The sequence below is a fragment of the Silanimonas lenta DSM 16282 genome (assembly GCF_000429065.1).
Taxonomy (GTDB): Bacteria; Pseudomonadota; Gammaproteobacteria; order Xanthomonadales; family Xanthomonadaceae; genus Silanimonas; species Silanimonas lenta.
Map to the genome: position 1 here is coordinate 1 of NZ_AUBD01000012.1, position 53,108 is coordinate 53,108.

A 53,108-nucleotide genomic window follows, 5' to 3' on the forward strand; every position below is an offset into this window, starting at 1 on the left:
CGCTGCGCGAGCATTTGTCGGAGCGCGAGGCGGCGGTGGCCTGGCTGGAGGGCCAGCGCACGTCGCTGCAGGCGGCGCTGGAGGAGCGTGCGGCGGCGGAGCAGGCGCTGCGCGAGCATTTGTCGGAGCGCGAGGCGGCGGTGGCCTGGCTGGAGGGCCAGCGTTCGTCGCTGCAGGCGGCGCTGGAGGAACGCGCGGCGGCGGAGCAGGCGTTGCGCGAGCATCTGTCGGAGCGCGAAGCGGCGGTGGCCTGGCTGGAGGGCCAGCGTTCGTCGCTGCAGGCGGCGCTGGGCACTGAAATGCAGCGGCGAGAATGTCTGGAGGCAGCGCTTGCCACCGAGAAGGAGCGAACCCAGGCTGCTCTTGTCAGGCTGAATTGGCTCGAGTCGTCACGTCCCGTTCGGCTTGCAAGATGGCTTCGGGTTCTGCCTGAAATGGAAGTCAATAATGGAGAAAACAAATGAGACCAAAACTGAGTGCCATCGTTACCTTGCACAATGAGGATGTTCTGGCGCATACCGCCATGAATTCCTACCTGCTTTCTCGCAGGTTTGCACGAGACGAGGGCTTCAGCGTGGAGATGGTGTTCGTTCTGGATAGGGCAGATCCGAAAACGAAGGCCATCGTCATATCCCATCCTCTACTTGATGGTTCGGAGAAATTCGTCGAGGTGGATCATGGCGACCTGGCGCTTGCGAGAAATTCCGGAGTTTTTGCCAGTTCGGGGGAGTACATCTGCACACTGGACGGGGATGATCTGATTTCTCGACGGTATTTCTGCTGCCACCTGATTGAGGCGGAAAGGAACGATCTTCGAACCGTTCTCCACCCGGAGATGGTGGTCAGCTTCGGAATGTACAACGCATTCAACTGGCAGGTCGATCAGGCTGGAGAGTATTTCGATGCCGATTCGCTTCTGACAGTGAATCCATGGATCAGCGCGGCGTTCTCGCACAGGTCAATTTTCGAAGAGATTCCCTACCGTGCCTGTTACCCAAGGGCAACCGGGTTCGGCTTCGAAGACTGGTACTGGAACTGTGAAACGATCGCGAGGGGGCTAGTCCATCGGCTGGCCTGGGGAGCCGTGTACGTTTATCGGCGCAAGTACCATGGGTCGCTCAATGAGGTAAGCCACGGGCTCCACTCGGTGATGCCCCCAACGGCGCTATTCCAATATGGCAGTCTCTGGGCTGCCAGGGGGGAGTGAGCATGTCCGCTGAGTTCATGTCTCGCATGAAGGCGCGTCTTGCCCGTATTCTTAGAGCCGTGGCCAGCCGGCTCGAATATTCGGCTACTCCATCACAGGGAGCGATGGCGTCGCCTAGCGCCTGGGTGCCGCCGTCCATGCCGGAGTGGGTGGTAGATGAGCTGAAGGAATTAGTACGCATCGAGCCAGAACTGCTCCCTGCGGATGACTCCGTCGCTCGGTTCCAGTTCTATTCTGTACCGGTGAATTCTGGGCCTGGGCGAGTGTACCGTAGCCTGATCAACACAGTTGGTGACATAGCGCCCACCCATATTCTCATGGTGCCCTGGCTCAAGGCGGGAGGGGCGGATCGCGGGGCTATTTACCATGTACGTGCCATCGTGGAGTCCATCCCCCAGGCCCGGGTGCTCGTTATTGCCACTGAGGATGCCGATTCGCCGTGGGCGGAAAAGCTGCCCTCATCGGTTCGCTTCGTCGAGTTTGGCAAGCAGGCGCGTGGGCTTGATTTCAGTAAGCAGGTGGCTGTTGCGACGCGTCTGCTCGTACAACTGGCGCCCGCCACCATCCATGTAATCAACTCGAGAGTGGGATGGGAGTGCATCGCCCGCCACGGGCTTGCACTCTCGCAAAATTCCTCTCTGTTTGCCTCGTTGTTCTGCGATGATCATACGAGTCGTATGGTCCCCGTTGGGTATGCGCGCGACTATCTTCGTGTAGCCCTGAAGTGGCTGACGCGAGTATTCACCGACAACAGTGAGGCTCCGAAAGTCTGGGTGCGGGATCTGGGGGTCGATGTTTCGAGGTTCATGGTGCTCCCCTTTCCGTATGACAGGGCCGTCGAGCCTCTGAAGCCACTGGATCCGGAGGCATCGCCTACCCGCATTCTTTGGGCAGGGCGCCTTGACCGGCAGAAACGGCCCGATATTCTAGCGGCAATTGCCGAAGCCATGCCGTCCTGTCATTTTGATGTTTGGGGGGATCGTGTCATGGGGCCGGCAGATCCTGCTATCACGAAGCTGCAGTCGCTTCCGAACGTCACGATGCATGGTGCTTTTTCACGCCTCGAGGACGTGGTGTTGCCAGAGCATTTTGCCTATCTGCACACCACAGCCTGGGAGGGAGTTCCCACGATCCTGTTCGATGTTGCTGCGGCAGGGGTTCCAATTTGTGCCCCCAAGGTGGGGGGGATTCCTGATTTCTGCGATCCAGATGATCTTGTCGATCGCTTTGATGATATCGATGCCTTCAAGACCCGCCTCGAGCAGATCCGCTCCTCCTTCGAGCTTCGCCAGATGCTGAGAAAGAAGCAGTGGGAGCGCCTTGCCTCGACGCGTCGCTGGGATGGTTTCGTAGAGCATCTGCGCGCTGTGGATGGCTATTTCCTGCCTGTCGTTCGGGCGTCGGAGGGGGCAGCATGAAAGTACTTCTGACCGGAGGAAATGGCTTCATTGGCTCCCATGCAGTCGTTGCGCTCCGCAGCATGGGGCACCAGGTAACGGTCCTCGATATTGGGGAGCAGCGCCCGGATCTCGATTGGGATGGAGTCGGGTATGTCAGAGGATCGTTCCTCGACGAGGCAGTGCTCGATGACGTTCTTCCCGGTATGGAGTGTGTCGTACATGCCGCCTCGACGTCTGTCCCGTCCACTTCCATGACGGACCCGGTGCGTGACGTGGAGCAAAACCTTGTAGGGACACTGCGCATCATTCAGGGGATGGTGCGGAGCCGTGTCCCCCGCATCGTCTATCTGTCATCCGGGGGGACGGTCTACGGCGTCAGCGACAGTGATATGGTGGATGAAGGCAAGTCTTGCCAGCCCATTTCGGGCTACGGCATCGTCAAGCTGGCCTGCGAGCACTATCTCCGCGTTTTCTCGAAAGTCCATGGCTTCTCTGCCTTGGCGTTGAGACCCTCAAATCCTTACGGTCCGCGACAGGCGGGATCGGGTGTTCAGGGGCTTGTGGGGACTGTCATTTATCGGCTCCGGCACGGGATGCCGATCGATGTCCGGGGTGACGGATCTGCTGTCAGGGATTACGTGTACGTTACAGATGTGGCGCGCGCGGTTGCGATGGCCGTTAGCTCACCGGCAGAAGGTGCCATGAATATCGGGAGCGGTATTGGTTTGAGTGTCCGGGACGTCATCGAGATGGTGGCGAGCGTGATGGGGGTGCCGGCACGGTTGAACTTCGGTCCTGCCTCGCCAGCTGACGTGCCACGTATCGTCCTTGATTGTGCCAGGGCGAAGGCAGAGCTGGGATGGGTTCCGGAAATGGATTTTGATACTGGCATTCGTGCGACTGTGGCGCACATGGTCCCAACGGTCCCCGCGTGATCGATGTCCGCATGTTCGATGCCTGCATCGTACTCACGGCCCACGCGGAGGGGGTGCTGCTCCAGAAGTCGTGGAATTCCCTGGCGCGTGCGCGCCTGAGAGCGAGGAACCATGGGTTGACGACCCAGGTCATCGTGGTGCTCGATCGTCCCACACCAGAGACAATCCGGGTTTCGGCGAGCCTTCCGGAGATGCTTGATGGGGATAAGGTGATCAGTGTGGACGAGGGTGATGTGGGTGAATCGAGGAATCGAGCCATGTCTCACGCCAACGCAGAATGGATTGGCGTTCTCGATGCCGATGACTACGTCTCTGCCTCATGGATCGCCAGTTCAGTCTTGACGGGGCGAGCCGATCCCCGTCAACCCATCATCCACCCGGAATGGGTGGTTTTCTTTGGCGGTGATGCAATGATCCAGCGGCAGCGTGGCGACGATGACCCGCTTCTCAGGCGCGGCATCTTTCTTGTGGCCAATCCTTGGAATTCCTGCAGCTTTGCCCATCGTGAAATCCGTCTGCGGTTTCCGTACCGCAGGTCCAATGTGGTCGGGAGCGGGTTCGGCCATGAGGACTGGCTCTGGCATTGTGACACCATTGCGGCAGGTTGCGTGCATCGGATTGCTCCGGGTTCACTACACTGTGTCCGATCGAAAACAGATGGCTCGATGAATCAGGACCACAAGCGTCGATTCGCGATCCCCGCGCGCTCCGCTTTCTTTGATATTCCGTGAATTGGAAGTCTGTAGCCCGTCGTATTGCCGGTGCAGTCGATCGCCGTTTGTTGAGTCGGCTCCCTCCTGCGCTTCAGGTGGCACTGAAGCGCTGTGTGCTATCCGTAGTCCGGTGGGTTTTTCCCGGCTCCGTGCCGGCATGGGTTCCGGATGAGTTGCTGGTGCGGCGCCGGGTTGACTTCCCTCCCCGGGATCCTCTCCCGGACTGGGCCATCCGGGAACTGGGAGTCATGGCGAAGGAGGTTGATGCCTCTCTGAACCCCGGCATGCTGTTCCGACGAGGGGTCTCCATTTACCATCCTCCATACCACCGGGCCTATTCCGGAGAGGCTTACTTCAGGATCCGTCAAGCCATAAGCGCCCCAATCGATGCGGTCGTGGTCGTGCCGTGGCTGAAGCCTGGAGGGGCTGACCGGTGGGCGATCGCGTTGACGAGAGTGCTTGCCGTTGATCGTGGGATGCGGGTGCTCGTACTTGCTACGGAGCCTAGTGACTCACCATGGCGAGACAGGCTCCCCAGCGGAGTCCAGTTTCTTGAGATCGGAAGTGAACTGGCTTCGCTTCACTTCGACGGGGATGATGGGATAGAGGTTCTTACGCGTCTTCTCGTTCAGCTTGCGCCGAGCGACATTCATGTCGTTGGCTCGCGACATGGATGGGCGGCGCTAAGGAAGCATGGCCCATCCCTCAAGGCAGTCTCGAAGATCTATGCCTCGCTGTTCTGCGATGAACTGGACGAAGCGGGCATTCCTTCTGGATATGCCGAGTCCTGCCTTGCTGCGTGCAGTCCTTGGATCGATGCGGTTCTGGTAGACAACCGGAATGCCCCTGCCATATGGCAGCGAAGGCATGGGCTCCCTGCATCGTTCTTCATCGTTGCCGATTTTCCTGCTCCGTCACCGTCCAATGGTTCTTGCACATCGCCAAAGGGATCGCGGGTACTTTGGGCTGGCAGGTTTGATCGCCAGAAGCGGCTTGACCTGGTAGCGGAGATTGCCCGGCTCACGCCGGAGCTCCATTGGGATGTCCATGGCGCGCCAATTGTCCCCGGTCATGGAGCATCGGTTTCGATGCTCAAGCAACTTCCGAATGTGACGCTGCATGGTCCATTCGATGCTTTTACTGACATCGTCGACGAGCAGCATGGTTTGTTTGTATACACCTCATCCTGGGACGGGATGCCGACGATCCTGCTCGATGCGGCACGTGCGCAGCTTCCCATCATTGCATCGAATGTGGGCGGGGTTCCCGATTTCCTCGGTCCCGATGCGTTGATTCAGGGGGAGGATGAGGCGATTCAGTTTGCTGCGGCAGCAAGACGCGTGATCTCTGATCCCCTCTTCGCTTCGAGGCTCGTGAGAGAGCAGAACGCGGCTCTCGCGAGGCGGACATGGGAAAGGTTCTCGATGTCGATTCCCTAGTCAGGATCGTACTTTGGGGTCATCTGGTCCGTCATTGATCTTCAGTAGAATGAGTTGCAGGTTTTTGCAAGAAGCCTTCCCCCTTCCGATATCTCTCCCGGTACATCCAGATGATCAGCTCAAGAAAGGTTTATGGCGACGCGGGGTCGGCACTTGCTGATCTCGTTTCCGACGGCCAGACCCTCGCCGTCGGCGGCTTCGGCCTCTGCGGCATTCCCGAGGCCCTGATCGCCGCCCTGCGCGATTCCGGGGTGAAGGACCTCACCGTCATCTCGAACAATGCCGGGGTCGACGGCTTTGGCCTTGGCCAGCTGCTCGCCACGCGGCAGATCCGCAAGATGATTTCGAGCTACGTGGGCGAGAACAAGGAGTTCGAGCGCCAGTACCTCGCCGGCGAGCTCGAGCTCGAGTTCAACCCGCAGGGCACGCTGGCCGAGCGCCTGCGCGCCGGCGGGGCGGGCATCCCGGCCTTCTACACCCGCACCGGCTACGGTACGGTGGTGGCCGAGGGCAAGGAGACGCGCCAGTTCGGCGAGCACTGGTATGTCCTGGAGACGGCCCTGGTTGCCGATGTCTCGCTGGTCAAGGCCTGGAAGGCGGACCGGGCGGGCAACCTGGTGTTCCGCAAGACGGCGCGCAACTTCAACCCGGCTTGCGCCATGGCCGGCAAGGTCTGCGTGGCCGAGGTGGAGGAGCTGGTGGAGATCGGCGAGATCGATCCGGACCAGGTGCACCTGCCGGGCATCTATGTCGATCGCATCGTGCTCAACCCCAATCCCGAAAAGCGCATCGAGCAGCGCACCACCCGCGAAGGAGGCAAGTAAGATGCCCTGGACCCGCGACGAAATGGCCGCGCGCGCCGCCCGCGAGCTTTCCGATGGCGCTTACGTGAACCTCGGCATCGGCCTGCCGACCCTGGTGGCCAATCACATTCCCGAGGGTATGGATGTCTGGTTGCAGAGCGAGAACGGCCTGCTCGGCATCGGCCCTTTCCCCACCGAGGACGAGGTCGATCCCGATCTCATCAATGCCGGCAAGCAGACGGTGACGGCCCGCCCGGGCGCCAGCTTCTTCGGCAGCCACGACAGCTTCGCGATGATCCGCGGTGGCCACATCGACCTTGCCATTCTCGGCGCCATGCAGGTGACCGACAAGGGTGATCTCGCCAACTGGATGGTGCCCGGCAAGATGGTGAAGGGCATGGGCGGGGCGATGGATCTCGTGGCCGGGGTGAAGCGCGTGGTGGTGCTGATGGAGCACACGGCGAAGAACGGCGAGCACAAGATCGTGCCGCGATGCACCCTGCCGCTCACTGGCGTGGGCGTGGTGAACCGCATCATCACCGAACTCGGCGTGTTCGACGTCACTCCGGAGGGCCTGAAGGTGGCCGAGCTGGCGCCGGGCGTGGCCCTGGACGAGGTGAGGGGCCGGACCGGGGTGGCGTTGGTCAGCTAGGCTGGAGCAGCGAGAGCAGGTACTGGCCGTAGCCGTTCTTCGCCAGGGGCCTGGCGAGGGCTTCGAGCTGGGCGGCGTCGATCCAGCCCTTGGTATAGGCGATCTCCTCCGGGCAGGCCACGCGTAGGCCCTGGCGCTGCTCGATGGTCTCGATGAAATTGCCGGCCTGCAGCAGGGACTCGTGGGTGCCGGTATCCAGCCAGGCGTAGCCGCGGCCCATCTTCTCGAGGTGCAGGGAGCCATCCTCGAGGTAGCGGCGGTTGAGGTCGGTGATCTCGAGCTCGCCACGCGGCGAGGGCCTGAGCCCGGCCGCGAACTCCGGGGCCCGGCCATCGTAGAAGTAGAGGCCGGTGACGGCGTAGTTCGATTTCGGCTGCGCTGGCTTTTCCTCGAGGCCGACGACGCGGCCCTGCGCATCGAACTCGGCCACGCCGTAGGCCTTCGCATCCTTCACCCAGTAGCCGAACACGGTGGCGCCGGTGGTGCGGGCGTCGGCCCGCTTCAACAGCTCGGTAAAGCCGCTGCCGTAGAAGATGTTGTCGCCCAGCACGAGGCAGGAGGGCGCGCCATCGAGGAAGTCGCGGCCGAGGATCAGGGCCTGGGCGAGGCCATCGGGGCTGGGCTGCGCCACGTACTCGAAGCGCATGCCCCACTGCGCGCCATCGCCCAGCAGGCCCTGGAACAGCGGCTGCTCGTGCGGAGTGTTGATGACCAGCACCTCGCGGATGCCGGCCAGCATCAGCACCGAGAGCGGGTAGTAGATCATCGGCTTGTCGTATACCGGCAGCAGCTGCTTGCTCACGCCCTTGGTGATCGGGTAGAGCCGGGTGCCGGAACCGCCGGCGAGGATGATGCCCTTGCGCTGGGTCATGGCGCTCTCCTCAGGCCGCCGTGCCGATGCGCTCGAGGCGGTAGCTGCCGTCGAGGATGTTGTTCACCCAGGCCTCGTTGGCGAGATACCAGTCGACGGTACGGGAAAGCCCTTCCTCGAAGCTCACCGTGGGCGCCCAGCCGAGTTCGCGCTTGAGCTTGGAGGCGTCGATGGCGTAACGCCTGTCGTGGCCCGGGCGGTCCTTCACGAAGCTGATCTGCACCCGCCGCGACCGGCCATCGCTGCGCGGGCGGCGCTGGTCGATGGCATCGCAGAGGGCGTGCACCACCTCGAGGTTGCGGCGCTCGGCGTCCCCGCCCACGTTGTAGGTCTCGCCGACGCGGCCACGCGCGAGCACGGCACGGATCGCCGCGCAGTGGTCGCCCACGTAGAGCCAGTCGCGCACATTGCTGCCATCGCCGTACACCGGCAGCGGCTCGCCCTTCACCAGCTTCTGGATCATCAGCGGGATCAGCTTCTCGGGGAACTGGTAGGGCCCGTAGTTGTTCGAGCAGTTGGTCGTCAGCACCGGCAGCCCGTAGGTGTGGTGGAAGGCGCGGACGAGGTGGTCGGAAGCCGCCTTGGAGGCCGAGTAGGGCGAGTTCGGGGCATAGGGCGTCTCTTCGGTGAAATGGCCGGTGTCGCCGAGCGAGCCATAGACCTCGTCGGTGGAGACGTGCAGGAAGCGGAAGGCCGCGGCCTTGTCGGGCGGCAGGCCCTTCCAGTAGTCGCGGGCGGCCTCGAGCAGGGCGAGGGTGCCGACGACATTGGTCTGGATGAAGGCGGCCGGGCCGTCGATCGAACGGTCGACATGGCTCTCGGCGGCGAAGTTGATCACCGCATCGACGCCGTGCTCCGCCAGCAGGTGCGAGACCAAAGCGCGATCGCCGATGCTGCCATGCACGAACACATGCCCGGGATCGCCCTCCAGCGAGGCCAGGGTCTCGCGGTTGCCGGCATAGGTGAGGGCATCGAGGTTCACGATGCGGGCGAGCTTCTTCTGCCGCGCCTCGAGCACGAAGTTGCCGCCGATGAAACCGGCACCGCCGGTGACCAGCCAGGTCTGCATGAGGGACTCCGAAGGATTGATTGGGGGGATGTCGTGCGCGGCGATGGCCGCCGAACACACAGGGTGCGAAGGATAGCGGGTCAGACAGAAGGAGACAGAGTTTTCTGCCACCGCCACGCATCGGTACACATGGCATCGAGGCCGCGGCGGGCCTTCCAGCCCAGCAGGCGCTCGGCCAGGGCCGGGTCGGCCCAGCATTCGGCCACGTCGCCGGGGCGGCGCGGGGCGATGCGGTGGGGGATGGGGCGGCCCACGGCGCGGCCAAAGGCTTCGATCACCTCGAGCACGGAATAGCCGGTGCCGGTGCCGAGATTGACCGTGATCTCGCGGGCCTCGCCATCGCGCAGGGCCCGCAGGGCCGCGACATGGGCCTGGGCAAGATCGACGACGTGGATGTAGTCGCGCACGCCGGTGCCGTCGCGGGTGGGGTAGTCGTTGCCGAAGACCTGGATGGCCTCGCGCAGGCCGGCGGCGGTCTGGGCCACGAAGGGCACCAGGTTGTTCGGCACGCCGCGCGGCAGTTCGCCGATCAGCCCGCTCTCGTGGGCGCCGGCGGGGTTGAAGTAGCGCAGGATGGCGGCTTTCAGCGTGCTGCCGGGCGCGGCCAGGAGGTCGCGGATCACGTGCTCCATCACCAGCTTGGTCTGGCCATAGGGATTGGTGGCGCCGAGCGGGGCGTCCTCGCGGATGGGGCAGCGCTCGGGCACGCCATAGACGGTGGCCGAGCTGCTGAACACGAGGTGCGGGCAGCCGTGGTCCTGCATGGCCTGAAGAAGGGCGAGGGTGCCGCCGACATTGTTGCGGTGGTAGCGCAGCGGCTGCTGCACGCTCTCGCCCACGGCCTTGAGGGCGGCGAAGTGGATCACTGCCCCGGGTCGCACTTCGGCGAAACAGGCCTGTAGTGCGGCCTCATCGAGCAGGTCGAGCTCGGTATGCGGGATCCCGCGCCCGCACAGGGTGGCGAGGCGTTCGAGGATCCAGCGCTCGCTGTTGCAGAAGTTGTCGACGATGTGGACGTCGAAGCCGGCGGCGACGAGTTCCACCACGGTATGCGAGCCGATGTAACCGGCGCCGCCGGTGACCAGCACCTTCATGCCTCACTCCTTGCACGGGGCCGCGGCGGGGGCCACGGCCCGGGGGGAGCCCCGCCACTCCGTGGCGGGGCAAGAGGGCGTCAGCCCAGGGCCTTCTCGAGTTCCGGAACGATCTGGAACAGGTCGCCCACGAGGCCGATGTCGGCGATCTCGAAGATCGGCGCGTCTGCATCCTTGTTGATGGCGACGATGGTGCCGGCATCCTTGATGCCGGTGAGGTGCTGGATGGCGCCGGAGATGCCGATGGCGATGTAGAGCTCGGGGGCGATGATCTTGCCGGTCTGGCCCACCTGCATGTCGTTCGGCACGTAGCCGGCATCCACTGCCGCGCGCGAGGCGCCGACCGCGGCGCCGAGCTTGTCGGCGAGCCGATAGATGAGCTCGAAGTTCTCGGCCGAGCCCACGCCGCGACCACCGGAGACCACCTTCCCGGCGCTCTGCAGGTCCGGGCGGTCGCTCTTGCCGGTGGAAAGACCTCGGAAGCGGGTATGCGTGGGCAGGGCGACATCGAGGCTCGCTGCCTCGATCGGCGCGTTGCCACCGTTGCCGGCAGCCGGCCAGGAGGCCGGTCGTACGGTGGCCACCACGGTGCGGTCGGCGGGCGCGGTGACCGAGATGATGGCGTTGCCGGCATAGATCGGGCGCTTGAAGGCATGCGGGCCGTCCACGGCCATCAGATCGGAGACCTGGGCCACGCCGAGCAGGGCGGCCACGCAGGGGGCGAGGTCGCGGCCGAAGGTGGTGGAGGGCAGCAGCACATGGCTGTAGCCGGCCGCGAGCGCGGCAACCTGCGGGGCCAGCACGGCGGCCAGGGCATGCGCGTTCTCGGCGCGGGCCACGGTGATCACCTTGGCCACGCCGGCGATCCTGGCGGCTTGGGCGGCAACATTGGCCGGGTCGGCGGCCAGCACGGCGATGTGGATCTCGCCACCGATCCGGGTGGCGGCAGTGACGCAGCGGGCGGTGGCGGGGTTCAGCGTGCCGTCGAGGTGTTCGGCGACGATCAGGATCTTGCTCATGTCATGTGCTCCGTCGTCCCGGCTCAGGCCAGGCCCTTGGCTTTCAGCAGCGCCACCAGTTCGGCGACGTCCTTCACCATCACGCCCTTCGTGCGCTTCGGCGGCGGAGCGTAGTGGGTGGTGGTGAGGAAATCGCCCGGCTCGACGCCGAGCTCGGCGAGCGGCAGCGTCTCCAGCGGCTTCGTTTTGGCCTTCATGATGTCCGGCAGCTTGATGAAGCGTGGCTCGTTGAGGCGCAGGTCGGTGGTGATCACGGCCGGCAGGTCGACCTCGAGGGTCTCGAGGCCGGCATCGACTTCACGGGTGACGGTGGCGATCTCGCCGGTCACTTCGACCTTCGAGGCGAAGGTGGCCTGCGGGCGGCCCCAGAGCGTGGCCAGCATCTGGCCGGTCTGGCTGGAATCGTCGTCGATGGCCTGCTTGCCGAGGATCACCAGGCCCGGCTGCTCCCGCTCCACCAGCTTCAGCAGGGTGCGGGCGGCGGTGAGCGGCTGAACGGCGGTGTCGGTGACCACGTGGATGGCGCGGTTGGCGCCCATGGCGAGGCCGTTGCGCAGGTGGGCCTGGGCGTCGGCCGGGGCGATGGTGGCGACGATCACCTCCGAGGCGATGCCCTTCTCTCGCAGGCGCAGGGCCTCCTCGAGGGCGATGTCGTCGAAGGGGTTGGGTGAGAGCTTGACGCCCTCGGTGACGACGCCGGAACCGTCCGGCTTGACCTGGATGCGGACGTTGTAGTCCACCACCCGCTTGTAGGCGACGAGGATCTTCATGGGGTCGTATCGATGGGGAAGGGCGGCCGCGGGCTGCGGCGGGCCCCCGATTCTAACGGCTGGGTCGCGTGCGGTCGTGGGGATGGGGTCGAGGGCGGTGTCGCCGGGGCGCGGCGATGTGCCGGCCGGGCCGTCTTGCGCTCTGACCATTTTTTTGGTCAGATGGCGATATGAGCACGCTCACCCTCAATCTTGCCGAGGCCAAGGCCCGCCTTTCGGAGCTGACCGAGCGCGTGGCGCATGGCGACGAGGTGGTCATCACCCGGCACGGCAAGCCGGTGGCGCGCATCCAGCAGGTCCGCGACAAGGCCCGTCGCCTCGACGTCGCCGCCTTCCGGCGCGCCACCGCGCAACAGGCCGAGCAGGCACCGGCCGCGGACTTCATCCGCGAGCTGCGCGACGGCGCACGCTACTGACCGCCCGATGGTCTACATCGACACCAGTGTCTGGGTGGCGGCCCTGTGCCGCGAGCCGTTCACGCCCACGGCGCAGGCATGGCTGGAAAAGCAGACGCCCGGCGTGCTGAACGTCAGCGGCTGGGTGCAGGCGGAGTTCGCCGGCGCCCTGTCCTTGAAGCAGCGCACCGGCCAGCTCGATGCGGCGCAGGCCGCGGAGGTCATGACCCTGTTCAGCGCAAGCCTCGAACAGGCCTGCCGCCGCGTCAGCGTGGAGGAGGCCGATTTCGCGCTCGCCGCACGCCTGGCGGCCGACCCCGCCAGTGGCCTGCGGGCCGGCGATGCCCTGCATCTCGCGATGGCCGCCCGCGAGGGCCTCGCCCTCGTCACCCTCGATTCGACCCTCGCGAAGGCCGCCGTCCGCTTCGGCGTGCAGGCGCGACTGCTCCAGGAAGAACTCGCATGATCGTCCCGGTGATCCTCAGCGGCGGCAGCGGCACCCGCCTGTGGCCGCTCTCGCGGCAGAACCTGCCCAAGCAGTTCCTCGCCCTCGGCGGTGCCGACACCCTGTTCCAGCAGACCGTGAAGCGGGCGGCTTTGGTGCCTGGCGCCACGGCGCCGCTGGTGGTGGCGAGCGACGACCATCGCTTCCTCGCCGGCGAGCAGCTGCAGGCCCTCGGCGTGACGCCGCGGGCCATCGTGCTGGAGCCGCTGGCCCGCAACACCGCCCCGGCCATCGCGCTGGCCGCGTTGCAGGTCGCTGAACGCGACCCCGAGGCCCTGCTGCTGGTGCTGCCGGCCGACCACCGCATTGGTGCCCCGGAGCGCTGGGTGGCGGCGGTGCAGCAGGCCCGCGCGACAGCGGAGGCGGGTGCGCTGGTGACCTTCGGCATCGCGCCCACCGAGGCGCATACCGGCTATGGCTACATCCGTTGCGGTACGGCGCTGGCCGAGGGCGTGTTCGCCGTCGAGCGCTTCGTGGAGAAGCCGGATGCCGCCACGGCCCGGGCCTACCTCGCCGATGGCCGCTACGTGTGGAATGCCGGCATCTTCCTGTTCCGCGCCGACCGCTATCTCGAGGAGCTGGCCGAACACGCGCCGGCCATGCTGGCCGCGGCCCGCACGGCCATGGCACAGGCCAGGGCCGACCTCGACTTCATCCGTATCGACCGCGAGGCCTTCGCCGCCTCGCCCTCCGATTCCATCGACTATGCGGTGATGGAGAAGACCCGCCGCGCCGCCGTGGTGCCGGTGGACTGTGACTGGAACGATATCGGTTCATGGAGTGCGCTCTGGGCCATCGGTCCGCAGGATGCCGCCGGCAATGTCATCAGCGGCGATGTGCTGGTGCGCGACACCCGCGACTGCCTGCTGCATGCCGTGGGCGACCACCTGATCGCCACCGTGGGCGTGCGTGATCTCGTCATCGTCGATACTCCGGACGCCACGCTCGTGGCGCACCGCGACCGGGTGCAGGAGGTGAAGGCCATCGTCGATGCCCTCAAGGCCGCCGGCCGCAGCGAGCACGTGAACCACCGGCAGGTGTACCGCCCCTGGGGGCATTACGACAGCGTGGACCGTGGCGAGCACTTCCAGGTCAAGCGCATCGTGGTCAAGCCGGGGGCTTCCCTGAGCCTGCAGAAGCATGCCCATCGCGCCGAGCACTGGATCGTGGTCGACGGCGTGGCCGAAGTGACCTGCGACGGCCGCGTGTTCCGCCTCGAGAAGAACCAGAGCACCTACATCCCGAAGGGCAGCGTGCACCGGCTGAAGAATCCCGGCACCGAGCCGCTCGCCCTGATCGAGGTGCAGAGCGGTGATTACCTCGGCGAGGACGACATCGTCCGCCTGGATGACGTGTATGGCCGGCATGCGTGAGGCGGGGCCGAGGCGGCCGGCACGGCCTGCCGCGGCAGGAGTGCGCCTGTGGCGCTGAGCCATCTCGACCGGCTGGAGGCCGAGGCCATCCACGTGATCCGCGAGGTGGCGGCGCAGTTCCGCAATCCCGTGCTGCTCTACTCGATCGGCAAGGACAGCACCACCCTGCTGCACCTGCTGGTGAAGGCCTTCGCCCCGGCCCGCCCGCCGATTCCGCTGCTGCACATCGACAGCACCTTCGAGTTCGCCGAGGCCTATGCCTTCCGCGATGCCGTGCCGGCGAAGCATGGCGTGGAACTGCGGGTGCACGTGAACGAGGAGGGGCGAAGGGCCGGCATCGATCCCTTCGTGCACGGGGTGACGGTGCATACCGAGGTGATGCGCACGCAGGCATTGCGGCAGGCCCTGGCTGCCGGCGGCTACGACTGCGCCATCGGCGGGGCGCGCCGCGACGAGGAGGCCTCGCGGGCCAAGGAGCGCATCTTCAGCTTCCGCAACGCCGCTCTGCGCTGGGAGCCCAAGGCCCAGCGGCCGGAACTCTGGAGCCAGTACAACGGCCGTATTCACCCCGGCGAGAGCGTGCGCGCCTTCCCGCTCTCGAACTGGACCGAGATGGACGTGTGGCGTTACATCGAGCGCGAAGGCATCGAGCTGCCGCCGCTGTATTTCGCGAAGGATCGCCCGGTCGTCGAGCGCGACGGCGTGCTGCTGATGCGCGATGACGATCGCATGCCGCTGCGCGAGGGCGAGCGGACCGTGCTGCGCCGGGTGCGTTTCCGCACGCTCGGCTGCTGGCCCTTCACCGGCGGCATCGAATCGGAGGCCGATACGGTGGCGAAGATCATCGCCGAGCTGGAGCAGACCCGGCGCTCGGAGCGCCAGGGCCGGGTGATCGACCACGTGCCCGGCGATTCGATGGAGAAGAAGAAGCGGGAGGGCTACTTCTGAGTCCGGCCCTGCCCCGGCAGATCGCCTGGTACGGCCTGTTCGGGCTGGTCCAGGTGGGGGTGGACGGCCTGGTCTTCCTGGCCCTCGGCCTTGCCGGCCTGGCGGCGTTTCCGGCCAATTTGCTGGCGCGCGCGAGCGGAGCGATGGCCGGCTTCCTGCTGAATGGCCGGGTCACCTTCGCCCATCCCGCGCGGCCGTCCCTCGCCGGTCGGCCGCTGCGGCGTTTCGCCCTGGTCTGGAGCGGTCTCACCCTGGCCAGCACCCTGGCCGTGGCGGTCCTCGATGCCCGCTTCGGCCTGTGGCCGGCCGTGGCCGCCAAGCCCTTCATCGACGCCGTGCTCGCCGTGCTGCAGTTCACTGCGTCCCGATACTGGATCTACCGATGAGCCCGGAACCCGGACACCTTCGTTTCATCACCTGCGGCAGCGTGGACGATGGCAAGAGCACCCTGCTCGGCCGCCTGCTCTACGACAGCGGGGCCCTGCACGAGGACCAGCTCGCCGCCCTGGCGCGCGACTCGGCACGCTTCGGCACGCAGGGCGGCGCACTGGATTTCGCCCTGCTCCTCGACGGTCTCGAAGCCGAGCGCGAGCAGGGCATCACCATCGATGTCGCCTACCGCTACTTTGGCACCGCGCGGCGACGGTTCATCGTGGCCGACTGCCCGGGCCACGAGCAGTACACCCGCAACATGGCCACCGGGGCCTCCACGGCCGATGCCGCAGTGCTGCTGGTGGACGTGCGCAAGGGCCTGCTGCCGCAGACCCGCCGGCACAGCTGGATCTGTGCCCTGTTCGGCGTGCAGACGCTGCTGCTGGCGGTGAACAAGATGGACCTCGTGGGCTGGGACGAGGCCCGCTTCCGTGCCATCGAGGCCGAGTACCGGGCACTGGCCGCGACCCTCGGTCTGCCGCGGGTCGGCGCGCTGCCGGTATCGGCCCTCGAGGGCGGCAATGTCTGCCGTCCGGCCGGGTGCGCCTGGTATACCGGGCCCACCCTGCTCGAATGGCTGGAAACCCTGCCCCTGCCGGCCCCCGCGGCCACGGCGCCGGCACGCCTGCCAGTGCAGCTGGTGCTGCGCCCCGACCAGGATTTCCGGGGCTATGCCGGCACCCTGGCGGAGGGCTGCCTGGCGCCGGGGGATGCGGTGCAGATCCAGCCCTCCGGGCAGCAGGCGCGCATCGCCCGCCTGTGGGTGGCGGGCCGCCCGGCCGAACGCGCCGAGGCCGGGCAGGCGGTGCTCGTCACCCTGGACGAGGAGCGCGACGTCTCGCGCGGCGACCTCTTCTCGGCGGCCGGTTCGCCCCTGCCGCTCAGCGACCAGTTCGCCGCCCAGCTCCTGTGGATGGACGAGACGCCGCTGCTGCCGGGCCGGGCCTACTGGCTGCGCATCGGCACCCGCGAGGTGCCGGCCACCGTCACCGAGATCAGCCACCGGATCGACATCAACACCCAGGCCCACGAGCCCGCAAGGCAGCTGGCGATGAACGAGGTCGGGCTGGTGAAGCTGAGCCTGGCCGCGCCAGTGCCGCTCGCGCCCTATGCCGAATCGCGCGCGCTCGGCGGCTTCATCCTCGTCGATCGCCTCAGCCATGCCACCGCCGCGGCCGGCGTGGTGCGCCATGGCCTGCGCCGGGGCGAGAACGTGCACTGGCAGCACTTCAGCGTGGACAAGGCCGTGCGGGCGGCGCAGAAAGGGCAGGCGCCGCGCTGCCTGTGGTTCACCGGCCTGCCGGGGGCCGGCAAGTCGACCATCGCCAACCTGGTCGAGCGCGGGCTGGTGGCCCGCGGGCGCCATACCTACCTGCTCGATGGTGACAATGTGCGCCACGGCCTCAACCGCGATCTTGGCTTCACCGAGGCCGACCGCGTGGAGAACCTGCGCCGGGTGGCCGAGGTGGCGAAGCTGATGGTGGATGCCGGGCTGGTGGTGATCGTGAGCTTCATCGCGCCCTATGCCCGCGAGCGCGAGATGGCGCGCAGCCTGTTCGCGCCGGGCGAGTTCCTCGAGGTCTTCGTCGATACCCCGCCCGAGGTCTGCGAGGCCCGCGATCCCAAGGGCCTGTATGCCAAGGCGCGGGCGGGGAAGATTCCGAACTTCACCGGGGTGAACGCGCCCTACGAGCGCCCCGAGGCGCCGGACCTGCGCCTCGACACCACGCGGGACACGCCGGAGGCGCTGGCGCAGGCGGTGATCGAGCGCCTCGAGGGCGCGGCCTAGAACACCTTGCCGGCGTTGAAGATCCCGCGGGGGTCCAGGGCCTGTTTCAGCGCCCGGAGGGTGGCGATCGTGTAGGGATCGGCATGGCGCAGGAAGGCGGCGCGCTTGGCCAGGCCGATGCCGTGCTCGCCGGAGAGTGCGCCACCGAGTTCGAGGCAGAGCGCGAACAGTGGTTCGAGCGCGGCCTCCAACGCCTCGCCTTCCAACTCACCCGCGTGCAGCAGGTTGACGTGCAGGTTGCCGTCGCCGAGGTGGCCGTAGCTCACTGCCGGCAGGCCGCTTTCGGCGAGGCGGGCGAAGAACTCGGGCAGGCGTGCGCGTGGCACCACCACGTCCTCGCTCACCTTGTTCGGGAAGCGCTGCTTGAGGTGCACGCTGGTGAGGCGGCGCAGCGCCCAGAGCGCCTCGCGCTGCGGGCCGGTGGTGGCTACCTCGGCGTTCGCGGCGGCCTCGCCGAGGGCTTCCAGCAGATGCTCGACGAAGCCGGCATGGCTGCAGCCGGCATCATCGAATTCGAGCAGTACCAGGGCTTCGCCCGGCAGGCGGCGGGCGTCCTCCGGGCCGTGGGCGCGCAGGTCGGCGAGCACGGCGGCGTCCCAGAACTCCATGGCCGAGGGCAGCAGGCCGGCGGCCGAGAGCCGCGCCGGCAGCCCCGGCAGCAGGGCCATGTCGGGCAGGGGCAGCAGCACGGTGAGGAACTCGCGCGGGCGCGGCAGCAGGCCCACGCCGGCGCCGAGGATCAGGCCGAACACGCCCTCGCTGCCGACGAGCAGCTGGGCGAGGCTGGGGCCGGTGTTCTGCTTCACCGAGTCGATGCCGAAGCGGTGGATTTCGCCGTCGGCCATCAGGGCGTCCACCCAGCGTACCCAGCGCCGGGTCATGCCGTACTTGCAGGCGTTCGGGCCGCCGGCATTGGTGGCCAGCGTGCCGCCGAAGCTGCACAGCGGCCAGGAGTTCGGGTCGGGGGGATACCACAGGCCCACGGCATCGGCCGCCTCGCGCACCCGGGCCAGCGGGGCGCTGGCCGGGGCGGAGAGGCTCAGGTTCTCCGGCGAGACCGCGATCGTGCCCGGCCAGTCGGAGAGATCGACCACCACGCTGCCCGGCGTGGGCACGCAGCCGCCGGCCTTGCCGCTGCCGGCGCCGCGCGGCACCAGGGTGAAGCCCTCCTCGCCGGCGCGGCGCACCAGTGCGCGCAGGGCGGCCGGGCTGCGCGGGCGCACCACGGCCCTTGGCAGCGGGCCGCGCACATGCGATTCGTCGCGGGTGTATTCCCCGGGAATGTCCGGGGCGCGCAGCACGCGGGTCTCGGGCAGGGCATCGAGCCAGTCCATGCCGCCAGTCTACGGCCGGCGGCGGCCGTGGCGTGCCCAGCCTCAGCCGGCGTTGCGCCGGGCCTGCTTGCGGGCGTACATGGCGGCGTCGGCGCGGGCGATGAGGGCATCCACGTCCGCTTCCCCGGGCAGGCTGGAGACCACCCCGACGCTGGCGCCGGGGTAATCCAGCACCACACCGCCGAGGTCGAAGCGGCCCTGGCTGGCGGCTTCCAGGCGCTCCTCGAGGTGCAGCTCGGCGGCGCCATGGTCGGCCGGGGTGTCGAACAGCACCACGAACTCGTCGCCGCCGTAGCGGGCCACCACGTCGCCCTGGCGCAGCACGCCGGCAAGGCGGCCGGCCATGGCCTTGAGGAAGCGGTCGCCGGCCGCGTGGCCGTGCTGGTCGTTGATGCGCTTGAAGCCGTCGAGGTCGACGAAGCCGAGGTGCAGGCGCCGGCCCTGCGCGTTGGCGTGCTGCAGCCGGCTGGCGAGGAGCTCGCGCACGGCGCGGCGGTTGGGCAGGCCGGTGAGGGCATCGGTGGCGGCATGGGCGGCCAGTTCCTCGTTGGCGGCCTGCAGGCGCGAGAGCAGGGCCTCGCGCTCGATCTGCTGGGCGATCAGGCGGGCGAACAGTTCCAGCACCTTGCGGGCCTCGGCATCCACCGCCCGGCGCCGGCTGCTGGCCGCGCACAGGGTGCCGAGCAGCTCGCCGTCCGCTGCCCGGACCGGCGTGGTGACATAGCTGGTGATGCCAAGGGCGCGGGCGGCGTCCGAGTCGCCCCAGCGTTCCGGAACGTCGTCCACGGCGCAGCTGCCGCCCTCGAGGGCGCGGCGGCAGAGGGTGTCTTCCCAGGGCACCTCGATGCCTTCCGGGATCTGCAGCTCGCCGGCATTGCGGGCGAAGCGCACCCGCTGCCGGCCCTGCGCGAGGTCGATGGTGGTGAGGTAGGTCGATTCCAGCCCGGTGATGCTCTCCAGCAGTTCCAGCAGCGGGCGGGTCAGGGATTCGAGTCCATTCGAGCGGGTGACGGAATCGGCCAGCCGGGCCAGCAGGTCGGACATAGGGCATCCCGCGGAGGCGTTGTCCTCATGCTGCCGCCAAAGTGTGCGCGGCGCCACCGTTTCACGGGGAGGGCTTCAGGCGCCAGCCAGCGGTCCTTGCCCGGACAGCACCCGGAGCACCGCGGCTTCCTCCACGTCCTCGGCCACGAAGGCCTGGCCGATGCCGCGCCAGAGGATCAGCCGCAGGCGCCCGGAGAGATTCTTCTTGTCGAGCCGCATGCGGGCGAGCAGGGCTTCCGGGGCGAGGCCCGGGGGCAGGGCGGTGGGCAGGCCGAGGGCCTGCAGCGCCGCGGCGAGCCGCTCGGCATCGGCGTCCGGGGCGTGGCCCCGCCGGGCCGAGAGCCGCGCCGCCAGCACCATGCCCACGGCCACCGCCTCGCCATGCACCAGGCCACCGAAGCCCTGCTCGGCCTCGATGGCATGGCCGAAGGTATGGCCGAGGTTGAGCAGCATGCGTTCGCCGGTTTCCGTCTCGTCGCGGGCCACGATGGCGGCCTTGTGCGCGCAGCTCCGGGCGATCGCCTCGGCGAGAGCAGTGGGCTCGCGGGCCCGCAGGGCGGCGGCCTTCGCCTCCACCCAGGCGAAGAAGGCGGCATCGCCCAGCGCGCCGTACTTCAGCACCTCCGCCAGCCCGGCGCAGAGTTCGCGCTCCGGCAGGGTGGCCAGGGTGTCGGTGTCGGCGATCACGGCCGAGGGCTGGTGGAAGGCGCCGACGAGGTTCTTGCCCTCGGGCAGGTCGACGGCGGTCTTGCCGCCCACCGAGGAATCCACCATCGCCAGCAGGGTGGTGGGCAGCTGCACGAAGCGCACGCCGCGCATCCAGCAGGCGGCGGCGAAGCCGGCAAGATCGCCCACCACCCCGCCGCCCAGCGCGACGAGGCAGGCATCGCGGCTGGCCCCGAGCCGGGCGAGGGCAGACAGCAGCTCGCCGAAGCGGGCGAGGGTCTTCTCCTGCTCGCCGGGCGGCAGCACCACGCTGGCCACCTGCTTTCCGGCCCCGGCGAAGGCGGCCTCGACCCGGGCGAGGTAATGCGGAGCCACGTTGGCATCGCTGACGATCAGCACATGACGGCCGGGCGCCTGGGCGGCGAGCAGCGCCTGGTCGCCGAGCAGGCCAGGGCCGATGTGGATCGGGTAGCGGCGCGGGCCCAGTTCCACCTCGAGCCGGTGCAGGGCGGACGGCGGCATGCTCATGCCGCCCTCGCGTGCTGCCAGCCCTCGCGCAGCAGCGGCACCAGCCGCTCGCAGGCCTGGGCGGGGGCAAGGCCGCTGGTGTCGAAGCGCAGATCGGCCACCTCGGCATAGAGCGGGGCGCGCTCCTCCGCGAGTCGCCGCAGCACTGCCTCGCGGTCGGGGCGCTGCAGCAGGGGCCGGGCGTGGTCGTTGGCGAGGCGCTTCAGCTGTTCTTCCACCGAGACCGCGAGGTGAAGCACGAAGGCGCCCTCGCGCATCCGCCGGCGGTTGGCCTCGGCCAGCACCGCGCCGCCGCCGGTGGCGATGAGCCGGTTCTCGCCTGCGAGCTCCTGCGCCAGCTGCCGCGCCTCGCGCTCGCGGAAGCCGGCCTCGCCCTCGCGCTCGAAGAGCTCCGCTACCCGCGCGCCAGCGGCCGCCTCGATGGCCTGGTCGAGATCGACGAAGACAAGGCCGAAGCGCTCCGCCAGCCGCCGGCCGATGGAGGTCTTTCCGGCCCCCATGGGGCCGACGAGCACGAGGTTCACCGCAGGATTCATGGGCGAACGGTAGCATCGCCCCATGCCTGCCTTGAACGACTCCCGCCCGACGCTGCTCGTGGCCGGCGCCGGCGATACCGGCTCGCGCCTCGCCGCCGCCGCCTCGCGGGCCGGCTGGGAGGTGCTGGCCCTGCGCCGCCGCGCCACGGACCCGGGGGCGGGCATCCGCGCCTTGCGCGCCGACCTCGCCACCGGCGAGGGGCTTGCCGCGGTGCCAGGGCAGCTCGCAGCCCTGGTGTTCTGCGCCGCCCCCGACGAGCGCAGCGAGGCCGCCTACCGCGCCCTGTACCGCGACGGCCTCTGCCGCCTGCTCGACCGCGCCGACATCGGTCGCGCGCTGTTCGTCAGCAGCACCGCGGTCTACGCCGAGGACGCGGGCGGCTGGGTGGACGAGGACACGCCGGCGGACGCCACCGCCTTCAACGCCCGCGTGCTGCGCGAGGCCGAGCGCGAGCTCGAGGCCCACCCCGACGCCGCGGCCTTCCGCGCCTCCGGCATCTACGGGCCCGGCCGCGAGCGGATGTGGCAGCGCGCGCGCCGCGAGGCCCCCGGCGAACGGCGCTGGACCAACCGCATCCATGTCGAGGATGTCGCCGGGGCGCTCCTGCATCTGCTGGAGGCGCCGCGCATCGCCCGCGTGTACTGCGGCAGCGACGACGCGCCCGCGCTGGAGCATGAAGTGGTCGATGGCCTGCGCGCGCGGCTCGGCCTGCCGGCGCTCGGCGCGGCGGCCGGCCCGGAGAGCGGCAAGCGCGTCTCCAACGCCCGCCTGCGCGGCACCGGCTGGGCCCCCCGTTTCCCCAGCTGGCGCGAGGGCTACGCCACGCCGCCGGACTGAGCGCGCGTCGCGCCGCCCGGTGTTGACGCCTGCCACCCGTCCGTGGGTATCGTCGGCCGGCCCGCAGGACCGCGGGCGCTTTCAAGGGGATTTCCAAGCATGATCATTCGTCGCATCGGCGTGCTGTCCGCCGGCAAGGTGCTGGGCGCGCTCTACGCCGGCCTCGGCCTCATCATCGGCCTGTTCTTCTCGCTGTTCGCCCTGCTCGGCGCGGCGGCCGCCCTCGGCGGCAACCAGGGCGGCGGGTTCGCCGGCATGCTCTTCGGCGTCGGCTCCGTCATCGCCTTCCCGCTGTTCTACGGCGTGCTCGGCTTCATCGGCGGGGTCATCAGCGCCTTTCTCTACAACCTTGTGGCCGGCATCGTCGGCGGCATCGAGATCGAAGTGCAGTGAGGCACCTGCCGGGGCCGCGCGGCGCGGCCCCGGCGAAGGCCCTCAGGGGTAGAGCATCCGCTTCGTCCAGCGGCCCTCGATGCGGGCGTAGCGCTGGCGCTCGTGCAGGCGGAACTTCGCGCCGTACCAGAATTCGATCATCTCCGGCACCACGCGGAAACCCGACCAGTGCGGCGGCCGCGGCACCGGTCCGCCCTCGAACTTCGCGCTGAACTCGGCGATGCGCCGCTCGAGGGTCTCGCGCGAATCGAGCGTCTGCGACTGCAGCGAGGCCCAGGCGCCGATCTGGCTCTCGCGCGGGCGGCTGGCGAAATAGGCATCGGCCTCGGCGGCTGTCACCGGCTCCACCGTGCCTTCCACCTTCACCTGCACCTGCTCGCGCAGGGTCTTCCACAGGAACAGCAGCGCGGCCTGCGGATTGGCGGCGAGCTGCCGGCCCTTGCGTGAGTCGAAGTTGGTGTAGAACACGAAGCCCTGCTCGTCCACGTGCTTCAGCAGCACCGTGCGCGCGGAGGGGCGGCCCCGGGCATCGGCGGTGGCCACGGTCATGGCCGTGGGCTCCGGGTCGCCGGCGGCCGTGGCCTCGGCCAGCAGGGTGCGGAAGGTGGCGATGGCCTCGGCCAGCAGCGGGTCGGGGGCAGCGGTGTCGGTGGGGTGTTCGCTCACGTCGGGGGCACTCGGGCTCGGGGCGGGACGCGCTATTCTCGCCGCCCCCGCGCCCCGGGCGCATGATCCCGCTCAAGACCGTCCGATGGCCGTGCTAAAACCTCGGGGAACCGGTTATCCCGCCGGGTTCGTGGCGGCAGTGCTGGCGCGCGCCCTGGCCCTGCCGGGGCCGTGCCGGGTGTTCGGCCTCACCGGATTGCAGGGCACGGGAAAGTCCACGCTCGCCGCGCAGGTGGCGGCTCTGGCCAGCGAGCGCGGCCTGCGGGCGGTGGTGCTGTCGATCGACGATGTCTACCTCGACCAGCCGGAGCGCCAGCGTCTCGGCCGCGAGGTGCATCCCCTGCTCGCCACCCGCGGGGCGCCCGGCTCGCACGACATCGCGCTGGGCCTCGCCACCCTCGATGCCCTGCGCGAGGGCCGGGCGCGGCTGCCGGCCTTCGACAAGCTCGCCGACCGCCGCCTGCCCGAGTCGGCCTGGGAGCGGGTGCAGGGCGTGCCCGATCTCGTGCTGTTCGAGGGCTGGTTCCACAAGGTGCCGCCGCAGGCCGAGGCCGAGCTCGCCCGGCCGCTCAATGCGCTGGAGCGCGAGGAGGACCCCGAGGGCATCTGGCGGCGCTGGTGCAATGCCGCCCTTCCGGCCTATGCCCCGCTGTGGGCGCGGCTCGACCATCTGCTCTTCCTGCGCGGGCCGGGCTTCGAGGTGGTGCCAGACTGGCGCTGGCAGCAGGAGCAGACCCTGGCCGCGGCCAATCCGGGACGCCGCGCCATGAGCCGCAGCGAGGTGGAGCGCTTCGTGCAGTTCTTCGAGCGGGTCTCGCGGCAGGCCCTGGCCACCCTGCCCGGCATCGCCGACGAGACCATCGCGCTCGACGCCGGGCGGCGCGTGCTCGGCTGAACCCGTCGGCCGCGCCCGGCCTCCGGGCCTTCAGCCCAGCGCCGCCCGCCCCGCGCTGGCGAGCAGGTCCACCATCCGCCCGGCCTCCGCGGCGCGGGCGTTGCTGGCATTGCCCTGTTCGGCGCGCCGGGCCACGCCCTGCGCGATGGCAGCGAGGCGAAAGTAGCTGAAGGCGAGCACGAAGCCCCAGTCCTGCGGAAGCGCCTGCCCGGTGCGCGCGGCGTAGCGCTCCAGCAGTTCGGCTTCCGAGGGGATGCCGAGCGCGGCGCGGTCGAGACCGGCCAGACCCGGCAGGGCGGGGTTGCGCGGCAGGCGCAGGGCCATGGCGAGATAGCCGAGGTCGGCTAGCGGGTGGCCGAGGGTGGCGAGTTCCCAGTCCATCACCGCCAGCACCTGCGGGCCGTCCTTCGCCCACATCAGGTTGTCGAGGCGGAAGTCGCCATGCACCAGGGCCACGCGGCCATCGTCGGCCGGGCAGCGCGCCGGAAGCTCGGCGATCAGCGCGTCCATGGCCGGGATGTCGCGGGTACGGCTCTGCGCGTACTGCTCGCTCCAGCGGGCGATCTGGCGGGCGAAGTAGTTGCCGGGCTTACCGAAATCGACCAGCCCCGTGGCCTCCAGGTCGACGCAGTGGATGGCGGCGAGCGTGTCGATGAGCGCGTGGTAATGCGCGCTGCGCTGTTCGGGGGTGTGCCTGGGCAGCGATGGGTCCCACTCGACGCGGCCGTCGACGAAGGCCATCACGTAGAACATCGAGCCGATCACCGCAGCGTCGTGGCACAGCCAGAGCGGCCGCGCCACCGGCACCCGGCCCTGCAGGGCCGTGAGCACGCGGTACTCGCGGTCCACGGCATGGGCCGAAGCGAGCAGGGCACCCGGCGGCTTGCGGCGCAGCACATAGGTGCCGGAGGCGGCATCGAGACGGTAGGTGGGGTTGCTCTGGCCGCCCTCGAACTTCGTGGCCCTGAGCGGCCCTCGGAAGCCGGGCAGGTGGGCCTCCAGCGCCGCGGCGAGCACGGCCTCGTCCAGCGCGAAGCACTCGCCGCTCATGCGCCGGGGCCCTTCAGCATGCCCTTGGCCAGCGCGGCGAGGTGCACCTCGTCCGGGCCGTCGGCCAGGCGCAGGCAGCGCGCGCCGGTGTAGGCCGCCGAGAGGAAGGGGTCGGCGAGGCCGGCGGCGCCATGCACCTGGATGGCGCGGTCGATGACGGCGCAGGCCATGCGCGGGGCCACGATCTTGATCATGCCGATGGCGTCCTTCGCGCCCTTGTTGCCCTTGGCGTCGAGCTGGGCGGCGGCGTCGAGCGTGAGCAGGCGGGCCTGCTCGATCTCGCAGCGCGAGAGCGCGATGGCCTCCTGCACTATGCCCTGCGTGCCCAGCGGTTTTCCGAAGGCGATGCGGTGCTGCGCCCGCGCCACCATCATCTCCAGCGCCCGCTGCGCCATGCCGATCAGGCGCATGCAGTGGTGGATGCGGCCGGGGCCGAGGCGGGCCTGCGCCAGCGCAAAGCCCTGGCCTTCGCCGCCGACGAGGTTCTCCACGGGCACGCGCACGTTGCGGAACTCGAGCTCGACATGGCCACCCGGCGCATCGTCGAAGCCGAAGGCCTGCAGCGGCCGCACCACGCCCAGGCCCGGGCTGTCCATCGGCACCAGCACCATGGCATGGCGTGCGTGCGGCCCGGCCTCCGGCGTGGTGACGCCCATGACGATGAGAACCCGGCAGCGCGGGTCGCCGGCGCCGGTGATCCACCACTTGCGGCCATCGAGCACGTAGTGATCGCCCTCGCGGCGGATCGAAAGGGCAATGTTGGTGGCATCGGATGAGGCCACCTCCGGCTCGGTCATGGCGAAGGCCGAGCGGATCTCGCCGCGCAGCAGCGGTTCCAGCCAGCGCGCCTTCTGCTCCGGGGTGCCGAAGTGCGCCAGCAGCTCCATATTGCCGGTGTCCGGCGCATTGCAGTTGAACACCTCGCTGGCCCAGGGCACGCGGCCCATGCGCTCGGCCAGCGGCGCGTAGTCGAGGTTGGAGAGGCCGGCGCCGTGCGTGGTATCGGGCAGGAACAGGTTCCACAGGCCCGCGGCCTTCGCCTCCGCCTTCAGGGCTTCGATGCGCGGGCAGACCGTCCAGCGCGTGGCCGGATCCTGCTGCCAGGCCTGCACTTCGGCTTCGGCCGGCAGCACGCGTTCGGCCATGAAGGCGGCGAGCTGCGCGTCGAGCGCGCGGGCGCGGTCGGAAAAGGGAAACAGCGGGCTCATCGGCGGTCCTTCAGAAATGCGTCCACAGCCGGCGGTCGTGGGCGAGGTGCGGCAGGGTGTTGAAGCTGCCGAAGCGCAGCCGGCCCGACCCGGCGCTGAACTCGTTGATCGAGGCATTGCGGATGGCGAGGTTGAGGTCCACGGCGCGGCGCGCCGGCACCTCGAGGGCCTGCTGGGCGAGCCGGGCGATGACGCCGCCCGAGCTGACCACGAGGGTGGCGCCCTCGCGGGCGGCCTCGGCCGCCGCCGCCCCGGCCCGGGCCACGCGCTCGCCGAAGGCTTCCCAGCGCTCGGGCACGGCCTCGAGTTCGTCGTTGGCCCAGGCGAGGATCGCTGCATGCAGCATCGGGCCGAGGATGGCCGGGTCCTGCGAGCTCGCGCGCTCACGCATGCCGGCATCGGCCCGCTCGAGGAGGAAGGCGCGGATCACCGCGCCGTGGTCGAACTCGTCGAGGTCGGCGTCTTCCTCCGGCTCTGGCAGCGGATGCCCGGCCTCGGCGAAGGCGCGGTGGATGGCCTCGAGGGTCTCGCGGTGGCGGCGCATGCGTCCCACCCGCACCCGGGCGAAGCCGTGCGGCTCGCGGGCCAGCCAGGCGCCGAGGTGCTGGGCCTGGGTCCAGCCCAGCGGGGAGAGCCGGTCGTAGTCCTCGCTGCCGTAGCTGGCCTGCGCGTGGCGGACGAAGAGCAGGGCCATGCTCAGCGGGTCGCCTGCGCCGGCCAGAACTCCTGGCGGAAGCGTACCCGGATCGGCGCGCTGCCTTCCGGCTGCACCTCGAGCTCGAAATCGAGCTCGTCGCGCGGCTCGATGCGCGCCTCGCCGAGGTAGTAGAGCGCCTGGCCGTCGCGCACCTCGCGCAGATTGAGCGACTGCCGCTGGCCGGCGGGATTGGTGGCGGCCGCGCTGATGCGGGCGCTGACGGGGCTACTCTCGGCGGCCTTGCCGCGGCGCACCGACACGTTCAGCAGCGCCCGGTTGGCCGAGCGGGTGATGCCGTGGCGGCGGGCGATCTCCGGCGTGAGCTGCAGGGTGGGCATGGCGTTGTAGTGCACGGTGAACTCGCCGGACTGCGTGCTGTTGCGGCCCGAGCCGAGGTAGAGCGAGGGCCGGGCCGGCGTTGCGGGCGCGCTGGCCGCCGCAGAGACCGGGGGCGCCGCCGGGGGCGAGGCCAGGGCGGGCAGCGGCAGGGCGAGGGCAAGGCCGAGGAGGGCGGCGAGGCGGACCCGCCGCGTGTCCGGGGCTGGAGGAAAGGTGGCCATGGCGTGGCTCCGGCTTCAGTCGTTGAGGGCCGAGAGTTCCGCGCCACGGATTCGCGCCGCGTGAACGGCCGCCGCCACCAGGGGCATGAAGCCGCCGGCGGCGAAGGCCTCCAGCGCGGCCTGGGTGGTGCCGTTCGGCGAGGTCACGCGCTGGCGCAGCGTGGCCGCGGGCTCGCCGCTCTCCTTCAGCATGCGGGCGGCGCCGGCGATGGTCTCCACCACCAGGGTGCGCGCCGCCTCGGCGGGCAGGCCCTCGGCCGCGGCCGCGGCCTGCATCGCTTCTGCCAGCAGGAACACATACGCAGGACCGCTGCCGGAGGTGGCGGTCACCGCGTCCATCAGGGCCTCGTCGGCGATCCACACGGTTTCGCCGGCGGGTCGCAGCAGGGCCTCGGCCAGGGCGCGCTGGGCCTCACCGACCGCGGCGGTGGCGTAGAGGCCGGTCACCCCGGCGCCGAGCAGGGCCGGGGTATTGGGCATGCTGCGCACCACCGCCTGGCCGCCGCCCAGCCAGCGGTCGAGCTGGGCGCTGGTGATGCCGGCGGCGATCGAGACCACGAGGGGGCGGCGGGCCTGCGCCAGCGGCGCCAGGGCCTCGCAGACCCCGCGCAGCACCTGCGGCTTGGTGGCCAGCACCCAGACCTCGCCGGCGGCCGCGGCCTCGGCATTGTCCGCGGTGGCCGTCACGCCGAACTCGGCGGCCAGACCCTCGCGGCTCGCGGCCGAAGGTTCGCTGACGATGATGCGTCCGGCGGCCATGCCGCCGCGCCGGAGCCCGCCGATGAGGGCGCGGGCCATGTTGCCGCCGCCGATGAAGGCGACCGTGGGGAAGGCAGGGGACGGGCTGGACATCGGCGCGGTGCTGGGGCGAGGGCGGGCCCGCATCATGGCCTGCCTCGCCGCGCGGGCGGAACCCCGGGGCGGGGCTCAGGGCTTCGGCGGGCGCGGCCCGAACAGGGCGCTGCCCACGCGCACCAGGGTGGCGCCTTCGGCCAGGGCCAGCGGGTAATCCTCGCTCATGCCCATCGACAGGGTGTCGCAGCCGGGATGGGCGGCGCGCAGGGTCTCGAACAGCCGGCGCATCCGGGCGAAGGCGGCGCGCCGCCGCTCCGGCTCGGGGTGCGGGGCCGGGATGGCCATCAGCCCGCGCAGCCGCAGCCGGGGCAGGGCGGCCACCTGGTCGGCGAGCGCCATCACCGCCTCCGGCGCGCAGCCCGACTTGCTGGCCTCGCCATCGATGTTCACCTGCAGCAGCACATTGAGCGGCGGCCGCCCGGCAGGGCGTTCGCGGTCCAGCAGGGGCGGCAGCTTGGGCCGGTCCACGCTCTGCACCCAGTCGAAGTGGCGGGCGGCCTCGCGGCATTTGTTGCTCTGCAGCGGGCCGATCAGGTGCCATTCCAGCGCCAGGTCGGCCAGCGCGCGCTGCTTGGCCAGCGCCTCCTGCACGTAGTTCTCGCCGAAGGCGCGCTGGCCCAGGGCGGCGAGCGCCCGCACCGCCCCGGCGGGCTGGGTCTTGCTCACCGCGAGCAGCACCGGGGCGCGCCCGGGGGCGGCCCCGGCCAGGGCGTCCAGCAGGTGGCGGTAGCGGGCTTCCAGAGCGTCCATGGGCTGGGGCTATACTGCCGGAATGCCGCGCGTCGCACGAGCGCGCGAGACCGCACTGACTCACGTTGCGCCCAGGGGAGAACACGCATGGACATCGCGGAACTGTTGGCCTTCTCGGTCAAGAACAAGGCCTCCGACCTCCATCTCTCGGCCGGCCTGCCGCCGATGATCCGGGTGGACGGCGACGTCCGCCGCATCAACATCCCGGCACTGGACCACAAGACGGTGCACGCGCTGATCTACGACATCATGTCGGACAAGCAGCGCCGCGACTACGAGGAGTTCCTCGAGACCGACTTCAGCTTCGAGATCCCCGGCCTCGCCCGCTTCCGCGTCAATGCCTTCAACCAGAACCGCGGCGCTGGCGCGGTGTTCCGCACCATTCCCTCCGAGATCCTCACCCTCGAGGATCTCGCCGCGCCGCGGGTGTTCAAGGAGCTCATCGACCAGCCGCAGGGCCTGATCCTCGTCACCGGTCCCACCGGCTCGGGCAAGTCGACCACGCTGGCGGCGATGATCGACCACATCAACAAGAACGAGTACTCGCACATCCTCACCATCGAGGACCCGATCGAGTTCGTCCACACCTCGCAGAAGTGCCTGGTGAACCAGCGCGAGGTGCACCGCGACACCCATGGCTTCAACGAGGCCCTGCGCTCGGCGCTGCGCGAGGACCCCGACTACATCCTGGTCGGCGAGCTGCGCGACCTCGAGACCATCCGCCTCGCGCTCACCGCCGCCGAGACCGGCCACCTGGTGTTCGGCACCCTGCACACCAGCTCGGCCGCCAAGACCATCGACCGCATCATCGACGTGTTCCCGGCCGGCGAGAAGCCGATGGTGCGCTCGATGCTCTCCGAGAGCCTGCGCGCGGTGATCTCGCAGTCCCTGCTGAAGAAGGTGGGCGGCGGCCGCGTGGCGGCGCACGAGATCATGGTGGGCATCCCCGCCATCCGCAACCTGATCCGTGAAGACAAGGTGGCGCAGATGTACAGCGCCATCCAGACCGGCCAGCAGTACGGCATGCAGACGCTCGACCAGTGCCTGCAGGACCTGCTCAAGCGCGGCATCATCACCCGTGCCCAGGCCGCCACCTACGCCAAGGACAAGCGCCTGTTCGAGTGAGCTGGCACGTCACCCAGCCCCCCAGGAGAAACGGCCGGAGCCCCCCATGAGCAGCATCGACTTCACCTCCTTCCTCAAGCTGATGGCGCACAAGAAGGCGTCGGACCTCTTCATCACCGCCGGCGTGCCGCCGTCGATGAAGCTGCACGGCAAGCTGGTGCCGATCACCCAGGAGCCGCTCACCCCGCAGCAGAGCCGCGACCTCGTGCTCAACGTGATGAACCCCTCGCAGCGAGAGGAGTTCGAGAAGACCCACGAGTGCAACTTCGCCATCGGCCTTGCCGGCGTCGGCCGCTTCCGTGTCTCCTGCTTCTACCAGCGCAACCAGGTGGGCATGGTGCTGCGCCGGATCGAGACCAAGATCCCCACCATCGACGAGCTGAACCTGCCGCCGATCATCAAGACGCTGGCGATGACCAAGCGCGGCATCATCATCTTCGTGGGCGCCACCGGCACCGGCAAGTCGACCTCACTGGCGGCGATGATCGGCTACCGCAACATGAACTCCTCGGGCCACATCATCACCATCGAGGACCCGATCGAGTTCGTGCACAAGCACGAGGGCTGCATCATCACCCAGCGCGAGGTCGGCATCGACACCGAGAGCTGGGAGGCGGCGCTGAAGAACACCCTGCGCCAGGCGCCCGACGTCATCATGATCGGCGAGGTGCGCACCCGCGAGGGCATGGACCACGCCATCGCCTTCGCCGAGACCGGCCACCTGGTGCTCTGCACCCTGCATGCGAACAACGCCAACCAGGCGATGGACCGCATCATCAACTTCTTCCCCGAGGAGCGCAGGAGCCAGCTGCTGATGGACCTCTCGCTCAATCTCAAGGGCATCGTGGCCCAGCAGCTGATCCCCACGCCGGACGGCAAGGGCCGGCGCTGCGCCATGGAGATCCTGCTCGGCACGCCGCTGGTGCAGGACTACATCCGCGACGGCGAGATCCACAAGCTCAAGGACGTGATGAAGGAATCCACCCAGCTCGGGATGAAGACCTTCGACCAGGCCCTGTTCGAGCTGTACCAGGCCGGCGAGATCACCTACGAGGATGCGCTGCGCTACGCCGACTCGGCCAACGAGGTGCGCCTCAAGATCAAGCTGGCCCAGGGCGGCGACGCCCGCTCGCTGTCCGCCGGCCTCGACGGGGTGGAAGTGGCGAAGGCCGACTGATAGACGACTCCGGCGCGGACGGCGCTCAGCCGCCCGTGCGGTAGCGCACCGGGTCGTAGCCCCCGGTCTCGAACTCGAGCACCGGGCCGCGGCCATCGGCGGCCTGGATGGAGACGCGGGCGGCGCCCTCGAGGGCGCGGATGAAGCCGGCGTCGTCCTTGATGAACAGGGCCGGGCGGGTGCCGGTGCTGGAGGCCTCGCCGGCGAAGCGCCGCGGCGCGGCCCCGTCGAAGCCGATGCGGAAGGCGCAGGGCCGGCCGCAGTCGAACAGGCCCTCCTCGATGACGAGGTAGACGCTCTGGCCCCAGCGCGGGTCGTTGCGCAGCACCAGCTGCACGGTGGGCGGCACGGCGAAGCTTGCGGCATCGTCTTCCGGGCGCTGGTTGCGGATCGAGGCGGCTTTCTGGGGCGTCGGCCTGCCCTCCACCGGAGTCGAGGTGTAGGCCCACAACGCACGGAGGCGCTGCGCCTCCCGCTGGGCCGCGGCGGCTTCGCGGAGCGCCTCCAGCCCCTCCGAGGCCTCGGCAGCGGCGGCCGAGCCGGGGCCGTCGGCCAGCAGCACCTCGGCGCTCGCCAGTGCCAGGGCCCAGTCCTGCCGCGCCTTCGCCTCCCGGTAGACCGCCAGCGTGGGGGCCAGCCTGGCCTCGCGGGCGCGCGCCGCGGCCTCGGCGGCGGCCTGGCGCTGTTCTTCCGAAGGGCCGCAGGCCGTGAGGGCGAGGACCAGGAGGCCGGCAGTGGAAATCGCGTGGCGGATCATCGGGGCGTCGTCGCGTTTCGGGGGCACTCAGCTTAGCCAGCCCCCGCCCCGATGCCCACGGCCTACAATGGCGGCATGCCGCTCGAACGCTCGCTCGCTTCCCAGCTGCTGCTCGCCATGCCCGGCATGGACGATCCGCATTTCGCCCGCTCCGCCGTGCTGATGTGCCAGCACGACGGCGACGGGGCGATGGGGGTGGTGATCAACCGCCGCACCGACGTGCTGCTCGGCGAGCTGATGGACCAGCTCGGCATCGAGGGGGGCAGCCGCGAGCTCAAGGCCCGGCAGGTGCTCTGGGGCGGCCCGGTGCAGATCGACCGCGGCTTCGTGCTGCACGACGATCCCCGGCCCTGGCCGTCCACCCTGCGCTTCGGCGTCTATGGCCTCACCACCTCGCGCGAGATCCTGCACGCCATGGCCCGCGGCGAGGGCCCGGAGCGTTTCCAGGTACTGATCGGCCATGCCGGCTGGGGTCGCGAGCAGCTCGAGGGCGAACTCGCCCAGAATGCCTGGCTCACCGTGCCGGCCCCGGAGGCCCTGGTGTTCGAGGCCGACCGCGACCTCGTCTGGCAGGCTGCCGCGGGGCAGATCGGCGTCGATGTCGCGCATCTCGCCGACTACAGCGGCCACGCGTGAGCGCATGGACGACGGCGCCGTCCTCGGTTTCGACGTCGGCAGCCGGCGCATCGGCGTGGCGGTCGGCAATGGCATCACCGGCACTGCCAGCGCGCTCGGGCTGATCGAGGTGCGCGAGGGCCTTCCGGACTGGGAGCGCTTCGACCGCCTGCTCGGCGAATGGCGGCCCTGCCGGCTGGTGGTGGGCGATCCGCGCAGCGACGATCCCGGCGAGGACCCGCCGGCCCGCCAGTGGGTGCGCGGCTTCGCCCGCGCCGCGGCGAAGCGCAGCGGTCTTCCGGTGGTGATGGTGGACGAGCGCCACAGCTCCCGTGAGGCCGCTGCCCGTTTCGCCGGGCAGCGTCGCGCCGGCGTGGTGCGCCGCCGCCACGGCGAGGCCATCGATGCCCTCGCCGCCGTGGTCATCGTCGAGCGCTGGCTGGCCGGCGATGCGGCCGAATCCTTCCGTTTCCCCTGATCTGCCGATGCCATGACCCTGCCCCGTCTCCGCCACCTGCTCACCCTCGACGGCCTCGGCGAGGCCCGGCTGCATGCCCTGCTCGACGAGGCCGAGGCGATGCTGCCGCACGCCCGGGGCGGTACCGCCCTGCGCCAGGTGCTGGCCGGACGCACCGTGTGCAACCTGTTCTTCGAGAACTCCACCCGCACCCGCAGCAGTTTCCAGCTCGCCGCCCAGCGGCTCGGCGCCGATGTGCTGAACTTCGATGTCGGCGCGTCCTCGGTGAAGAAGGGCGAGACCGCGCTCGATACCTTCCGCACCCTCGAGGCCATGGGCGTGGAAGCCTTCGTGGTGCGCCATGCCGAGGATGGCGCCGTGGCCGCGCTGGCCGATGCCGCCGGCCCCGGCACGGCCCTGCTCAATGCCGGTGATGGCCGCAGCAACCACCCCACGCAGGGCCTGCTCGACATGCTCACCCTGCGCCGCCACAAGGGGCGCGATTTCAGCCGTCTCTCGGTGCTGGTGGTGGGCGACGTGAAGCATTCCCGGGTGGCCCGCTCCGACCTGCAGGCCCTGCGCCAGCTCGGCTGCCGCGATTTGCGGGTCTGCGGGCCGGCGGCCCTCCTGCCCGGGCCCGAGGTGCTGGAGGGCTGCACGGTAGGCCAGGAGCTCGATGCCATGCTCGAGGGCGTGGACGTGCTGATGATGCTGCGCCTGCAGCGCGAGCGCATGGAGGAGGGCCTGGTGCCCTCGCTCGAGGCCTATTTCGCCGACTACGGGCTGGATGCCCGCCGTCTCGCCCGCGCGAAGCCCGACGCCATCGTCATGCACCCCGGGCCGATGAACCGCGGGGTGGAGATCGCCGCCGAGGTGGCCGACGGGCCGCGCTCGGTCATCCTCGAGCAGGTGGCGAACGGTGTGGCGGTGCGCATGGCGGTGCTAAGCCACCTGCTCGGCGCCTGAAGCCGGGTGCCGCCCCGGCGGCACGCGCGGCCTCACTGCAGCAGGAACAGGGTGGCAAGGCCGAGGAAGGCGAAGAAGCCCATCACGTCGGTGACGGTGGTGAGGATCACCGCGCCGCCCACGGCAGGGTCGATGTTGAAGCGGCGCAGGGCCATCGGCACCAGCACTCCGGCGGTGGCCGCGCAGCTCAGGTTGATCACCATGGCCGAGAAGATCACCAGCGAGATGCCGGGCTTGCCGAACCACAGGTAGGTGACGATGGCCACCAGGGTGCCGAGCAGCACGCCATTCATGATGGCGATGCGGATCTCCTTCCAGATCAGGGTGCGCAGGTTGGCGCTGGAGACCTGGCCGAGCGCGATGCCGCGCACCATCAGCGCCAGCACCTGGGTGCCGGCATTGCCGCCCATCCCGGCCACGATCGGCATCAGCACCGCCAGCGCCACGATCTCGGCCAGCGTGGCTTCGAAGCGGCCGACCACGCTGGCGGCGAGGAAGGCAGTGCAAAGATTGATGCTGAGCCAGGTGAAGCGACCCTTGAAGGCGCGCAGCACCGGGCTGAACAGGCTCTCGTCCTCGCTCACGCCGGCGGCCGAGAGCACCTGGTAGTCGGCCTGTTCGCGGATGATGTCGACCACGTCGTCGATGGTGATGCGCCCGAGCAGCACGTTGTTCTCGTCCACCACCGGCGCCGAGATCCAGTCGTGGTCGGAGAACTGCCGCGCCACCTCGTCGGAGGGCGTGTCCACCGGGATCGCCGGCTGGCTGTCGTCCATCAGGGTGTTGATGGGCGTGGAGGGCTCCTGCGTCACCAGCTGCGCCAGGGCGATGCGCCCGAGGTACTGGTGACGGCGGCTCACCACGTAGAGATGGTCGGTGTTCTCGGGAAGCTCGCCGCGCAGGCGCAGGTAGCGCAGCACCACGTCCACGGTGACGTCGGCGCGCACCGTCACCACGTCCGGATTCATCAGGCGGCCGGCGCTGTCCTCCGGGTAGGAGAGCACCTGCTCCAGCCGCTCGCGGTTCTCGCGGTCCATCGACTTCAGCACTTCGTCGATGACCGTGTCCGGCAGGTCCTCCATCAGCTCGGCCAGATCGTCGATGTCGAGGTCCTCGACGGCGGCGACCAGCTCGTCCGGGTCCATGGCGGCGATCAGGCCCTCGCGCACCTCGTCGTCGACGTGCAGCAGCACCTCGCCGTCGTCCTCGGGATCGACGAGGCCCCAGACCACGTCGCGCTTGGCCGGCGGCAGGGATTCCAGCAGGTTGCCGATCTCGGCCGCGCTCAGGCTGTTGACCAGCCGGCGCACGGGGCCGAGCCGTCCGCTGTCCAGCGACTGCGAGAGCATGCGCAGCTGCTGCGCGGTGCGTTCGTGGCGGGTGGCATCGACCATCGGCGGGCCTGGGTGCGGGGCGCGCGCATTATGGCCCCTGCCGCCAGCGCCGCCCACCCGTGCTTGTGGCGTTCATGCAGGCTCGGGCACGCTCGGGGCCTGCCAATGGATCTGGACGAGGAGTTCCCCATGCGTATTGCATCGCTCTGCCTGCCTGTCGCCGCCCTGCTGCTCGCTGCCTGCAGCCCGGCCGAGTTCGTGCCCGAGGCGCCGATGGCCCTGGATGGCGTGAGCCTGGAGATCCGCCCCCTGCCGCAGGAGGCCTGCGATCCGGCCCGGCCCTTCGCCGTGCGGGTGTCCTGGGCGGTGCAGGACTGGCCCGATCCGAAATTCGATTTCCGTCTCGACAGCAGCCGGGGCCAGCTCTGGGCGCGCGCCAACGAGGCCTCGGGGCAGCAGGTCTCCGACCCCTGGGCGGTGCCGGGCAAGTGGTTCGTGATGGTGGACCGCAATACCGGGGTGGTGATGGCCGCGCAGGCCGTGCCGCCGCTGGAATGCCCGCCGGGCTGAACGCCTGACCGGGGGCGCTGCGTGCCCCGGCGCCCTCAGGCCTGGCCGCGCGCCAGCCAGCGCTCCACCTCGGCCCGCTCGCGGCAGCGCAGCAGGGCCGGGGCGCGGCGCTTCAGCGTTCCGAGTTCGCAGGCGCGGATCGCCTCGCGGATCTCCAGCAGGGCCCCGGGGTGCACGCTGAAATCGCGCAGGCCGAGGGCCAGCAGCAGGGGCACGTCGGGCGCGCTGGCGGCGAGCTCGCCGCAGACATGGATCGGCAGGGCGGCGGCGCGCGCCTCCTCGAACAATCGCTGCAGCAGGCGCAGCACCGCCGGATGGCGTTCGCTGAACAGGCCGTCCAGCGCCTCGTGGGTGCGGTCGGCGGCGAGCAGGTACTGCACCAGGTCGTTGGTGCCCACGGCGGCGAAATCGACGAGGTCGGCGTAGTCGGGCAGGGTGAGGGCGGCGGCCGGCACCTCCACCATCACCCCGAAGGCCACCCGCTCGCCGAGGGCATGGCCTTCGCCGCGCAGGCGCTCGGCCAGCAGGCCGAGCCGCGCCTTCACCGCCTCCACTTCCTCGCGTGCCGTCACCATCGGCACCAGCACCCGGACCGGACCGAAGGCCGAGGCGCGCAGGATGGCGCGCAGCTGGGTGTCGAGCAGGGTGGGGCGGTGCAGCGAAAGCCGCACGCCGCGCAGGCCGAGCGCCGGATTGGGCTCGTCGCGCAGCGAAAGCCCCGCCCGGTCGGCCTTGTCGGCGCCGAGGTCGAGGGTGCGCAGGGTGACCGGACGTCCGCCCATGGCCCGCACCACCTCGCGGTAGGTGGCGAACTGCTCCTCCTCGTCCGGCACGTCCTCGCGGCCCAGGAACAGGAACTCGGTGCGGTAAAGCCCGATGCCGTCGGCGCCGCAGGCCAGGGCTTCCTCGATCTCCTCCGGCCGTTCGGCATTGGCGAACAGGCCGATGTCCACCCCGTCGCGGGTGCGGGTGGGGGCGCGGCGCAGGCGTTCGAGCTCGACCCGCTTCTTCTCGATTTTGGCCCGCAGCACCTGGTAGCGGGAGAGGTCGTCGGCATCCGGCTCCACCACCAGCAGGCCGTCGCGGCCATCCACCAGCAGGGCATCGCCGTCGTTCACGTGCGAGAGCGCATCGGCGCAGCCCACCACCATCGGCAGATGCAGGCCGCGGGCGACGATGGCGCTGTGCGAGAGCGGGCTGCCGGCCCGGGTGACCACGGCCGCCACCTGGCGCCGCGCCAGTTCCACCAGTTCGGCAGGCGCGATGTCGTCGGCCACCAGCACCTCGCCGGCGAAGCCCAGCAGGGCATCGTCGGGACGGCGGTGCAGGGCGGCGTGCACCCGGCCGATCACGTGGTCGAGATCGTCGAGGCGGGTGCGGAAGTAATCGTCCTCCATCGACTGGAACACGGCAGCGAGGCGGTCGCGCTGCAGCTTCAGGGCGTAGTCGGCGGAGTAGCGGCCGGTCTGCACCAGATCGCGCAGGCCGGCGCGCAGTTCGGGATCGTCGAGGATCAGCACGTGCAGGTCGAGGAATTCCCCGACCTCGCGGGCCAGCGTGCCCTGCAGGCGCTCGCGCAGGCCGGAAAGCTCGGCGCGCGCCGCCGCCATGGCGGCATCCAGGCGTTCCAGCTCGGCCGGCACCTGTTCGGCGGCGATGGTCTCCTCGCTCAGGCTCAGCACGTGCGGGTGGCGCACCCGCGCCCGGCCCAGGGCCAGGCCGCGCGAGGCACCGATGCCGGCGAGCTGCCGCCGCATGCTCTAGTCGGCCTCGTCGAAGCGGCGGGCGAACAGGGCCTCGGCCGCAGCCATGGCCTCGGCCTCGTCGGGCCCCTCGGTGCGCAGCCGCACGGTGCTGCCCTTGCCGGCCGCCAGCAGCAGCACGCCCATGATCGATTTCGCATTCACCTCGCGGCCGCCACCGATCAGCGTCGCCCGCGACTGGAAGCCCGCCAGCAGCTGCACCAGCCTGGCCGCGGCGCGGGCATGCAGGCCGAGGCGGTTCACGACCGGGATCTCGCGCTCAAGCATCGTCCACCACCACGCCATTGCGGCCGCCATTGGCCGCGGTACGCGCGAGCTCGTCGAGCGGCTGCTCGCCGTAGTTCATCACCCGGAGCAGCATCGGCAGCGAAAGCCCGGCCACCCGCCGGCAGGGTTCGGCGATGCGCACCAGCTGGTGCGCCAGCCGGGCCGGCGAGGCGCCATACACGTCGGTGAGCAGCAGGGCGCCTTCCTCGCCCATCACGGTCTTCAGGGCGGCGCTGGCCCGCGGCAGCAGGGCGGCGAGGTCGGCATCGAACTCGACCTCGAAGGCCCGCGCTTCCAGCGGCAGCCGGCCGAGCAGGCGGGTGGCGGTCTCGAGCAGGGCGCTGCCGACACCGGGATGGGTGATGAGGAGGATTCCGACGGCCATGCCGGAACCTTAGCAAAGGTCTATTCCAGTTCGCGGTGGTAGGTGAGCGCGTCCTCGCGCCCCTGCTCGCGGAACCAGGCGGCCAGGCTCTCGGCGAGGTAGACCGAGCGGTGCCGCCCCCCGGTGCAGCCGAAGGCGATCGACAGGTAGCTGCGCGATTCCGATTCGAAGCGCGGCAGCCAGGCAGCGACGAAGGCCCGCACCTGTTCGAGGTAGGCCCGGGCTTCGGCCTGCCCGGCGAAGTACTGCTGGATCGCGGCGTCGCGGCCGGTGAGTGGGCGCAGGGCCGGGTCCCAGTGCGGATTGGGCAGGCAGCGGGTGTCGAAGACGAAGTCGGCATCCACCGGCAGGCCGCGCTTGTAGGCGAAGCTCTCGAACAGCAGGGTGAGGCCGGGACGGTTCACCGCCTCCAGCTCGGTGAGCACCCGCTTGCGCAGCTGGTGCACGTTGAGGGTGGTGGTGTCGAGCACGTGGTCGGCGAGAGCCTTCACCGGGCGCAGCACCTGGCGCTCGAGCGCGATGGCATCCGGCAGGGCGAGGCCGAGCTGCGAGAGCGGATGCCGGCGCCGGGTATCGGAGTAGCGCTTGATCAGGGCCTCGTCGGCGGTGTCGAAGAACAGCAGCCGGTGCTGGTAGCCGCGCGCGCCCACCGCCGCCAGCCATTCGCCGATGTTGCCGAGGTCGGCATGGTGGTTGCGCACGTCGATGCCCACCGCCAGCTTCTGGTATGCCTCGCCGCCCACGCTGTCGACGAAGGCCGGCAGCAGGTCGACGGGCAGGTTGTCGACGCAGTAGTAGCCGAGGTCCTCGAGGGTCCGGAGGGCGACGGTCTTGCCGGAGCCGGAGAGCCCCGAGACCACGGTGAGGGAGCGGCTCATGGCGCGGACTTGTCGAGCAGGGCGGAGTGGCGGGCGAGGAAGGCGGCGGCCGGATCATCGCCCTTGGCGCGCAGGATGTGCAGGCGGGCGGCGGCCTCGGTGAGCACGGCGAGGTTGCGGCCGGCCGCCACCGGCAGGTTGAACACCGGCACGTCGAGGCCCAGCACCGGCCGGGCGGCGGTCTCGCCGGTGAGCCTCGCCATGCCCTCGAGGTCGGTGTCGCCGGCGCGCACCAGGTGCACGATCAGCCGCAGGTACTTGTTCCGCTTCACCGCCGTGTCGCCGAACATCTGGCGGATGTTCATGATGCCGAGGCCGCGCACTTCCAGCAGGTCCTGCAGCAGTTCCGGGCAGGTGCCGTCGAGCACGTCCGGCGCGATCTGGGTGAACTCCGGGGCATCGTCGGCGACCAGGCGGTGGCCGCGGCTGATCAGCTCCAGCGCCAGTTCGCTCTTGCCGAGGCCGGATTCGCCGGTGATCAGCACGCCGATGGAATAGATCTCCATGAACACGCCGTGCAGGGTGATGCGCGGCGCCAGCGAGCGTGCCAGCACGTACTGCAGCTGCGAGAGCAGCTCGTGGCCGGGCTGGGCGCTCACCCACAGCGGCGTGGCCGACTCCTGCGCCACTTCGCGCAGGTCGGCAGGGCAGCCCTGGTCGCGGGTGATGACGAGCGCGATCGGCCGGAAGTCGACGATCTTCTGCAGGGTCTCCCAGCGCTGGCGGGCATCCAGCGAGTCGAGCCACTGCAGCTCCTCGCGGCCGAGGATCTGCACCTTGTTGGGGTGGATGACGTTGAGGTAGCCGGCGAGCGAGGGGCGGCGGGTGCGGTGCTCGTCGGCCTCGATGGCCCGCTCGCCGCCCTCCTGCCCGGAGAGCCAGCGCAGGCCGAGGCGGTCGCGCTGCTGTTCGAAGAGCTCGCGGGCGGTGATGCGGCGCGGCAGCACGGCGCGCGGCTCAGGCAGCGGCGGAGTGGCCCGGGCGCCAGTCGGCCACCAGGCGGTACAGGGCCTCGGCATCGGCCCCGGCGCGCAGGCGGGCGCGGAAGGCCTCGTCGGCGAACATCTCGGCGAGCTGGGCCAGCAGCACCAGGTGCTGCTGGGTGAAGTGCTCGGGCACCGCCAGCGCGAACACCAGGTCCACCGGCTCGCCGTCGCTGGCGCCGAACTCCACCGGCTCGGCCAGGCGCACGAAGGCGCCGGTGGCCACGCTGAGCGCGGGGCTGCGGCCGTGCGGGATGGCCACGCCATGGCCGAGCCCGGTGCTGCCGAGGCGCTCGCGCTGGCAGAGGCTGTCGTAGAGCGCGGCCTCGCGCCCGGCATCGCCTTCGGCGAGCAGGTGCGCCAGGTGTTCCAGGAGGCGTTTCTTGCTGGAAAGCCGGGCACTCGCGGCGATGCGCGCGGGCGCCAGGAGGTCGAGGAGGTGCATGGGGTCGCGAGGGGCCGGAAATCAGCCGAAGCTGCCGTTGCGGGCGGCGGATTCGCCGCGGTGATGGTCGGTCATGCGCTCCTTTTCCTTGAGCACGATGCGGTCCAGCTTGTCCACCAGAAGATCGATGGCCGCGTACATGTCGGCGGCCTCGGCCTCGGCGTGGAAGGCCTTGCCGCGCGGGGCGAGGGTGGCCTCGGCCCGGTGCTGCAGCCTGTCCACGCCGAGCAGCACGCGGACGTCGAGGTGGTGGTCGAAATGGCGGGCGATGCGCTCCAGCTTGCTGGTGACGAAGTCCTTCAGGGCCGGGGTCACCTCGATCTGGTGGCCGCTCACTTCAAGGCGCATGGGCGCGTACTCCTTGCTGCGGGACGAAAGCGTCGCGGCTGCCAGCATACGCCCCTCGGGGGAGAGGGCGAAGGGGACACCGGTCAAATTTCCGCAGGCCGGCCTTCACGCCCGCCCCGCTCCGAGGAGGGGGGGATGCCGAGGGCTTCCCGGTATTTCGCCACCGTGCGCCGCGCCACCTGGATGCCCTGGGCCCTGAGCTGCTCGGCAAGTGCCTGATCGGACAGGGGTTTGCCGGGAGGCTCGGCGGCGATCAGGCGGCGGATCAGGGCCTGCACCGCCAGCGCCGAGGCCGCGCCGCCATGCTCGGTGGCCAGCCCGGCGCCGAAGAAGTGCTTGAATTCGAAGGTGCCGCGGGGGGTGCGCAGGTACTTGCGGGTGGTGGCGCGGGAGATGGTCGATTCGTGCAGGCCGAGCTCCTCGGCGATGTCGCGCAGGGTGAGCGGGCGCATGGCCTCGGGGCCGTGGTCGAGAAAGCCGCTCTGGGCGCGGACGATGGCCTCGGCCACCCGCCGCAGGGTGTCGCTGCGGTTCTCGAGGGCGCGGATCAGCCAGCGCGCCTCCTGCAGCTGGCCGCGCAGCCAGGCATCGTCCTCCTGCCGGCAGCGGCCGATCAGCCGCTCGTAGTGGCGGGCGATGCGCAGGCCGGGGCCGTGCAGCATCCGCACCCGCCATACCCCGTGCTGGCGCAGCACCATGGCGTCGGGCTGCACGTATTCCGGCATGACCCCGGCATGGCGGGCGCCGGGACGGGGGTCGAGGCGGCGCAGCAGGGCGCTGGCGCTGGCCACGGCCTCGACGGGTTCGCCGAGCCGTTCGGCCAGGCGTTCCGGAGGCAGGCGGGCAAGCGCCTCGAGGTGGTCTTCGGCCAGCCGCCGGGCGAGCGCCAGGCCCGGCGTGGCCGGATCGAGCAGGGCGAGCTGCAGGCGCAGGCATTCGCCGAGGTCGCGGGCGCCGCAGCCGGGGGGATCGAGCTGCTGGACGTGATGCAGCACGGCGCGCAGCTCTCCGGCATCGGGCGGTGGCGAAAGGCCGGTGGCCGCGGCCAGGGCCTCCAGCGGCTCGCGCAGATAGCCGTCCTCGTCGAGAGCGTCGATGATGGCCTCGCCGATGGCGAGGTCGCGTGGCGAATGCAGGGCCATGCGCAGCTGCCAGAGCAGATGCGCCCGCAGGCCGGGCTCGCTACCGGCGGGCTCGCGCCCGTCTTCCTCCTCGGGCATCCGCGGGCCGAGGTCTTCGCTGCCCAGCGACCAGTTCTCGTCCAGGACCTCCAGCGGATCGGGCTCGCCGTCGCCCTCCGCCGCCGCATCCGCCTCGCCCTCGAAGGCCGTGTCTGCCGCCTCCGGCCCGCGTTCGTCCGCCCCCTCGCCGTCGGCCGGCTCCGCGCCGTCCTCCTCCCCGCCGGGCTCCACCCGTTCCAGCAGCGGGTTCGCTTCCACCGCGGCCTGCAGCTCGGCCTCCAGTTCCACCTGCGAGAGCTGCAGGAGGCGGATGGCCTGCCGCAGCTGCGGGGTCAGGGCCAGCGCCGTGCCGAGCTTGGCCTGCAGCGCGGGCTTCATCACCGCCTCAGAGGCTGAAGCTGGAGCCGAGGTAGACCCGGCGGACCTCGGCGTTCATCAGCACGTCGTTGGGCGATCCTTGCGCCAGCACGGTGCCGGCATTGAGGATGTAAGCGCGGTCGCAGATGCCGAGCGTCTCGCGCACATTGTGGTCGGTGATGAGCACGCCGATGCCACGCTGCTTGAGGTGGCGGATGATGCCTTGGATCTCGCCCACCGAGATCGGATCGACGCCGGCGAAGGGCTCGTCGAGCAGCATGAAACGCGGGTTGGCGGCCAGCGCGCGGGCGATCTCGATGCGCCGCCGCTCGCCGCCGGAGAGGCTCTCGCCCGGCTGTTCGGCCACGTGGCTGATGTGCAGTTCGTCGAGGAGCTTGCCAAGCTCGGCCTCGCGCTGCTCCGGGGAGAGGTCGGGGCGCAGCTCGAGCGCGGCACGCACGTTGTCGGCGGCGGAGAGGCTGCGGAACACGCTGGCTTCCTGCGGCAGGTAGCCGATGCCGCGGCGTGCCCGGAGGTGCATGGGCAGGGCGGCGATGTCCTCGCCGTCGAGCAGGATGCGTCCGCCGTCGCTCGGCACCAGGCCCACCACCATGTAAAAGCAGGTGGTCTTGCCGGCGCCATTCGGGCCGAGCAGGCCGACCACCTCGCCGGGCGCCAGCTCGAAGCCGAAGTCCTTGACGACCTCGCGCTTCCGGTAGCGCTTGCTGAGTCCCTGGGCGGCCAGCATCAGTTCGCGGCCGCGCGGGCTTTCGGCTGGATGATCATCTGCACCCGGTTGCCGTCGCCGCCGCTGTCGACCTGCCCGGTGTCGAGGTTGTAGCGGATGGTCTCGGCGGTGAGTTCGCCGCGCTTCTGGACCACCCGGGCGCTGCCGGAGAGCACCATGATCTCGTCGTCCGGGGCGTAGCTCACGCGGCTCGCCGAGGCATCGATCGGCTCGCCGCGTTCGTCGAGCTGGCGGATCCGCACCGGGGCGCCTTCCAGCAGCACGCGCACCACCGCGCCGTCACGGCGTTCCACCGTGGCGCGGGCGGCATCCACCTTGAGCGAGCCCTGCTCGATCACGACATTGCCCGAGAGCACGATGCTGTCATCGTCGCCCATGCCGCCCACCTGGCGGTCGGAGCGCACCGCCATCGGCTGCTCGCGGTCGCTCTTGCGCGCCTCAAGGGCGTGCGGCAGCGCCAGCGCGGCGGTTGCGAGCAGGATCAGGATGGAAGATCGCATCGACATCGGCGAGGAGCTCGTAGCGTTGGGCCTGCATGTCCACTTCGAGGCCGGTCGCCCGCAGTATAGAGCGGCCCTGGGTGACGGTCACCGCGGCGGCGGTGCGGGCCTTCTCGGCCTCCGGGTAGACGGTGAGTTCTTCGGTGCTGAAGCGCAGCGGCTGGCCGCCATTGGCCGGGCCCAGCATCTCCACGCCGCCGAGCAGATGCACTTCCTCGTTCTTCGGCCCCACCCAGGCACGGCCGGAACGGGCATTCCAGCGCTCGCCCGGGGTCTTCGAGGGGAAGCTGAAGCGCGGCTCGGTGAGTGTGGTGACCTCGGCCTCGGTGTCGCGCTCGAGCAGCGGCCCGGTGACGGTGAAGCCCTCGCTGCCGTCCTCGCGCAGCGCGGTCATCTCGTAGTTCTCCAGCCGGTAGTCGGCGCGGGCACCCTCCGCCGGCGGCGGGGGCGGCTCGCGCAGCCACCACAGCATCAGGCCGGTGCCAAGGGCGCCGGCGAACAGGAACAGGCCAAGGCCGGTGCGGTTCATTGCAGGAAGCCCGCCAGCACCGCCTCGGCCTTGCCCTGGGCGGTGAGGATGAGATCGCAGAGCTCGCGGGCGGCGCCTTCGCCTCCTGCGGTCCGGGTATGCCAGTGCACGCGGGCCTTCACCCAGGGGTGGGCATTGGCCGGGGCCACGGCAAGGCCGGCGATGGAGAGCGCCCCGAGGTCGACGAGATCGTCGCCCATCATTGCCGCCTCGGCCGGGGTGTGCCCGTGCTTCGAGCAGAGCTGTTCGAGCAGGGCGCGCTTGTCGCGGATACCCACGTGCACTTCGGAGAGCCGCAGCTCGCGGCCGCGGGCCGCGACCACGGCGCTCTCTCGGGCGGTGACCAGGGCTACCCGCACGCCATGCTCTTCCAGCAGGCGCAGGCCCATGCCGTCCTGGATGTGGAAGGCCTTCAGCTCGCGGCCCTCGGCATCCAGCCAGAGCCGGCCGTCGGTGAGCGTGCCATCGACATCGAAGCAGGCCAGCCGGATGCGTGCGGCACGCTCGCGGAGGTCGGCGGGGAGGTCAGGGAACGGGACGTGGGCCATGGCCTTCAGACCACCCGGGCGCGAAGTAGATCGATGAAGTTGAGCGCCCCGACCACCCGGCCGTCCTCCACCACCACCAGGGCATTGATCTTGTGTGCCTCCATGGCGTGCACGGCGGCGCTGGCGAGTTCGCCGGGGGCGATGGTCTTGGGCGAGCGCCCCATCACCTTCGAGACCGGGTCGCGGCGCACGTCGAGACCGGGATCGTCGAGGGCGCGGCGCAGGTCGCCGTCGGTGAACACGCCGACCAGGCGGTCGCCCTCCTCCACCACGGCGGTCATGCCGAGCTTGCCCCGGCTCATCACCACCAGGGCCTGGGCGATGGGGGCGTCGGGGCGCACGCGCGGAACCGCCTCGCCGGCGTGCATCACGTCGCGGATGGTGAGCAGCAGGCGGCGGCCCAGCGCCCCGGCCGGATGCGAGCGGGCGAAGTCCTCGGCGGTGAAGCCGCGGGCTTCCAGCACTGCCACCGCCAGCGCATCGCCGAGCGCGAGGGAGGCCGTGGTGCTGGTGGTGGGGGCGAGATTGTGCGGGCAGGCCTCGGCCGGCACCGAGACATCGAGGTGAACGTCGGCCAGCCGGGCGAGCGAAGAGCCGGGCCGTCCGGTCATGGCGAGCAGCGGCACGCCGAGGCGCTTGAGCGCCGGGGCGATCATCAGCAGCTCGTCGCTCTCGCCGGAGTAGGACAGGGCCAGCACCACGTCCTGCCCGGTCACCATCCCGAGGTCGCCGTGGCTGGCTTCGCCGGGGTGCATGAAGAAGGCCGGGGTGCCGGTGGAGGCGAGGGTGGCGGCGATCTTGCGGGCGATGTGCCCGCTCTTGCCCATGCCGGTGCACACCACCCGGCCGCGGCAGGCGAGGATCCGCGTACAGGCCTCGTCGAAGGCGGGGCCGAGGCGGTCGGCGAGGGCCAGCAGGGCCTCGGCCTCCTGGCGCACCACCCGCTGCCCGGCGGCAACGGCATTGGGAGGCGTGGCGGTGTTGGCGGCCGTTCGGGCGCTCATGGAACCCCTCGGGGTAGAATGGAAAGCCTTGTTAAGTCTACGGCAGGGCCCGCGGCCCTCCTTGCCTCCCACATGAATGCAGAGTTCGTGCGCCAGCTCATCATGGCTGGCCTGCCCGGCGCCGAGGTCCAGGTCGAGGGGGCCGATGGCGTCCATTTCGAAGCCACCGTCATCAGCCCCGCCTTCGCCGGCAAGCCGCCGATCGCCCGCCACCGCATGGTCTACGCCACGCTCGGCGAGCGCATGGGGGGCGAGATCCACGCCCTCGCCCTGCGCACCCTGACCCCCGACGAAGCCGCCCGGAGCTGAGATGGCAAAGATCGTGATCGCCGGCGGCGAGCCGCTGAACGGAGAGGTGCAGATCTCCGGCGCCAAGAACGCCGTGCTGCCCATCCTCTGCGCCACCCTGCTGGCCGACAGCCCGGTGGAGGTCGGCAACGTGCCGCATCTGCACGACGTCACCACCACCATGGAGCTGCTCGGCGAGATGGGGGTGCAGCTGATCGTCGACGAGAAGCTCACCATCACCGCCGATCCCAGGCAGGTCTCGAACACCGTGGCGCCCTACGAGCTGGTGAAGACCATGCGCGCCTCGATCCTGGTGCTGGGCCCCCTGGTGGCCCGCTTCGGCCATGCCCAGGTGGCCCTGCCCGGCGGCTGCGCCATCGGCTCGCGGCCGGTGGACCAGCACATCCGCGGCCTGCAGGCGCTGGGCGCCGAGGTGCTGGTGGAGGGCGGCTTCATCAAGGCCACGGCCAGGCGCCTCAAGGGCGCCCGCTTCGTCTTCGACATGGTCACCGTCACCGGCACCGAGAACGTGATGATGGCCGCCACCCTGGCCGAAGGCACCACGGTGCTGGAGAACTGCGCGCAGGAGCCGGAGGTCGTCGACCTCGCGCACTGCCTCAATGCCATGGGCGCGCGCATCGAAGGGGCGGGCAGCAACAAGATCACCATCCATGGCGTCGACCGCCTGCACGGCGGCCGCTACGACGTGCTGCCCGACCGCATCGAGACCGGCACCTTCCTCGTGGCCGGCGCGATGACCGGCGGCCGGGTGCTGGCGAAGAAGACCCGCGCCGACATCATGGACGCGGTGCTCGCCAAGCTCGAGGAGGCCGGCGCCCACGTCAACACCGGGCCCGACACCATCGAAGTGGACATGCGCGGCCGCCGGCCGAAGGCAGTGAGCCTCACCACCGCGCCCTATCCGGCCTTCCCCACCGACATGCAGGCGCAGTTCGCGGCGATGAACACCATCGCCGAGGGCGTGGGCGTGATCACCGAGACGATCTTCGAGAACCGCTTCATGCACCTGAACGAGCTGACCCGGCTCGGCGCCGACGTGCGCATCGAGGGCAATACCGCGATCATCCGCGGCGTGGAGCGCATGACCGGCGCACCGATCATGGCCACCGACCTGCGTGCCTCGGCCTCGCTGGTGCTCGCCGGCCTGGTGGCCGAGGGCGAGACCACGGTAGACCGCGTCTACCACATCGACCGCGGCTACGAGAACATCGAGGAGAAGCTCGGTGCGCTCGGGGCCCGCATCCGCCGCCTGCCGGGCTGAGCGCATGCAGCGCATCGGCGAGGACATCCTCGCGGCCCTCGACGCTGCCGCCGCCGCCCCGGAGCCGCCGCGCATCGGCGAGGTGCTGGACGGGGGCGGCACCTCGGCCTTCGCCTTTACCCTGCTGGTGCTCAGCCTGCCCTTCCTGCAGCCGATCTCGCTGGGGCCGCTCGGCACCATCGGCGGTCTTGCCATGGCGGGTATCGGCTGGCAGCTCGCCCGGGGGGATGCCCGCCCCTGGCTGCCGAAGTCGGTCGGCGAGGCCCGGCTTGAGGCCCGGCAGTGGGCGCAGGTGGCGGCGGCGGCGCGCAAGGTGCTGGGCTGGGCGGGCAGGGTGGTGCGCCCGCGGCTCGGCCACTGGACCGAAGGCCGGCGCGGCCATCGCATCGCCGGCAGCCTCGTCATCGCCGCCGCCCTGCTGCTCGCCATCCCGCTCGGCGGCATTCCGCTCAACAACCTGCTGCCGGCCCTGGCCATCGTCTGCGCGGCGCTGGCGCTGATGGCCGACGACGGCCTGATGTTCTTGCTGGCCGTGTTCTGGCTGCTGGTGACGCTGGGCTACTTCATCGCACTCTACGAGGTCTTCCTCGCGATGGCGAAGAAGGCCTGGCTGCTCTTCGAGGCCTGGCCGCAGCTCTCGTGGCTGGTCGAGCTGGGCTGGCGCGGCCTCGCCGGCTGAGGCCCCGCCACGCCGGAAGGCGCGGCCACGGGCAGCGCGGCCTTCAGCCGCGGCGCAGCAGGCGCATCTCCACCCGCTCGCCGTCCTCGTCGGTCTGCTCGATGCGTAGCGGCAGATGGCCCTGGTCGCGGTCGAGCCAGAGCAAGGTCTTCTTGCCATCCCCCGGCTCGCGCAGGCGCTCCACGCGGATGCCTTCCTCCGCCGCCGTGCCGAGCGGCACGCGTTCCACCCCGCCGATCCGCCAGGTCTGGGCCTCGACCGCGTTGCGGCCGGCCACCTGGAACACCTGCTCGCCGCGGCGGCCGGCGGCCACCGCCTGCATCAGGGCAAGGGTGACGAGCTGGCGGTCGAGCACGCCCGGCACGTAGGCCTGTTCCTGGCGGGTACCGCGGTTGTCGAAGACGATGCGCCCGGCGCCGGGGTCCACGCTGGCGGCGCGTTCCCGGCTGTTGAAGCTGGTGCGCTGGCGGTAGCGGTATTCCCGGGTTTCCGGCCTGCCCTCGTGCAGGCGGAACAGGCTGCTTTCGTCCACCCGCAGGCCGAGCGTGCGGGCCATGCCCTGGGTGCCTCGGGTCTCGCTGCTGAAGCGCCAGAGGCTGCCCTCGGGCACCAGGCGCAGGGTGGCCTCGCCCACGAGCTCGCCATTGCGGCGCACCTCATAGGTGCCGGTGAAGGGATTCAGCGCGGCCGCCCCGGCGAGCGTGGGCAGCGCGGCCAGGACGAGCAGGGTGGCGGTACGGAGCACGGGAGGCATGCGGGCTTCTTCGTCGTCGGATTCAGGCGGCGGGCCGCAGTCGGCCTTCGCCATCCAGCTGCAGGGGCGCGGCCAGCGCTGCGCCGTGCCAGCGCGGGATGCCGCCCTCGCAGCCGAGCTCGCCGCCGCACCAGGCGGCCACGGTTGCCACCAGCAGCGGATGTTCGCGGGCCAGCACGCGGGCAGCGAGCGTCTCCGGCGTGTCGCCCGCGAGAACGGGCACGCGCGCCTGCGCCAGCACCGGGCCGGCATCCAGCTCGGGGATCACCACGTGCACGCTGGCGCCGTGTTCCGCATCACCCGCGGCCAGCGCCCGCGCATGCGTGTGCAGGCCCGGGTGGCGCGGCAGCAGCGAGGGGTGGATGTTGAGCATGCGGTTCGGGAATCGGGCGATGGCCGCCTGGCCGATGATGCGCATGTATCCCGCACAGACGATGAGATCGGGCTGAACCGCGGCGATGGCATCGAACATCGCCGCATCGAAGGCCTCGCGCGTTGCGAAGCCGTTCGGCTTCATCGCCCAGGCGTGAACGCCCGCCTCGCGGGCTCGCTCGACGGCGCCGCTGGCGGGCTTGTCAGAAAACAGCCCGACCACGCGCCCATCGATGCGGCCATCGCCACAGGCGTCGAGCAGGGCGCCGAGATTGCTGCCACGGCCCGAGGCCAGCACCGCGATCCGCCTGCCCATGGGGTGGCCTGCCAGAGCTTCAGCCGATGCGCACGCGCTCGTGCACCGAGGCGCCGGCATTCTTCACCACGCGGCCGATCGGGCGCGGGGCGAGGCCGGCGCTGGTGAGTGTCGGCGCAAGGGCGGCCACGCCCTCCTCCGGCACCAGCAGCACGAAGCCGATGCCACAGTTGAAGGTGCGCCACATCTCGGCATCGGCGATGGCGCCTTCGCGCTGCAGCCAGTCGAAGACCGGCGGAAGAGGGATCGCGCTGGCCTCGATCTCGAGGCCGAGCCCCTCCGGCACCACGCGGATGATGTTTTCGGTGAGGCCGCCGCCGGTGATGTGGGCCATGCCGTGGATGGGCGAGCCGGCCCCCGGGAAGGCCCGCAGCAGCGAGAGGATGGGCTTCACGTAGAGCCGGGTGGGCGCCATCAGCGCATCGAGCAGCAGCACGCCGCCCACCTGCACGTCGAAGCCGCCCCTGGCGGCGTCGAAGCCGGCACGGGCCAGTACCTTGCGGATCAGTGAGTAGCCGTTGCTGTGCGGGCCGGAGGAGGGCAGGCCGAGCAGCACATCGCCCTCGCGCACCCGGCTGCCGTCGCGCAGCTCGCTCTTCTCCACCGCCGCCACGCAGAAGCCGGCGAGGTCGTACTCGCCCGGGGCATACATGTCGGGCATCTCGGCGGTCTCGCCGCCGATCAGGGCGCAGCCGGATTCCTCGCAGCCTCTGGCAATACCGCCGATCACCGCGGCCGCGGTGTCCACGTCCAGCCTGCCGGTGGCGAAGTAGTCGAGGAAGAACAGCGGCTCGGCGCCCTGCACCAGTACGTCGTTCACGCACATGGCCACGAGGTCGATGCCGATGCTGTCGTGGCGGCCGAGCTGCTGGGCCAGCTTCAGCTTGGTGCCCACGCCGTCGGTGCCGGAGACCAGCACCGGCTCCTTGTACTTGCCCGAAAGGTCGAACAGGGCGCCAAAGCCGCCGAGGCCGCCCATCACCTCGGGGCGGAAGCTGCGCTTGACGAGGGGCTTGATGCGTTCGACGAGGGCATTGCCGGCGTCGATGTCGACCCCGGCGTCGCGGTAGGTCAGGGGCGTGGGCGTGCTCACGGGCGGGCGGCCTTCGGGGCGTCAGGCGAAGCGCACAGTCTAGCAGCCGCGGCATGCCGGCCGGCCTTCGCGGCCCGAACCTCGGTCCGTCCGCCTTCGCCGGCGTTGGACGCTCGCGCCCGGGCTGCGGCACCATGGACGGCCCGCCCCGCCTTTGCCGCTTCCCGCATGGCTCCGTCCCCGATGTCCTGCCTTGCCGCGCTCCTTCTCGGAGTCGCCGGCCTCCTGCTTCCCGCCGCCGTGCCGGCCCAGGGCGCCGCGGGCGAGACCGGGGCCGCGGCGGCGCCGGCCTCGGCCCGCGAGGAGGCCTGGTACACCGCCGAGGTGCCGGTCACCTCGCAGGAGGCGCGCGAGCGCAGCGCCGCCCTCGGTCGCGCACTCGCCCAGGTGATGGTACGGGTGACCGGCCAGCCCGAGGCGGGAAGCCATCCGGTGGTGGCCCGCGCCCTGCGCAGCGCCGAGAGCCTGCTGCTGGCCAGCGAGTACCGCGAGACCGAGGAACTGGCCGGTGGCGTGCCGGTGCGGCGCCTGCTGCTGGCGGCCAGCTTCGAGCCCGATGCCGTCGATGCCCTGGCCGTGGCCGCCGGCCTGCCGCTGTGGACGGGCGAGCGCCCGAAGCCCCTGCTGTGGCTGGCCATCGACGATGGCAGCGGGGCCGGCCCGCGGCTCGTCTCGGCCCAGCAGCTGAACGTGGTGCGCCCCCTGGCCCAGCGCGGCCTCGAGCGTGGCCTGCGCCTCTCGCTGCCGGCCGGCACGGCGGTGGAGCAGGCCGCGGTGTCCAGTCTCTGGAAGCTCGATGCCGCCGCGCTCGCGGTGCTCGGCGGCCGCTACGGCGCCCGCGTGCAGCTCCTCGGCAAGATCGCGCGTGCGCCGGAGGGCGGCTGGGCCGCCGAGTGGCTGCTGGCCGAGGAGGGCAGGGAACTGCGCCGCTGGAACCTCGTCGATCCGCAGCCGCAGCGGGCCATCGCCTCCGGCGCCGATCCGGCCGCCGACGTGCTGGCGGCCCGCCAGGCCATCCGCATCCCGGCCGGCCAACCCGAGGTGCTGGAGGCCGAACTGCTGGGCCTGCGTTCGGCCGAGGACTGGCTGGGCGTGGCGGGCTATCTGCAGACCCTGCCGGTGCTGCGCGGCTTCGAGGTGCAGGAGGCCGAGGGCGACCGCCTGCGCCTGCGCCTCGATCTTGCGGTGGACCGTGCCCGCTTCGAGGCCCTGCTGGCCGCCGGGCGGCGGCTCGAGGTGGCGGCGCCGGGCGAGGATGCCGAAGGCCGGCCCATCGCCCGCTACCGCGTGCCACGCTGAGCCCGGCAGGACACGCGTGATGACCCCCTCCCTGCTCTGGCTACGCCCCTGGCTCTGGCTGGCGGGCTTCGTGCTGCTGGGCGGCCTGCTCTGGGCCCTCGGCCCGGTGCTCACGCCCTTCGCCGTGGCGGCGCTGCTCGCCTGGCTCGCCGACCCGCTGGTCTCGGCCATCGAGCGCCGCGGGCGCTCGCGTACCGCGGCGGTCTTCCTGGTGTTCCTGCTGATGAGCCTGGCGGTGGTGCTGGTGCTGCTGTTGCTGGTGCCCACCCTGCAGCGCCAGGCGCTGCGCGCCCTGGAGTGGGGACCGAAGCTGGGCGGCTGGATCACCGACACCGCGGTGCCCTGGCTCGAGACCCGCCTCGACCTGCCGCTTTCGGCTTACATCGACCCCTCCGAGCTCGGCCGCCTGCTCAAGGAACACTGGAGCCAGGCCGGCGGCGTGGCGGCGAACGTGATCGGCGGGCTCTCGAAGTCGGGCATGGCGCTGATGGCCTTCCTCGCCAACCTGCTGCTCGTGCCGCTCGTCACTTTCTACTTCATGCGCGATTGGCGCGACATGCTCGGCTTCGTGCACGACCTGCTGCCGCGCCCGCTGGAACCCACCGTGGTGCGGCTGGCGAAGGAATCCGACGCCGTGCTCTCCGGCTTCCTGCG

At 70.4% G+C, this 53,108-nt stretch carries 62 protein-coding genes (1 of these 62 running past the window's edge); 28 read left to right on the top strand and 34 right to left on the bottom strand.

Annotated elements, in window-relative coordinates:
• The 8 genes from G408_RS15420 to G408_RS0107285 all read left to right on the top strand — a co-directional run.
• Positions 1-464: hypothetical protein (locus G408_RS15420; RefSeq protein ID WP_211226656.1), on the top strand; the 464-nt coding region annotated here is incomplete at its 5' end.
• The gene (locus G408_RS0107260) at positions 461-1,207 is read left to right on the top strand and encodes a glycosyltransferase family 2 protein (protein ID WP_028770554.1); all 747 of its coding nucleotides are present in this window, start codon (positions 461-463) and stop codon (positions 1,205-1,207) included. The genes G408_RS15420 and G408_RS0107260, both read left to right, overlap by 4 nt.
• A gap of 2 nt (positions 1,208-1,209) precedes the next feature.
• Positions 1,210-2,625, top strand: coding sequence for a glycosyltransferase family protein (locus G408_RS15305; protein WP_156890091.1), 1,416 nt, complete (start codon positions 1,210-1,212; stop codon positions 2,623-2,625).
• Complete coding sequence (locus G408_RS0107270) at positions 2,622-3,542, top strand: NAD-dependent epimerase/dehydratase family protein (RefSeq protein WP_028770556.1); 921 nt, start codon at positions 2,622-2,624, stop codon at positions 3,540-3,542. The genes G408_RS15305 and G408_RS0107270 overlap by 4 nt, the downstream gene beginning before the upstream one ends.
• Complete coding sequence (locus G408_RS15080; RefSeq protein WP_156890092.1) at positions 3,539-4,273, top strand: glycosyltransferase family A protein; 735 nt, start codon at positions 3,539-3,541, stop codon at positions 4,271-4,273. The genes G408_RS0107270 and G408_RS15080 overlap by 4 nt, the downstream gene beginning before the upstream one ends.
• Before the next feature lie 230 nt (positions 4,274-4,503).
• A complete protein-coding gene (locus G408_RS15085) occupies positions 4,504-5,694 on the top strand; it encodes a glycosyltransferase family 4 protein (RefSeq protein WP_084628123.1) in 1,191 nt (396 codons plus the stop codon).
• A 110-nt stretch (positions 5,695-5,804) separates the two neighbouring features.
• Complete coding sequence (locus tag G408_RS0107280) at positions 5,805-6,518, top strand: CoA transferase subunit A (RefSeq protein ID WP_037412735.1); 714 nt, start codon at positions 5,805-5,807, stop codon at positions 6,516-6,518.
• Position 6,519: 1 nt separating this feature from the next.
• On the top strand, positions 6,520-7,149 hold the full coding sequence (locus G408_RS0107285; protein WP_028770559.1) for a CoA transferase subunit B: 630 nt from the start codon (positions 6,520-6,522) through the stop codon (positions 7,147-7,149).
• On the opposite strand, the gene rfbA is transcribed toward G408_RS0107285, so the two are convergent.
• From rfbA to G408_RS0107310, 5 genes are all read right to left on the bottom strand, one after another.
• Positions 7,142-8,020 (bottom strand): glucose-1-phosphate thymidylyltransferase RfbA, encoded by an 879-nt coding sequence (gene rfbA / locus G408_RS0107290; protein ID WP_028770560.1) that lies wholly within the window; start codon positions 8,018-8,020, stop codon positions 7,142-7,144. The two genes, G408_RS0107285 and rfbA, sit on opposite strands and share 8 nt — an antisense overlap.
• 10 nt (positions 8,021-8,030) lie before the next feature.
• Complete coding sequence (rfbB, locus tag G408_RS0107295; RefSeq protein ID WP_028770561.1) at positions 8,031-9,089, bottom strand: dTDP-glucose 4,6-dehydratase; 1,059 nt, start codon at positions 9,087-9,089, stop codon at positions 8,031-8,033.
• 80 nt (positions 9,090-9,169) lie between these two features.
• Positions 9,170-10,183: a UDP-glucose 4-epimerase GalE gene (gene galE, locus G408_RS0107300; protein WP_028770562.1), complete on the bottom strand. Its 1,014-nt coding sequence runs from the start codon at positions 10,181-10,183 to the stop codon at positions 9,170-9,172.
• Positions 10,184-10,263: 80 nt separating this feature from the next.
• A complete protein-coding gene (locus G408_RS0107305) occupies positions 10,264-11,202 on the bottom strand; it encodes an electron transfer flavoprotein subunit alpha/FixB family protein (protein WP_028770563.1) in 939 nt (312 codons plus the stop codon).
• Positions 11,203-11,225: 23 nt separating this feature from the next.
• A complete protein-coding gene (locus tag G408_RS0107310; RefSeq protein ID WP_028770564.1) occupies positions 11,226-11,972 on the bottom strand; it encodes an electron transfer flavoprotein subunit beta/FixA family protein in 747 nt (248 codons plus the stop codon).
• 170 nt (positions 11,973-12,142) lie between these two features.
• Between G408_RS0107310 and G408_RS0107315 the strand changes: the two genes are divergently transcribed.
• From G408_RS0107315 to cysC, 6 genes are read left to right on the top strand one after another with little or no spacing between them, the layout of a single operon-like run.
• A complete protein-coding gene (locus G408_RS0107315) occupies positions 12,143-12,388 on the top strand; it encodes a type II toxin-antitoxin system Phd/YefM family antitoxin (RefSeq protein WP_028770565.1) in 246 nt (81 codons plus the stop codon).
• A gap of 7 nt (positions 12,389-12,395) precedes the next feature.
• Positions 12,396-12,833 carry a type II toxin-antitoxin system VapC family toxin gene (locus G408_RS0107320; RefSeq protein ID WP_028770566.1) on the top strand — a complete coding sequence of 146 codons (438 nt, stop codon included), beginning with the start codon at positions 12,396-12,398 and terminating at the stop codon, positions 12,831-12,833.
• Positions 12,830-14,245 carry a mannose-1-phosphate guanylyltransferase/mannose-6-phosphate isomerase gene (locus G408_RS0107325; RefSeq protein ID WP_028770567.1) on the top strand — a complete coding sequence of 472 codons (1,416 nt, stop codon included), beginning with the start codon at positions 12,830-12,832 and terminating at the stop codon, positions 14,243-14,245. Before G408_RS0107320 ends, G408_RS0107325 begins: the two co-directional genes overlap by 4 nt.
• A gap of 48 nt (positions 14,246-14,293) precedes the next feature.
• The gene (gene cysD / locus G408_RS0107330; RefSeq protein WP_028770568.1) at positions 14,294-15,193 is read left to right on the top strand and encodes a sulfate adenylyltransferase subunit CysD; all 900 of its coding nucleotides are present in this window, start codon (positions 14,294-14,296) and stop codon (positions 15,191-15,193) included.
• Between the two features lie 35 nt (positions 15,194-15,228).
• Positions 15,229-15,579 (top strand): GtrA family protein, encoded by a 351-nt coding sequence (locus G408_RS0107335; protein ID WP_281168686.1) that lies wholly within the window; start codon positions 15,229-15,231, stop codon positions 15,577-15,579.
• Positions 15,576-17,414, top strand: coding sequence for an adenylyl-sulfate kinase (gene cysC / locus G408_RS0107340; RefSeq protein ID WP_037412737.1), 1,839 nt, complete (start codon positions 15,576-15,578; stop codon positions 17,412-17,414). The genes G408_RS0107335 and cysC overlap by 4 nt, the downstream gene beginning before the upstream one ends.
• Here cysC and G408_RS13670 read toward each other — a convergent pair.
• From G408_RS13670 to G408_RS0107360, 4 genes are all read right to left on the bottom strand, one after another.
• The gene (locus G408_RS13670) at positions 17,411-18,748 is read right to left on the bottom strand and encodes an FAD-binding oxidoreductase (protein WP_051282744.1); all 1,338 of its coding nucleotides are present in this window, start codon (positions 18,746-18,748) and stop codon (positions 17,411-17,413) included. The genes cysC and G408_RS13670 overlap by 4 nt on opposite strands.
• Positions 18,749-18,790: 42 nt before the next feature.
• A complete protein-coding gene (locus G408_RS0107350; RefSeq protein WP_028770571.1) occupies positions 18,791-19,792 on the bottom strand; it encodes a GGDEF domain-containing protein in 1,002 nt (333 codons plus the stop codon).
• 75 nt (positions 19,793-19,867) lie between these two features.
• Positions 19,868-20,986 (bottom strand): 3-dehydroquinate synthase, encoded by a 1,119-nt coding sequence (gene aroB, locus G408_RS0107355; RefSeq protein WP_028770572.1) that lies wholly within the window; start codon positions 20,984-20,986, stop codon positions 19,868-19,870.
• Positions 20,983-21,522: a shikimate kinase gene (locus G408_RS0107360; protein WP_028770573.1), complete on the bottom strand. Its 540-nt coding sequence runs from the start codon at positions 21,520-21,522 to the stop codon at positions 20,983-20,985. Before G408_RS0107360 ends, aroB begins: the two co-directional genes overlap by 4 nt.
• Before the next feature lie 22 nt (positions 21,523-21,544).
• Between G408_RS0107360 and G408_RS0107365 the strand changes: the two genes are divergently transcribed.
• Positions 21,545-22,360, top strand: a complete 816-nt coding sequence (locus G408_RS0107365) for an NAD-dependent epimerase/dehydratase family protein (protein WP_028770574.1) — start codon at positions 21,545-21,547, stop codon at positions 22,358-22,360.
• A 99-nt stretch (positions 22,361-22,459) separates the two neighbouring features.
• Positions 22,460-22,753: a hypothetical protein gene (locus G408_RS0107370; protein ID WP_028770575.1), complete on the top strand. Its 294-nt coding sequence runs from the start codon at positions 22,460-22,462 to the stop codon at positions 22,751-22,753.
• Between the two features lie 42 nt (positions 22,754-22,795).
• Here G408_RS0107370 and pdxH read toward each other — a convergent pair whose 3' ends face one another.
• The gene (gene pdxH, locus G408_RS0107375) at positions 22,796-23,380 is read right to left on the bottom strand and encodes a pyridoxamine 5'-phosphate oxidase (RefSeq protein WP_028770576.1); all 585 of its coding nucleotides are present in this window, start codon (positions 23,378-23,380) and stop codon (positions 22,796-22,798) included.
• A 124-nt stretch (positions 23,381-23,504) separates the two neighbouring features.
• Between pdxH and G408_RS0107380 the strand changes: the two genes are divergently transcribed.
• Complete coding sequence (locus tag G408_RS0107380) at positions 23,505-24,314, top strand: kinase (RefSeq protein ID WP_028770577.1); 810 nt, start codon at positions 23,505-23,507, stop codon at positions 24,312-24,314.
• 30 nt (positions 24,315-24,344) lie between these two features.
• On the opposite strand, the gene G408_RS0107385 is transcribed toward G408_RS0107380, so the two are convergent.
• From G408_RS0107385 to G408_RS0107410, 6 genes are all read right to left on the bottom strand, one after another.
• Positions 24,345-25,364, bottom strand: a complete 1,020-nt coding sequence (locus G408_RS0107385; RefSeq protein ID WP_028770578.1) for a phosphotransferase family protein — start codon at positions 25,362-25,364, stop codon at positions 24,345-24,347.
• Complete coding sequence (locus G408_RS0107390) at positions 25,361-26,572, bottom strand: acyl-CoA dehydrogenase family protein (RefSeq protein WP_028770579.1); 1,212 nt, start codon at positions 26,570-26,572, stop codon at positions 25,361-25,363. The genes G408_RS0107385 and G408_RS0107390 overlap by 4 nt, the downstream gene beginning before the upstream one ends.
• A gap of 10 nt (positions 26,573-26,582) precedes the next feature.
• Positions 26,583-27,266, bottom strand: coding sequence for a histidine phosphatase family protein (locus G408_RS0107395; RefSeq protein WP_028770580.1), 684 nt, complete (start codon positions 27,264-27,266; stop codon positions 26,583-26,585).
• A 2-nt stretch (positions 27,267-27,268) separates the two neighbouring features.
• Positions 27,269-27,829, bottom strand: coding sequence for a DUF4426 domain-containing protein (locus tag G408_RS13675; protein ID WP_051282748.1), 561 nt, complete (start codon positions 27,827-27,829; stop codon positions 27,269-27,271).
• A gap of 15 nt (positions 27,830-27,844) precedes the next feature.
• A complete protein-coding gene (gene proC / locus G408_RS0107405; RefSeq protein WP_028770581.1) occupies positions 27,845-28,681 on the bottom strand; it encodes a pyrroline-5-carboxylate reductase in 837 nt (278 codons plus the stop codon).
• Positions 28,682-28,756: 75 nt separating this feature from the next.
• A complete protein-coding gene (locus G408_RS0107410; RefSeq protein ID WP_037412740.1) occupies positions 28,757-29,434 on the bottom strand; it encodes a YggS family pyridoxal phosphate-dependent enzyme in 678 nt (225 codons plus the stop codon).
• 87 nt (positions 29,435-29,521) lie between these two features.
• Between G408_RS0107410 and G408_RS0107415 the strand changes: the two genes are divergently transcribed.
• Together G408_RS0107415 and G408_RS0107420 are read left to right on the top strand one after the other, a co-directional pair.
• Positions 29,522-30,559: a type IV pilus twitching motility protein PilT gene (locus G408_RS0107415; RefSeq protein ID WP_028770583.1), complete on the top strand. Its 1,038-nt coding sequence runs from the start codon at positions 29,522-29,524 to the stop codon at positions 30,557-30,559.
• Positions 30,560-30,605: 46 nt separating this feature from the next.
• Positions 30,606-31,736, top strand: coding sequence for a PilT/PilU family type 4a pilus ATPase (locus G408_RS0107420; protein WP_028770584.1), 1,131 nt, complete (start codon positions 30,606-30,608; stop codon positions 31,734-31,736).
• Positions 31,737-31,761: 25 nt separating this feature from the next.
• On the opposite strand, the gene G408_RS13680 is transcribed toward G408_RS0107420, so the two are convergent.
• Entirely contained in the window at positions 31,762-32,493 is a 732-nt protein-coding gene (locus tag G408_RS13680) for a hypothetical protein (RefSeq protein ID WP_037412742.1), read from the bottom strand.
• Positions 32,494-32,544: 51 nt separating this feature from the next.
• Here G408_RS13680 and G408_RS0107430 point away from each other — a divergent pair, with 51 nt between their 5' ends.
• The 3 genes from G408_RS0107430 to G408_RS0107440 are packed head-to-tail and all read left to right on the top strand — an operon-like array spanning position 32,545 to position 34,531.
• Positions 32,545-33,129 carry a YqgE/AlgH family protein gene (locus G408_RS0107430; protein WP_425423345.1) on the top strand — a complete coding sequence of 195 codons (585 nt, stop codon included), beginning with the start codon at positions 32,545-32,547 and terminating at the stop codon, positions 33,127-33,129.
• Positions 33,130-33,133: 4 nt separating this feature from the next.
• Entirely contained in the window at positions 33,134-33,586 is a 453-nt protein-coding gene (gene ruvX / locus G408_RS0107435; RefSeq protein ID WP_037412743.1) for a Holliday junction resolvase RuvX, read from the top strand.
• A 12-nt stretch (positions 33,587-33,598) separates the two neighbouring features.
• On the top strand, positions 33,599-34,531 hold the full coding sequence (locus G408_RS0107440; protein WP_028770587.1) for an aspartate carbamoyltransferase catalytic subunit: 933 nt from the start codon (positions 33,599-33,601) through the stop codon (positions 34,529-34,531).
• 32 nt (positions 34,532-34,563) lie between these two features.
• Here the strand turns inward: G408_RS0107440 and mgtE are convergent, their stop codons facing one another.
• The gene (gene mgtE / locus G408_RS0107445; RefSeq protein WP_028770588.1) at positions 34,564-35,925 is read right to left on the bottom strand and encodes a magnesium transporter; all 1,362 of its coding nucleotides are present in this window, start codon (positions 35,923-35,925) and stop codon (positions 34,564-34,566) included.
• A gap of 129 nt (positions 35,926-36,054) precedes the next feature.
• On the opposite strand from mgtE, the gene G408_RS0107450 reads away from it, so the two are divergent.
• Positions 36,055-36,435, top strand: coding sequence for a hypothetical protein (locus G408_RS0107450; RefSeq protein ID WP_156890094.1), 381 nt, complete (start codon positions 36,055-36,057; stop codon positions 36,433-36,435).
• Between the two features lie 35 nt (positions 36,436-36,470).
• Here the strand turns inward: G408_RS0107450 and ptsP are convergent, their stop codons facing one another.
• The 13 genes from ptsP to G408_RS0107515 form a co-directional block, all read right to left on the bottom strand.
• Entirely contained in the window at positions 36,471-38,192 is a 1,722-nt protein-coding gene (gene ptsP / locus G408_RS0107455) for a phosphoenolpyruvate--protein phosphotransferase (RefSeq protein WP_028770590.1), read from the bottom strand.
• Between the two features lie 3 nt (positions 38,193-38,195).
• Positions 38,196-38,465, bottom strand: a complete 270-nt coding sequence (locus G408_RS0107460) for an HPr family phosphocarrier protein (protein WP_028770591.1) — start codon at positions 38,463-38,465, stop codon at positions 38,196-38,198.
• Positions 38,458-38,850, bottom strand: coding sequence for a PTS sugar transporter subunit IIA (locus G408_RS0107465; RefSeq protein ID WP_028770592.1), 393 nt, complete (start codon positions 38,848-38,850; stop codon positions 38,458-38,460). The genes G408_RS0107460 and G408_RS0107465 overlap by 8 nt, the downstream gene beginning before the upstream one ends.
• 20 nt (positions 38,851-38,870) lie before the next feature.
• Entirely contained in the window at positions 38,871-39,728 is an 858-nt protein-coding gene (gene rapZ / locus G408_RS0107470) for an RNase adapter RapZ (RefSeq protein WP_028770593.1), read from the bottom strand.
• Positions 39,725-40,672 (bottom strand): HPr(Ser) kinase/phosphatase, encoded by a 948-nt coding sequence (gene hprK / locus G408_RS0107475; protein ID WP_037412757.1) that lies wholly within the window; start codon positions 40,670-40,672, stop codon positions 39,725-39,727. Before hprK ends, rapZ begins: the two co-directional genes overlap by 4 nt.
• 13 nt (positions 40,673-40,685) lie before the next feature.
• Positions 40,686-41,156, bottom strand: coding sequence for a PTS sugar transporter subunit IIA (locus tag G408_RS0107480; RefSeq protein WP_028770595.1), 471 nt, complete (start codon positions 41,154-41,156; stop codon positions 40,686-40,688).
• Between the two features lie 21 nt (positions 41,157-41,177).
• Positions 41,178-41,504: a ribosome hibernation-promoting factor, HPF/YfiA family gene (gene hpf / locus G408_RS0107485; RefSeq protein WP_028770596.1), complete on the bottom strand. Its 327-nt coding sequence runs from the start codon at positions 41,502-41,504 to the stop codon at positions 41,178-41,180.
• Between the two features lie 83 nt (positions 41,505-41,587).
• Entirely contained in the window at positions 41,588-43,063 is a 1,476-nt protein-coding gene (locus G408_RS0107490; protein WP_028770597.1) for an RNA polymerase factor sigma-54, read from the bottom strand.
• A gap of 7 nt (positions 43,064-43,070) precedes the next feature.
• Complete coding sequence (lptB, locus tag G408_RS0107495; RefSeq protein WP_028770598.1) at positions 43,071-43,790, bottom strand: LPS export ABC transporter ATP-binding protein; 720 nt, start codon at positions 43,788-43,790, stop codon at positions 43,071-43,073.
• Positions 43,790-44,290 carry a lipopolysaccharide transport periplasmic protein LptA gene (gene lptA, locus G408_RS13685; RefSeq protein WP_051282752.1) on the bottom strand — a complete coding sequence of 167 codons (501 nt, stop codon included), beginning with the start codon at positions 44,288-44,290 and terminating at the stop codon, positions 43,790-43,792. The genes lptB and lptA overlap by 1 nt, the downstream gene beginning before the upstream one ends.
• Complete coding sequence (gene lptC, locus G408_RS0107505) at positions 44,229-44,819, bottom strand: LPS export ABC transporter periplasmic protein LptC (protein ID WP_028770599.1); 591 nt, start codon at positions 44,817-44,819, stop codon at positions 44,229-44,231. The genes lptA and lptC overlap by 62 nt, the downstream gene beginning before the upstream one ends.
• Positions 44,816-45,367, bottom strand: a complete 552-nt coding sequence (locus tag G408_RS0107510; RefSeq protein ID WP_028770600.1) for a KdsC family phosphatase — start codon at positions 45,365-45,367, stop codon at positions 44,816-44,818. Before G408_RS0107510 ends, lptC begins: the two co-directional genes overlap by 4 nt.
• 5 nt (positions 45,368-45,372) lie before the next feature.
• On the bottom strand, positions 45,373-46,371 hold the full coding sequence (locus G408_RS0107515) for a KpsF/GutQ family sugar-phosphate isomerase (RefSeq protein WP_028770601.1): 999 nt from the start codon (positions 46,369-46,371) through the stop codon (positions 45,373-45,375).
• A 72-nt stretch (positions 46,372-46,443) separates the two neighbouring features.
• Here G408_RS0107515 and G408_RS0107520 point away from each other — a divergent pair, with 72 nt between their 5' ends.
• Genes G408_RS0107520 through G408_RS13690 form a run of 3 tightly spaced genes read left to right on the top strand, consistent with a single transcriptional unit; the run spans position 46,444 to position 48,620 of the window.
• Positions 46,444-46,680 (top strand): BolA family protein, encoded by a 237-nt coding sequence (locus G408_RS0107520; RefSeq protein ID WP_028770602.1) that lies wholly within the window; start codon positions 46,444-46,446, stop codon positions 46,678-46,680.
• Between the two features lies 1 nt (position 46,681).
• Positions 46,682-47,941 (top strand): UDP-N-acetylglucosamine 1-carboxyvinyltransferase, encoded by a 1,260-nt coding sequence (gene murA / locus G408_RS0107525; RefSeq protein ID WP_028770603.1) that lies wholly within the window; start codon positions 46,682-46,684, stop codon positions 47,939-47,941.
• Between the two features lie 4 nt (positions 47,942-47,945).
• A complete protein-coding gene (locus G408_RS13690) occupies positions 47,946-48,620 on the top strand; it encodes an exopolysaccharide biosynthesis protein (RefSeq protein ID WP_051282754.1) in 675 nt (224 codons plus the stop codon).
• Between the two features lie 43 nt (positions 48,621-48,663).
• On the opposite strand, the gene G408_RS14790 is transcribed toward G408_RS13690, so the two are convergent.
• Genes G408_RS14790 through purM form a run of 3 tightly spaced genes read right to left on the bottom strand, consistent with a single transcriptional unit; the run spans position 48,664 to position 51,155 of the window.
• Positions 48,664-49,374, bottom strand: coding sequence for a DUF3108 domain-containing protein (locus G408_RS14790; RefSeq protein ID WP_169719215.1), 711 nt, complete (start codon positions 49,372-49,374; stop codon positions 48,664-48,666).
• Positions 49,375-49,396: 22 nt separating this feature from the next.
• A complete protein-coding gene (gene purN, locus G408_RS0107540; RefSeq protein WP_028770605.1) occupies positions 49,397-50,062 on the bottom strand; it encodes a phosphoribosylglycinamide formyltransferase in 666 nt (221 codons plus the stop codon).
• Positions 50,063-50,081: 19 nt separating this feature from the next.
• The gene (purM, locus tag G408_RS0107545; protein ID WP_028770606.1) at positions 50,082-51,155 is read right to left on the bottom strand and encodes a phosphoribosylformylglycinamidine cyclo-ligase; all 1,074 of its coding nucleotides are present in this window, start codon (positions 51,153-51,155) and stop codon (positions 50,082-50,084) included.
• Positions 51,156-51,323: 168 nt separating this feature from the next.
• Here purM and G408_RS13700 point away from each other — a divergent pair, with 168 nt between their 5' ends.
• Positions 51,324-52,454 carry a DUF2066 domain-containing protein gene (locus tag G408_RS13700; RefSeq protein WP_084628127.1) on the top strand — a complete coding sequence of 377 codons (1,131 nt, stop codon included), beginning with the start codon at positions 51,324-51,326 and terminating at the stop codon, positions 52,452-52,454.
• Positions 52,455-52,473: 19 nt separating this feature from the next.
• Positions 52,474-53,108: the 5' portion of an AI-2E family transporter gene (locus tag G408_RS13705; RefSeq protein WP_037412747.1), read on the top strand. Its footprint extends 523 nt past the window's final position; the window shows 635 of its 1,158 coding nt (coding positions 1-635); its start codon is at positions 52,474-52,476; its stop codon lies off the right edge, out of view.

Bases quoted from the DNA above. Each gene is read 5' to 3' on its own strand.
- G408_RS0107385 (WP_028770578.1), bottom strand. From the start codon at position 25,364: ATGAGCGGCGAGTGCTTCGCGCTGGACGAGGCCGTGCTCGCCGCGGCG.
- G408_RS14790 (WP_169719215.1), bottom strand. From the start codon at position 49,374: ATGCCTCCCGTGCTCCGTACCGCCACCCTGCTCGTCCTGGCCGCGCTG.
- G408_RS0107440 (WP_028770587.1), top strand. From the start codon at position 33,599: ATGACCCTGCCCCGTCTCCGCCACCTGCTCACCCTCGACGGCCTCGGC.
- G408_RS13680 (WP_037412742.1), bottom strand. From the start codon at position 32,493: ATGATCCGCCACGCGATTTCCACTGCCGGCCTCCTGGTCCTCGCCCTC.
- G408_RS0107520 (WP_028770602.1), top strand. From the start codon at position 46,444: ATGAATGCAGAGTTCGTGCGCCAGCTCATCATGGCTGGCCTGCCCGGC.
- G408_RS13675 (WP_051282748.1), bottom strand. From the start codon at position 27,829: ATGGCCACCTTTCCTCCAGCCCCGGACACGCGGCGGGTCCGCCTCGCC.
- rapZ (WP_028770593.1), bottom strand. From the start codon at position 39,728: ATGAGCCGCTCCCTCACCGTGGTCTCGGGGCTCTCCGGCTCCGGCAAG.
- G408_RS0107350 (WP_028770571.1), bottom strand. From the start codon at position 19,792: ATGTCCGACCTGCTGGCCCGGCTGGCCGATTCCGTCACCCGCTCGAAT.
- G408_RS0107270 (WP_028770556.1), top strand. From the start codon at position 2,622: ATGAAAGTACTTCTGACCGGAGGAAATGGCTTCATTGGCTCCCATGCA.
- G408_RS13670 (WP_051282744.1), bottom strand. From the start codon at position 18,748: ATGGACTGGCTCGATGCCCTGCCCGAGACCCGCGTGCTGCGCGCCCCG.
- ruvX (WP_037412743.1), top strand. From the start codon at position 33,134: ATGGACGACGGCGCCGTCCTCGGTTTCGACGTCGGCAGCCGGCGCATC.
- G408_RS0107360 (WP_028770573.1), bottom strand. From the start codon at position 21,522: ATGAATCCTGCGGTGAACCTCGTGCTCGTCGGCCCCATGGGGGCCGGA.
- G408_RS0107315 (WP_028770565.1), top strand. From the start codon at position 12,143: ATGAGCACGCTCACCCTCAATCTTGCCGAGGCCAAGGCCCGCCTTTCG.
- hpf (WP_028770596.1), bottom strand. From the start codon at position 41,504: ATGCGCCTTGAAGTGAGCGGCCACCAGATCGAGGTGACCCCGGCCCTG.
- G408_RS0107395 (WP_028770580.1), bottom strand. From the start codon at position 27,266: ATGGCCCTGCTCTTCGTCCGCCACGCGCAGGCCAGCTACGGCAGCGAG.
- G408_RS0107320 (WP_028770566.1), top strand. From the start codon at position 12,396: ATGGTCTACATCGACACCAGTGTCTGGGTGGCGGCCCTGTGCCGCGAG.
- G408_RS0107285 (WP_028770559.1), top strand. From the start codon at position 6,520: ATGCCCTGGACCCGCGACGAAATGGCCGCGCGCGCCGCCCGCGAGCTT.
- G408_RS0107410 (WP_037412740.1), bottom strand. From the start codon at position 29,434: ATGGACGCTCTGGAAGCCCGCTACCGCCACCTGCTGGACGCCCTGGCC.
- G408_RS0107450 (WP_156890094.1), top strand. From the start codon at position 36,055: ATGCGTATTGCATCGCTCTGCCTGCCTGTCGCCGCCCTGCTGCTCGCT.
- G408_RS0107365 (WP_028770574.1), top strand. From the start codon at position 21,545: ATGCCTGCCTTGAACGACTCCCGCCCGACGCTGCTCGTGGCCGGCGCC.
- lptB (WP_028770598.1), bottom strand. From the start codon at position 43,790: ATGCTGGCCGCCCAGGGACTCAGCAAGCGCTACCGGAAGCGCGAGGTC.
- murA (WP_028770603.1), top strand. From the start codon at position 46,682: ATGGCAAAGATCGTGATCGCCGGCGGCGAGCCGCTGAACGGAGAGGTG.
- ptsP (WP_028770590.1), bottom strand. From the start codon at position 38,192: ATGCGGCGGCAGCTCGCCGGCATCGGTGCCTCGCGCGGCCTGGCCCTG.
- G408_RS0107420 (WP_028770584.1), top strand. From the start codon at position 30,606: ATGAGCAGCATCGACTTCACCTCCTTCCTCAAGCTGATGGCGCACAAG.
- G408_RS13700 (WP_084628127.1), top strand. From the start codon at position 51,324: ATGGCTCCGTCCCCGATGTCCTGCCTTGCCGCGCTCCTTCTCGGAGTC.
- G408_RS0107415 (WP_028770583.1), top strand. From the start codon at position 29,522: ATGGACATCGCGGAACTGTTGGCCTTCTCGGTCAAGAACAAGGCCTCC.
- G408_RS0107325 (WP_028770567.1), top strand. From the start codon at position 12,830: ATGATCGTCCCGGTGATCCTCAGCGGCGGCAGCGGCACCCGCCTGTGG.
- G408_RS15085 (WP_084628123.1), top strand. From the start codon at position 4,504: ATGGCGAAGGAGGTTGATGCCTCTCTGAACCCCGGCATGCTGTTCCGA.
- G408_RS0107310 (WP_028770564.1), bottom strand. From the start codon at position 11,972: ATGAAGATCCTCGTCGCCTACAAGCGGGTGGTGGACTACAACGTCCGC.
- G408_RS0107480 (WP_028770595.1), bottom strand. From the start codon at position 41,156: ATGCACCTCCTCGACCTCCTGGCGCCCGCGCGCATCGCCGCGAGTGCC.
- galE (WP_028770562.1), bottom strand. From the start codon at position 10,183: ATGAAGGTGCTGGTCACCGGCGGCGCCGGTTACATCGGCTCGCATACC.
- G408_RS0107280 (WP_037412735.1), top strand. From the start codon at position 5,805: ATGATCAGCTCAAGAAAGGTTTATGGCGACGCGGGGTCGGCACTTGCT.
- G408_RS0107370 (WP_028770575.1), top strand. From the start codon at position 22,460: ATGATCATTCGTCGCATCGGCGTGCTGTCCGCCGGCAAGGTGCTGGGC.
- lptA (WP_051282752.1), bottom strand. From the start codon at position 44,290: ATGCGATCTTCCATCCTGATCCTGCTCGCAACCGCCGCGCTGGCGCTG.
- mgtE (WP_028770588.1), bottom strand. From the start codon at position 35,925: ATGGTCGATGCCACCCGCCACGAACGCACCGCGCAGCAGCTGCGCATG.
- aroB (WP_028770572.1), bottom strand. From the start codon at position 20,986: ATGAGCATGCCGCCGTCCGCCCTGCACCGGCTCGAGGTGGAACTGGGC.
- proC (WP_028770581.1), bottom strand. From the start codon at position 28,681: ATGTCCAGCCCGTCCCCTGCCTTCCCCACGGTCGCCTTCATCGGCGGC.
- G408_RS0107460 (WP_028770591.1), bottom strand. From the start codon at position 38,465: ATGCTTGAGCGCGAGATCCCGGTCGTGAACCGCCTCGGCCTGCATGCC.
- G408_RS0107380 (WP_028770577.1), top strand. From the start codon at position 23,505: ATGGCCGTGCTAAAACCTCGGGGAACCGGTTATCCCGCCGGGTTCGTG.
- G408_RS0107465 (WP_028770592.1), bottom strand. From the start codon at position 38,850: ATGGCCGTCGGAATCCTCCTCATCACCCATCCCGGTGTCGGCAGCGCC.
- G408_RS0107490 (WP_028770597.1), bottom strand. From the start codon at position 43,063: ATGAAGCCCGCGCTGCAGGCCAAGCTCGGCACGGCGCTGGCCCTGACC.
- cysC (WP_037412737.1), top strand. From the start codon at position 15,576: ATGAGCCCGGAACCCGGACACCTTCGTTTCATCACCTGCGGCAGCGTG.
- purN (WP_028770605.1), bottom strand. From the start codon at position 50,062: ATGGGCAGGCGGATCGCGGTGCTGGCCTCGGGCCGTGGCAGCAATCTC.
- G408_RS0107515 (WP_028770601.1), bottom strand. From the start codon at position 46,371: ATGAGCGCCCGAACGGCCGCCAACACCGCCACGCCTCCCAATGCCGTT.
- G408_RS13690 (WP_051282754.1), top strand. From the start codon at position 47,946: ATGCAGCGCATCGGCGAGGACATCCTCGCGGCCCTCGACGCTGCCGCC.
- rfbA (WP_028770560.1), bottom strand. From the start codon at position 8,020: ATGACCCAGCGCAAGGGCATCATCCTCGCCGGCGGTTCCGGCACCCGG.
- rfbB (WP_028770561.1), bottom strand. From the start codon at position 9,089: ATGCAGACCTGGCTGGTCACCGGCGGTGCCGGTTTCATCGGCGGCAAC.
- G408_RS15305 (WP_156890091.1), top strand. From the start codon at position 1,210: ATGTCCGCTGAGTTCATGTCTCGCATGAAGGCGCGTCTTGCCCGTATT.
- G408_RS0107305 (WP_028770563.1), bottom strand. From the start codon at position 11,202: ATGAGCAAGATCCTGATCGTCGCCGAACACCTCGACGGCACGCTGAAC.
- G408_RS0107430 (WP_425423345.1), top strand. From the start codon at position 32,545: ATGCCCACGGCCTACAATGGCGGCATGCCGCTCGAACGCTCGCTCGCT.
- G408_RS0107260 (WP_028770554.1), top strand. From the start codon at position 461: ATGAGACCAAAACTGAGTGCCATCGTTACCTTGCACAATGAGGATGTT.
- G408_RS0107390 (WP_028770579.1), bottom strand. From the start codon at position 26,572: ATGAGCCCGCTGTTTCCCTTTTCCGACCGCGCCCGCGCGCTCGACGCG.
- lptC (WP_028770599.1), bottom strand. From the start codon at position 44,819: ATGAACCGCACCGGCCTTGGCCTGTTCCTGTTCGCCGGCGCCCTTGGC.
- G408_RS0107510 (WP_028770600.1), bottom strand. From the start codon at position 45,367: ATGGCCCACGTCCCGTTCCCTGACCTCCCCGCCGACCTCCGCGAGCGT.